Source organism: Burkholderia sp. 572 (genome assembly GCF_040545135.1).
In the GTDB taxonomy this organism is placed as follows: Bacteria; Pseudomonadota; Gammaproteobacteria; order Burkholderiales; family Burkholderiaceae; genus Burkholderia; species Burkholderia cepacia.
Genome location: NZ_JBEPLH010000016.1, coordinates 57,259 through 112,240, shown reverse-complemented (window position 1 = coordinate 112,240; position 54,982 = coordinate 57,259). Strand labels below are relative to the sequence as shown.

57 protein-coding genes and 1 pseudogene (2 of these 58 running past the window's edge) are annotated in these 54,982 nt (G+C 69.5%); 33 read left to right on the top strand and 25 right to left on the bottom strand.

Annotated features, from left to right (window positions below; translation table 11 throughout):
- Positions 1-19, bottom strand: the 5' portion of a protein-coding gene (locus tag ABIC51_RS27945; protein WP_060082643.1) for a 1-phosphofructokinase family hexose kinase. The gene continues 944 nt to the left of window position 1, outside the view; 19 of the gene's 963 nt are visible here — the first part of the coding sequence; its start codon is at positions 17-19; its stop codon lies off the left edge, out of view.
- Positions 20-249: 230 nt separating this feature from the next.
- On the opposite strand from ABIC51_RS27945, the gene ABIC51_RS27940 reads away from it, so the two are divergent.
- Complete coding sequence (locus ABIC51_RS27940; RefSeq protein WP_354006723.1) at positions 250-2,043, top strand: adenosylcobalamin-dependent ribonucleoside-diphosphate reductase; 1,794 nt, start codon at positions 250-252, stop codon at positions 2,041-2,043.
- Between the two features lie 23 nt (positions 2,044-2,066).
- Here ABIC51_RS27940 and ftsH read toward each other — a convergent pair whose 3' ends face one another.
- From ftsH to ABIC51_RS27925, 3 genes are read right to left on the bottom strand one after another with little or no spacing between them, the layout of a single operon-like run.
- The gene (gene ftsH / locus ABIC51_RS27935) at positions 2,067-3,980 is read right to left on the bottom strand and encodes an ATP-dependent zinc metalloprotease FtsH (protein ID WP_226129484.1); all 1,914 of its coding nucleotides are present in this window, start codon (positions 3,978-3,980) and stop codon (positions 2,067-2,069) included.
- Positions 3,981-4,013: 33 nt separating this feature from the next.
- Positions 4,014-4,523, bottom strand: coding sequence for a BCAM0308 family protein (locus ABIC51_RS27930; RefSeq protein WP_059696772.1), 510 nt, complete (start codon positions 4,521-4,523; stop codon positions 4,014-4,016).
- Positions 4,524-4,561: 38 nt separating this feature from the next.
- Positions 4,562-5,209 carry a BON domain-containing protein gene (locus tag ABIC51_RS27925; RefSeq protein WP_027792318.1) on the bottom strand — a complete coding sequence of 216 codons (648 nt, stop codon included), beginning with the start codon at positions 5,207-5,209 and terminating at the stop codon, positions 4,562-4,564.
- Positions 5,210-5,488: 279 nt separating this feature from the next.
- Between ABIC51_RS27925 and ABIC51_RS27920 the strand changes: the two genes are divergently transcribed.
- The 7 genes and pseudogenes from ABIC51_RS27920 to ABIC51_RS27890 form a co-directional block, all read left to right on the top strand.
- Positions 5,489-5,677 carry a DUF2964 family protein gene (locus ABIC51_RS27920; protein WP_027792317.1) on the top strand — a complete coding sequence of 63 codons (189 nt, stop codon included), beginning with the start codon at positions 5,489-5,491 and terminating at the stop codon, positions 5,675-5,677.
- 209 nt (positions 5,678-5,886) lie between these two features.
- Positions 5,887-7,383, top strand: coding sequence for an efflux transporter outer membrane subunit (locus ABIC51_RS27915; protein ID WP_226129486.1), 1,497 nt, complete (start codon positions 5,887-5,889; stop codon positions 7,381-7,383).
- A complete protein-coding gene (locus tag ABIC51_RS27910; protein ID WP_027792315.1) occupies positions 7,380-8,453 on the top strand; it encodes an HlyD family secretion protein in 1,074 nt (357 codons plus the stop codon). Before ABIC51_RS27915 ends, ABIC51_RS27910 begins: the two co-directional genes overlap by 4 nt.
- Complete coding sequence (gene rbbA / locus ABIC51_RS27905) at positions 8,450-11,257, top strand: ribosome-associated ATPase/putative transporter RbbA (RefSeq protein ID WP_175901467.1); 2,808 nt, start codon at positions 8,450-8,452, stop codon at positions 11,255-11,257. The genes ABIC51_RS27910 and rbbA overlap by 4 nt, the downstream gene beginning before the upstream one ends.
- A 2-nt stretch (positions 11,258-11,259) precedes the next feature.
- Positions 11,260-12,384 (top strand): ABC transporter permease, encoded by a 1,125-nt coding sequence (locus ABIC51_RS27900; RefSeq protein WP_027792313.1) that lies wholly within the window; start codon positions 11,260-11,262, stop codon positions 12,382-12,384.
- A gap of 182 nt (positions 12,385-12,566) precedes the next feature.
- Entirely contained in the window at positions 12,567-12,773 is a 207-nt protein-coding gene (locus ABIC51_RS27895) for a DUF2964 family protein (protein ID WP_175855842.1), read from the top strand.
- Positions 12,757-12,825: pseudogene (locus ABIC51_RS27890) on the top strand (hypothetical protein); the annotation flags it as partial. The gene ABIC51_RS27895 and the pseudogene ABIC51_RS27890, both read left to right, overlap by 17 nt.
- 196 nt (positions 12,826-13,021) lie before the next feature.
- On the opposite strand, the gene ABIC51_RS27885 reads toward ABIC51_RS27890, so the two are convergent.
- A complete protein-coding gene (locus tag ABIC51_RS27885; protein WP_021163484.1) occupies positions 13,022-13,468 on the bottom strand; it encodes a hypothetical protein in 447 nt (148 codons plus the stop codon).
- A 288-nt stretch (positions 13,469-13,756) separates the two neighbouring features.
- Between ABIC51_RS27885 and ABIC51_RS27880 the strand changes: the two genes are divergently transcribed.
- Positions 13,757-15,160 (top strand): MBL fold metallo-hydrolase RNA specificity domain-containing protein, encoded by a 1,404-nt coding sequence (locus tag ABIC51_RS27880; protein ID WP_175901469.1) that lies wholly within the window; start codon positions 13,757-13,759, stop codon positions 15,158-15,160.
- Between the two features lie 103 nt (positions 15,161-15,263).
- On the opposite strand, the gene ABIC51_RS27875 is transcribed toward ABIC51_RS27880, so the two are convergent.
- Genes ABIC51_RS27875 through ABIC51_RS27855 form a run of 5 tightly spaced genes read right to left on the bottom strand, consistent with a single transcriptional unit; the run spans position 15,264 to position 20,427 of the window.
- Positions 15,264-16,304, bottom strand: coding sequence for a zinc-dependent alcohol dehydrogenase family protein (locus ABIC51_RS27875; protein WP_059696792.1), 1,041 nt, complete (start codon positions 16,302-16,304; stop codon positions 15,264-15,266).
- A 41-nt stretch (positions 16,305-16,345) separates the two neighbouring features.
- The gene (locus tag ABIC51_RS27870) at positions 16,346-17,338 is read right to left on the bottom strand and encodes a bifunctional enoyl-CoA hydratase/phosphate acetyltransferase (RefSeq protein WP_060318989.1); all 993 of its coding nucleotides are present in this window, start codon (positions 17,336-17,338) and stop codon (positions 16,346-16,348) included.
- A complete protein-coding gene (locus tag ABIC51_RS27865; protein WP_175901472.1) occupies positions 17,335-19,155 on the bottom strand; it encodes a PHA/PHB synthase family protein in 1,821 nt (606 codons plus the stop codon). Before ABIC51_RS27865 ends, ABIC51_RS27870 begins: the two co-directional genes overlap by 4 nt.
- Entirely contained in the window at positions 19,152-19,898 is a 747-nt protein-coding gene (locus tag ABIC51_RS27860) for a beta-ketoacyl-ACP reductase (protein WP_027792306.1), read from the bottom strand. The genes ABIC51_RS27865 and ABIC51_RS27860 overlap by 4 nt, the downstream gene beginning before the upstream one ends.
- Positions 19,888-20,427, bottom strand: a complete 540-nt coding sequence (locus ABIC51_RS27855; protein ID WP_027792305.1) for a hypothetical protein — start codon at positions 20,425-20,427, stop codon at positions 19,888-19,890. The genes ABIC51_RS27860 and ABIC51_RS27855 overlap by 11 nt, the downstream gene beginning before the upstream one ends.
- A gap of 189 nt (positions 20,428-20,616) precedes the next feature.
- On the opposite strand from ABIC51_RS27855, the gene ABIC51_RS27850 reads away from it, so the two are divergent.
- From ABIC51_RS27850 to ABIC51_RS27835, 4 genes are all read left to right on the top strand, one after another.
- Entirely contained in the window at positions 20,617-21,456 is an 840-nt protein-coding gene (locus tag ABIC51_RS27850) for a universal stress protein (RefSeq protein WP_124816147.1), read from the top strand.
- Positions 21,457-21,464: 8 nt separating this feature from the next.
- A complete protein-coding gene (locus ABIC51_RS27845) occupies positions 21,465-22,664 on the top strand; it encodes an acetate/propionate family kinase (protein ID WP_175901473.1) in 1,200 nt (399 codons plus the stop codon).
- 69 nt (positions 22,665-22,733) lie between these two features.
- Positions 22,734-23,237, top strand: a complete 504-nt coding sequence (locus ABIC51_RS27840; RefSeq protein WP_059696801.1) for a universal stress protein — start codon at positions 22,734-22,736, stop codon at positions 23,235-23,237.
- Complete coding sequence (locus ABIC51_RS27835; RefSeq protein ID WP_060082655.1) at positions 23,234-24,067, top strand: universal stress protein; 834 nt, start codon at positions 23,234-23,236, stop codon at positions 24,065-24,067. The genes ABIC51_RS27840 and ABIC51_RS27835 overlap by 4 nt, the downstream gene beginning before the upstream one ends.
- 47 nt (positions 24,068-24,114) lie before the next feature.
- Here the strand turns inward: ABIC51_RS27835 and ABIC51_RS27830 are convergent, their stop codons facing one another.
- A complete protein-coding gene (locus tag ABIC51_RS27830) occupies positions 24,115-24,585 on the bottom strand; it encodes a universal stress protein (RefSeq protein WP_027792301.1) in 471 nt (156 codons plus the stop codon).
- Between the two features lie 248 nt (positions 24,586-24,833).
- On the opposite strand from ABIC51_RS27830, the gene ABIC51_RS27825 reads away from it, so the two are divergent.
- The 3 genes from ABIC51_RS27825 (at position 24,834) to fnr (ending at position 28,816) form a co-directional block, all read left to right on the top strand.
- A complete protein-coding gene (locus tag ABIC51_RS27825; RefSeq protein ID WP_175855853.1) occupies positions 24,834-26,828 on the top strand; it encodes a PAS domain S-box protein in 1,995 nt (664 codons plus the stop codon).
- On the top strand, positions 26,825-27,472 hold the full coding sequence (locus ABIC51_RS27820) for a response regulator (RefSeq protein WP_059696807.1): 648 nt from the start codon (positions 26,825-26,827) through the stop codon (positions 27,470-27,472). Before ABIC51_RS27825 ends, ABIC51_RS27820 begins: the two co-directional genes overlap by 4 nt.
- A gap of 552 nt (positions 27,473-28,024) precedes the next feature.
- Positions 28,025-28,816 carry a fumarate/nitrate reduction transcriptional regulator Fnr gene (gene fnr, locus ABIC51_RS27815; protein ID WP_059696986.1) on the top strand — a complete coding sequence of 264 codons (792 nt, stop codon included), beginning with the start codon at positions 28,025-28,027 and terminating at the stop codon, positions 28,814-28,816.
- Positions 28,817-28,847: 31 nt separating this feature from the next.
- Here fnr and ABIC51_RS27810 read toward each other — a convergent pair whose 3' ends face one another.
- The gene (locus ABIC51_RS27810; RefSeq protein ID WP_175901476.1) at positions 28,848-29,837 is read right to left on the bottom strand and encodes a zinc-dependent alcohol dehydrogenase family protein; all 990 of its coding nucleotides are present in this window, start codon (positions 29,835-29,837) and stop codon (positions 28,848-28,850) included.
- Positions 29,838-30,011: 174 nt separating this feature from the next.
- On the opposite strand from ABIC51_RS27810, the gene ABIC51_RS27805 reads away from it, so the two are divergent.
- From ABIC51_RS27805 to ABIC51_RS27785, 5 genes are all read left to right on the top strand, one after another.
- Positions 30,012-31,013 carry an Acg family FMN-binding oxidoreductase gene (locus tag ABIC51_RS27805; protein ID WP_175901478.1) on the top strand — a complete coding sequence of 334 codons (1,002 nt, stop codon included), beginning with the start codon at positions 30,012-30,014 and terminating at the stop codon, positions 31,011-31,013.
- Between the two features lie 51 nt (positions 31,014-31,064).
- Positions 31,065-31,400 carry a c-type cytochrome gene (locus ABIC51_RS27800; RefSeq protein ID WP_021159373.1) on the top strand — a complete coding sequence of 112 codons (336 nt, stop codon included), beginning with the start codon at positions 31,065-31,067 and terminating at the stop codon, positions 31,398-31,400.
- 22 nt (positions 31,401-31,422) lie between these two features.
- Positions 31,423-32,454 (top strand): LOG family protein, encoded by a 1,032-nt coding sequence (locus tag ABIC51_RS27795; RefSeq protein ID WP_354006718.1) that lies wholly within the window; start codon positions 31,423-31,425, stop codon positions 32,452-32,454.
- 139 nt (positions 32,455-32,593) lie between these two features.
- Positions 32,594-32,818, top strand: coding sequence for a hypothetical protein (locus ABIC51_RS27790; protein ID WP_021159371.1), 225 nt, complete (start codon positions 32,594-32,596; stop codon positions 32,816-32,818).
- A 182-nt stretch (positions 32,819-33,000) separates the two neighbouring features.
- On the top strand, positions 33,001-34,767 hold the full coding sequence (locus ABIC51_RS27785; RefSeq protein WP_354006717.1) for a SulP family inorganic anion transporter: 1,767 nt from the start codon (positions 33,001-33,003) through the stop codon (positions 34,765-34,767).
- Positions 34,768-34,859: 92 nt separating this feature from the next.
- On the opposite strand, the gene ABIC51_RS27780 is transcribed toward ABIC51_RS27785, so the two are convergent.
- Positions 34,860-35,099, bottom strand: a complete 240-nt coding sequence (locus ABIC51_RS27780) for a hypothetical protein (protein ID WP_027792293.1) — start codon at positions 35,097-35,099, stop codon at positions 34,860-34,862.
- 55 nt (positions 35,100-35,154) lie between these two features.
- On the bottom strand, positions 35,155-35,805 hold the full coding sequence (locus tag ABIC51_RS27775; RefSeq protein WP_226161055.1) for a BON domain-containing protein: 651 nt from the start codon (positions 35,803-35,805) through the stop codon (positions 35,155-35,157).
- A 229-nt stretch (positions 35,806-36,034) separates the two neighbouring features.
- Here ABIC51_RS27775 and ABIC51_RS27770 point away from each other — a divergent pair, with 229 nt between their 5' ends.
- Positions 36,035-36,700 (top strand): nitroreductase family protein, encoded by a 666-nt coding sequence (locus ABIC51_RS27770; RefSeq protein ID WP_027792291.1) that lies wholly within the window; start codon positions 36,035-36,037, stop codon positions 36,698-36,700.
- A gap of 104 nt (positions 36,701-36,804) precedes the next feature.
- Here ABIC51_RS27770 and ABIC51_RS27765 read toward each other — a convergent pair whose 3' ends face one another.
- The 5 genes from ABIC51_RS27765 to ABIC51_RS27745 form a co-directional block, all read right to left on the bottom strand.
- The gene (locus ABIC51_RS27765; protein WP_027792290.1) at positions 36,805-37,239 is read right to left on the bottom strand and encodes an Hsp20/alpha crystallin family protein; all 435 of its coding nucleotides are present in this window, start codon (positions 37,237-37,239) and stop codon (positions 36,805-36,807) included.
- 180 nt (positions 37,240-37,419) lie between these two features.
- The gene (locus ABIC51_RS27760) at positions 37,420-37,695 is read right to left on the bottom strand and encodes a DUF1488 family protein (protein ID WP_027792289.1); all 276 of its coding nucleotides are present in this window, start codon (positions 37,693-37,695) and stop codon (positions 37,420-37,422) included.
- 97 nt (positions 37,696-37,792) lie between these two features.
- Positions 37,793-38,266 carry a universal stress protein gene (locus ABIC51_RS27755; RefSeq protein ID WP_027792288.1) on the bottom strand — a complete coding sequence of 158 codons (474 nt, stop codon included), beginning with the start codon at positions 38,264-38,266 and terminating at the stop codon, positions 37,793-37,795.
- 142 nt (positions 38,267-38,408) lie between these two features.
- Positions 38,409-38,786 carry a hypothetical protein gene (locus tag ABIC51_RS27750; RefSeq protein WP_306304910.1) on the bottom strand — a complete coding sequence of 126 codons (378 nt, stop codon included), beginning with the start codon at positions 38,784-38,786 and terminating at the stop codon, positions 38,409-38,411.
- A gap of 340 nt (positions 38,787-39,126) precedes the next feature.
- A complete protein-coding gene (locus ABIC51_RS27745) occupies positions 39,127-40,008 on the bottom strand; it encodes an endo alpha-1,4 polygalactosaminidase (RefSeq protein ID WP_081071497.1) in 882 nt (293 codons plus the stop codon).
- 315 nt (positions 40,009-40,323) lie between these two features.
- On the opposite strand from ABIC51_RS27745, the gene ABIC51_RS27740 reads away from it, so the two are divergent.
- The 11 genes from ABIC51_RS27740 to ABIC51_RS27690 all read left to right on the top strand — a co-directional run bounded on the left by ABIC51_RS27740 (position 40,324) and on the right by ABIC51_RS27690 (position 52,064).
- A complete protein-coding gene (locus ABIC51_RS27740; RefSeq protein ID WP_354006716.1) occupies positions 40,324-41,475 on the top strand; it encodes an acyl-CoA dehydrogenase family protein in 1,152 nt (383 codons plus the stop codon).
- A 39-nt stretch (positions 41,476-41,514) separates the two neighbouring features.
- Positions 41,515-41,919 carry a thioesterase family protein gene (locus ABIC51_RS27735; RefSeq protein WP_027792286.1) on the top strand — a complete coding sequence of 135 codons (405 nt, stop codon included), beginning with the start codon at positions 41,515-41,517 and terminating at the stop codon, positions 41,917-41,919.
- 24 nt (positions 41,920-41,943) lie between these two features.
- Positions 41,944-42,933 carry an NAD(P)H-dependent flavin oxidoreductase gene (locus ABIC51_RS27730; protein ID WP_059696862.1) on the top strand — a complete coding sequence of 330 codons (990 nt, stop codon included), beginning with the start codon at positions 41,944-41,946 and terminating at the stop codon, positions 42,931-42,933.
- A gap of 40 nt (positions 42,934-42,973) precedes the next feature.
- Positions 42,974-44,110: a prephenate dehydratase gene (pheA, locus tag ABIC51_RS27725; RefSeq protein ID WP_354006715.1), complete on the top strand. Its 1,137-nt coding sequence runs from the start codon at positions 42,974-42,976 to the stop codon at positions 44,108-44,110.
- A complete protein-coding gene (locus ABIC51_RS27720; protein ID WP_027792284.1) occupies positions 44,107-44,787 on the top strand; it encodes a hypothetical protein in 681 nt (226 codons plus the stop codon). The genes pheA and ABIC51_RS27720 overlap by 4 nt, the downstream gene beginning before the upstream one ends.
- Positions 44,784-45,299, top strand: coding sequence for a shikimate kinase (locus ABIC51_RS27715; protein WP_404841841.1), 516 nt, complete (start codon positions 44,784-44,786; stop codon positions 45,297-45,299). The genes ABIC51_RS27720 and ABIC51_RS27715 overlap by 4 nt, the downstream gene beginning before the upstream one ends.
- A 162-nt stretch (positions 45,300-45,461) precedes the next feature.
- Positions 45,462-46,910, top strand: a complete 1,449-nt coding sequence (locus ABIC51_RS27710; RefSeq protein WP_124816176.1) for an efflux transporter outer membrane subunit — start codon at positions 45,462-45,464, stop codon at positions 46,908-46,910.
- Positions 46,907-48,160: an HlyD family secretion protein gene (locus ABIC51_RS27705; protein ID WP_354006714.1), complete on the top strand. Its 1,254-nt coding sequence runs from the start codon at positions 46,907-46,909 to the stop codon at positions 48,158-48,160. The genes ABIC51_RS27710 and ABIC51_RS27705 overlap by 4 nt, the downstream gene beginning before the upstream one ends.
- A 2-nt stretch (positions 48,161-48,162) precedes the next feature.
- Complete coding sequence (locus ABIC51_RS27700; RefSeq protein WP_060319047.1) at positions 48,163-49,701, top strand: DHA2 family efflux MFS transporter permease subunit; 1,539 nt, start codon at positions 48,163-48,165, stop codon at positions 49,699-49,701.
- Positions 49,702-49,724: 23 nt separating this feature from the next.
- Positions 49,725-50,924 (top strand): arabinose transporter, encoded by a 1,200-nt coding sequence (locus ABIC51_RS27695; protein ID WP_354006713.1) that lies wholly within the window; start codon positions 49,725-49,727, stop codon positions 50,922-50,924.
- Between the two features lie 117 nt (positions 50,925-51,041).
- Positions 51,042-52,064 (top strand): aldo/keto reductase, encoded by a 1,023-nt coding sequence (locus ABIC51_RS27690; RefSeq protein ID WP_060082679.1) that lies wholly within the window; start codon positions 51,042-51,044, stop codon positions 52,062-52,064.
- On the opposite strand, the gene ABIC51_RS27685 is transcribed toward ABIC51_RS27690, so the two are convergent.
- The 6 genes from ABIC51_RS27685 to ABIC51_RS27660 all read right to left on the bottom strand — a co-directional run.
- Entirely contained in the window at positions 52,061-53,335 is a 1,275-nt protein-coding gene (locus ABIC51_RS27685; RefSeq protein WP_354006712.1) for an FAD-dependent monooxygenase, read from the bottom strand. The two genes, ABIC51_RS27690 and ABIC51_RS27685, sit on opposite strands and share 4 nt — an antisense overlap.
- The gene (locus tag ABIC51_RS27680; RefSeq protein WP_230942762.1) at positions 53,332-53,634 is read right to left on the bottom strand and encodes a DUF1330 domain-containing protein; all 303 of its coding nucleotides are present in this window, start codon (positions 53,632-53,634) and stop codon (positions 53,332-53,334) included. The genes ABIC51_RS27685 and ABIC51_RS27680 overlap by 4 nt, the downstream gene beginning before the upstream one ends.
- A 65-nt stretch (positions 53,635-53,699) precedes the next feature.
- Positions 53,700-53,987 (bottom strand): DUF1330 domain-containing protein, encoded by a 288-nt coding sequence (locus ABIC51_RS27675; protein ID WP_027792275.1) that lies wholly within the window; start codon positions 53,985-53,987, stop codon positions 53,700-53,702.
- Positions 53,984-54,346 carry a non-heme iron oxygenase ferredoxin subunit gene (locus ABIC51_RS27670; protein ID WP_059696880.1) on the bottom strand — a complete coding sequence of 121 codons (363 nt, stop codon included), beginning with the start codon at positions 54,344-54,346 and terminating at the stop codon, positions 53,984-53,986. The genes ABIC51_RS27675 and ABIC51_RS27670 overlap by 4 nt, the downstream gene beginning before the upstream one ends.
- A 9-nt stretch (positions 54,347-54,355) precedes the next feature.
- A complete protein-coding gene (locus tag ABIC51_RS27665) occupies positions 54,356-54,889 on the bottom strand; it encodes an aromatic-ring-hydroxylating dioxygenase subunit beta (protein WP_354006711.1) in 534 nt (177 codons plus the stop codon).
- A protein-coding gene (locus ABIC51_RS27660; protein ID WP_027792272.1) for a Rieske 2Fe-2S domain-containing protein crosses the window boundary here: on the bottom strand, positions 54,890-54,982 show its 3' portion. The gene runs 1,167 nt beyond the window's last position; 93 of the gene's 1,260 nt are visible here — the last part of the coding sequence; its start codon lies off the right edge, out of view; the stop codon is at positions 54,890-54,892. It abuts the gene before it with no gap.

Sequence of the window (54,982 nt, the reverse complement as noted above, 5' to 3'; positions counted from 1 at the left end):
CGGTAACGATCTCGGTCATGGCGCGTGGTCGGTGGAAGACACGATTCGCGGGCTTGCGCGGCGCCCGCCCGCGGCCGTGCCGCGTTCCGGCCATCGACGCAGGCCGGCCCTGCCACCACCTTACGCATGCCCCTTCGCACCGCGTTGACGACCGTCAAACGATGCCGCAACCGCGCCGGATTGCGCTCGATCAACGACGCGGGCGGGCAGGCCCTTACAGTGAATCATCCGTCGTCGCCGAGCCCCGCCATGGACGAGCAGCCGCTTTGCACCACCGTGCTCGCCGAGCGCTATGCGCAGCCCGGCGAAACATCGCGCGCGGCCGTCTTCCAGCGTGTCGCCCGTGCACTGTCACTCGCCGAGCCGCCCGCGCTGCGCGCCCGGGCCGAGCGCACGTTCTTCCTGAACCTGCAGCGCGGCGCGATCGGCGCCGGCCGCATCATGGCGAATGCCGGCTCGACGGCAGGCGGAACGATGATCAACTGCTTCGTCCACCCGCTCGCGGTTCCCGTGGAGACGCCGCTGCAAGGCACCGACGCGGCGCTCGCGCAGGCGCTCGACGACGCCCGGCTCACGCTGCAGATGGGCGGCGGGATCGGCTACGACTTCTCGCCGGTGCCGCCCGCCGGCGCGTACGAACGCCGCCTGTCGTCCGAACGCGGCGCCTGCGCGGCGATCGACCGCTTCGATGCGATGTGCCGCACGCTGCCGTTCACCGGCCCGCGCCGCGGCGCGCAGATGGGCGTGCTGCGCTGCGATCATCCGGATCTGGCCGCGTTCGTCACGGCCAAGCGCGGGCGATCGCGCTGGCCGACCTTCAACCTGTCGGTCGCCATCACGGACGCGTTCATGGAAGCGGTCGCGCACGATCTGCCATGGGCGCTCGTCCATCACGCGCCGCGCCACGCAGCCGACGTTGCGTCGCCCCGGCGGCAGGACGGGCGCTACCTTCATGCGACGGTTCCTGCTCGCAAGCTGTGGCAAACGATCGTCAACGCCGCACGCGACAGCGCCGAACCCGGGCTGCTGTTCCTCGACACGATCCGCGACGCGAACCCGCTGCGCGAGCACGAGCGGATCGACGCGACGAACCCGTGCGGCGAACAGCCGCTGCCGCCCTACGGCAGCTGCGTGCTCGGGCCGATCGACCTGTCGCGGTTCGTGCTTCATCCGTTCGGCATCGGCGGCGAGCCGCAATTCGATTTCGCGGCGCTTGCCGACGCGGTGCACGTCCAGGTGCGCCTGCTCGACGATGTGCTCGACCTCACCGCATGGCCGCTCGCCGCTCATGCACGTGAAGCGCATCGGACACGGCGCATCGGTGTCGGCGTGACGGGCCTGGGTGACGCGCTGACGATGCTGCGGCTACGCTACGACAGCGTCGAGGCGCGCGCATGTGCGCGCAGCATCGCATTGACGATGCGCGAGCACGCGTATGCCGCATCGGCCGCGCTGGCCGCCGAGCGCGGCGCGTTTCCCGCCTACGATCCGGCCGCTTACCTGACGGGCCCCGCCTACCGCATGCGGCTGCCGCTGAAGGTGCATCACGCGATCGACCGGCACGGGCTGCGCAACAGCCATCTGCTGTCGTTCGCGCCGGCCGGCAGCGTCAGTCTCGCGTTCTGCGACAACTGCTCGAACGGCATCGAGCCGGCCGTCGGCTGGACGCAGCGCCGGATGGTCCGCACGGCAGACGGGCAGGTGCGCGCGTTCCGGGTGCAGAACCATGCTTACCGGCTGTTTCGCGCGCTGCATGGCGACCGCGTCGAGCTGCCCGACTATTTCGCTACCGCGGCCGAGATCGCACCGCTCGATCACGTCGCGATGCTCGCGGCGCTCCAGCCCTGCGTCGACGCCGGCATCTCGAAGACCGTGACGCTGGACAGCCAATGTTCGCTGGCGCAGGTCGACGCGCTGTTCTTCGCGGCGTGGCGCGACCGGCTCAAGGGCATCACGGTGTTCCGCCCCGATCCGCGGCTCGCGTCGGTCGTCACCGACGACACCGCGCAACTGCGCGACGGCGCGGTCTGCATCGGCTGTTGAGCGGCCCGATCGCCGGTCGCGGGTCAGGCCGACGTGTCCGTGGCCGCTACCGGCTCCGCATCGGCTCGCGCCGGCTCGGGCGCCGCACCGCGATCGTCCGGCGGCGTAATGAGCGCCACCAGCGTGTCGTGATCGATCGACTCGTGCTGCAGCAGGCACCGCGCGATCCGTTCGAGCGCGTCGCGATGCTCGCCGAGCGTCGCCGCGACGCGGACGTGCGCGTCTTCGAGCAGCGCGCGCACCTCCTCGTCGATCAACTGCGCGGTGTGTTCGCTGCACCGGCCGTCGCCCGGCGTCCATACGCCGGGTGAACCGCCTTGCGGCGTCGCGTCGTCCAGCGTCGCCAGGCCGAGCTTCGCGCTCATCCCGTACTGCATGACCATGTGCCGCGCCAGCGCGGTCGCTCGCTCGAGGTCGTTCTGCGTGCCGGTCGACACGTCGCCGAACACGAGTTCCTCGGCGACGCGCCCGCCGAGCAGGACGTCGAGCCGCTCGAGCAGCTCGCTCTTGCGCAGCACGTAGCGATCCTCGGTCGGCACCTGCTGCGTGTAGCCGAGCGCCGCGATGCCGCGCGGGATGATCGACACCTTCTTCACCGGATCGCAATGCACGCGGCTTTGCGCGATGAGCGCGTGCCCCGCCTCGTGGTACGCGATGGTCCGCTTTTCCTCGTCGTTCATCACGCGGCTCCTGCGCTCCATGCCCGTCATCGCGCGATCGATCGCCTCGTCGAAGTCGGCCATGCCGATCGCCGGCTTGCCGAGTTCGGCCGCATGCAGCGCGGCCTCGTTGACGACGTTCGCGAGATCCGCGCCGACGAAGCCCGGCGTGCGCTGCGCCAGCTCGGCAAGGTCGACCTCCGGGGCCAGCTTCACGCGCTTCGTGTGCACGGCAAGGATCTGCTTGCGGCCGGTCAGGTCGGGCCGGTCGATCGCGATGTGGCGGTCGAAGCGCCCGGGCCGCAGCAACGCCGGATCCAGGATCTCCGGCCGGTTGGTCGCGGCCATGATGATCACGCCCGAATTGGCCTGGAAACCGTCCATCTCGACGAGCAGCTGGTTGAGCGTCTGCTCGCGCTCGTCGTTGCCGGACATCAGGCCGACGCCGCGCGCCTTGCCGAGCGCGTCGAGCTCGTCGATGAACACGATGCACGGCGCCTTCTGCTGGGCCTGCTCGAACAGGTCGCGCACGCGTGCCGCGCCGACCCCGACGAACATCTCGACGAACGCCGAGCCGCTGATCGTGAAGAACGGCACGGCCGCCTCGCCGGCCACCGCGCGCGCGAGCAGCGTCTTGCCGGTGCCGGGCGCGCCGACGATCAGCACGCCCTTCGGGATCTTGCCGCCGAGCCGCTGGTAGCGTTCGGGGTTGCGCAGGAACGCGACGATCTGCTGCAGCTCGGCCTTCGCCTCGTCGATGCCGGCGATGTCGTCGAACGTGATGCCGGTTTCCTGCTGCACGTATACGCGTGCCTGGCTTTTGCCCATGCCGCTGAAGTCCCGGACCCCGCCCGGCCTGCGCATCATGAAGCTCCAGAACGTCATGAGGACGATCACCGGCAATATCCACCCGGCAAGCGTTTCCAGCCAGCCCGAATCCGACACGCCGCGATAGCGGATGCCGGCAGCCGTGAGTTCGGTGACGAGGCGATCGTCAGCGACCCGGTTGGTCGTGAAGCGCCACGGCGGCCCGGCCTTCTTCACGGCGGCCGCGTCGGAGGCCGGCAGGTTCGCAGCGGCCTCGGGCATGCGCAGCACGCCCGAAATCGACGACTGGCCGATGTCCAGATCGTCGACGAGCCGCGCGTCGACCAGGCGGTGAAAGTCGCTGTACGGGATCGACGTCGTTGCCGGCCGGGTCATCAGCAGCTGATACGCCACCAGCGCGGCAAACACGAACGGGATCAGCAGTCCGGAGTAATCGAATGATTTTTTCATCGCATCAGGCCCGCTCGCCGGACACCCCTCCGTTCATGCGTCGTTGCGCGTCCATTGCGCGCGCAGGATGTCCTCGCCGTCGCGATAGTGGATCGCGAGATCGCCGTGATGCGCATGCAGCAACGCTTCCCCCAGCCGTCGCACCATGTGCACGCCCGTCGTGCGGACGACGAGCGTATCGGCGGATTTCTCGATTTCCATGATGCGTTCGAGCGCGTGCTCGCTCGTCTCCAGAATGGCCTGGCGCTCGAGCAGGTCGAGAATCGCCGCCCGGTGCGCGCACAGGTACGCGCCGTGCAGCACCAGTTCGCCCGCCGGCAGGTTTTCCCGCATGCGCTTGCAGGCCGGGCATTCGAGCTGGCGCCGGTCGAGCGGCGTCGCGTACCACGTCCAGCGGCCCGCGTCGCAGACGGCGCCGCAGCCTTCGCAGATCCTGTCGCCCTTCGGCCGCTTCGGATCGCGGTAACTGTCCTTCGTATGCGGCTGCATGCGCCTGTCGTGGCGCAGAGGGTGTCGGCCGGGGCCGGAATTCGAACGGTTCATGACTGCGTCTCCTCGCAGTGGACGGCACTGGCGAGCCGTCAGCCGACGGTAAGCCGGTCGACGACCTCCCGAACGCCTCTCACCGATCCGGCCGCCCCGCACGCGGCGCGCCTTTCGGCGAGCGACGCGACCTTGCCCGTCAACGTGACGATGCCGTCGGCCGCGTCGATCGCAATTCCCGCGGATTCGCGCCGCGCGCGACGCGCAAGCGCTTCGGCGATCCGCGTGCCGACGTCCGGCACCGTGTGATCCGTGCGCACCCGGATCCGGTTCGCGACGCCGACGACGCCGATCATCCGGCTGACCATCTTTTCCGCCGCCCGGCTCTGGTATGCATGATCGACTTCACCGTCGAGCGTCACGCAACCGTGATCGACCTCGACGCGAATCTTGTGATCGCGCAGCGCCTCCTGCCAGCCGAGCGCGAACGTGATCGCGATCGCCAGTTCCTGGTCCGCGCACGCGTTCTCCTGCGGTGCAACGTTCAGTTCGAGCACGAGCGCGCGTGCATCCTCGACATGCAGCGCCGTTTTCTGCGCCTCGAGTTTCTGGGCCCAGCTGTCGACCGTGCCGCGCAACGTCACGATCCGGTCGTGTACGTCGACGTCGATCCGCCGTGCATCGACCGCCGGATTCCAGAACAGCGCCTGCTCGACATCCTGCTTGAGTGCTGCATCGGACTTCATTGCCGTCTCCTGTCGGCCCGTGCCGGTCGCGACATTCGCGATCGGCGATGGGGCCGCACCGGATTCAGCATCGCGCAAGGCGGCGCCGGCGGTTTGACGAGGATCAATCAACGCCGTGCTTGCGGCAGCCGCCGTCGCGCACACTCGATCCCGATTTTTCCGTTGACGCAGATCAACCGCGCGACGGGGTGCGACGCGATCATGTCCCCGGCCGCCGCGGCATTCGTGGCGGCCCGCACGCTTCATATCGTTGCGACAGCCGCTCCCCGGGAGACCGTCATGAACCGCAGGCAATACCGCATCTCGCTGGCAACGCTCAGCGTATTCATCGCGCTCGCATCGCTGGCCGGCATCATTCACGGCATGCTGTTCGACGAGCGGGTTTTCAGATACTCGATCGTCACACTGATCCTGAGCATCCTCTCGTTCGCCGTCCTGCTGAACCTCGCCCCTGGCGATCGGCCGTGACGCGCGCGACCGCGTCGGGCCCGGCGCAACCCGCCGGCCCGGGGCCATGTTCCGGCGCGCCTGTCAACCGAAGCACCGCTCGAAACGCATTCCCGCCGAAGTGATGCAGATCAAGGGTAGGAGCGTCAATCGTCGGATATAAGTGAACCCGAAGCGGCGACGCCACGAGGCGGCGCCACCCCGCGTTTCCGTATTCGCCGAGGCTTTCCATGCGCGCCACCGCGCTTCCCGTTGTGTTCCGCATTGCAGCTTCCCGGTACGGGCGTTTCGTTGCGCTCGCAACGGGTATCGGCCTGCTTTCCGGATGCCTGTCGCTCGCCCCGCCGGACCAACGTCCCGCCGCGCCGATCCCCGCCGCCTTTCCGGATCCGTCGGCCGGCGCCACGCCCGCGGCCGCGCCGGTGCCCGCATGGCAGGACTACTTCGTCGATGCGCGCCTGCGGGCGCTGATCGCGCAGGCGCTGGCCAACAATCGCGACCTGCGCGCGGCTGTCGCGCGCGTCGAACAGGCCCGTGCCGTCTACGGCATCCGCAGCGCGGACCAGTGGCCGACGATCGGCGCCGGCGCGGCCTATGCGCGGTTTCGCGCGCCGGGCGGGCTCCTCACGCCGACGCCGTTCATCGGTCAGGCCTACGAGGTGCGGCTGGCCGAGACGCAATGGGAGCTCGATTTCTGGGGCCGCGTGCGCAACCTGAAGGACGCGGCGCTGCAGCGCTATCTCGCGAGCGATGCGGCCCGGCGTGCCGCGACGCTGAGCGTGATCACGTCGGTCGCCAACGCGTACCTGACGCTGTGCGAGTACGACGAGCGTATCGCGCTGACCCGCGCGACGATCGACACGCGCCGCGAGTCGCTGCGGATTTTCCGGCTTCGCCACGCGGCCGGCGCGATCTCGCGCCTCGACCTGACGCAGGCCGAGATCCTGCTGCAGCAAGCGGAATCCCTCGGCGCCCAGTTGCAACAGGCGCGCGCCTCGGCGGCCGATGCACTGGCCCTGCTGGTCGGTGCGCCGCCGGATCTGGCCGGCACGCCGCTCGCGCTCGACGACGCCGCCGTCGCGCCGTCGCTCGCCCCCGGCCTGCCCTCGTCGCTGCTCGCGCAGCGGCCGGACGTGATCGCGGCCGAACACGAGTTGCAGGCGTCCCGCGCCAACATCGGCGCGGCGCGCGCCGCGTTCTTTCCGCGCATCGCGCTGACGAGCTCGATCGGCTCGGGCAGCAGCGCGCTGCATGAGTTGCTGACGTCCGGCACCGGCGTCTGGTCGGTGATCCCGAACGTGACGCTGCCGCTGATCGACGGCGGCCGCAACCGCTCGAATCTCGCCCTCGCGCACGCGCAGCACGACGAAGCGCTCGCGCGGTACGAGCGGACGATCCAAAGCGCGTTTCGCGACGTGTCCGATGCGCTTGCATCCCGCTACTGGCTGGCCGACGAGGTGCGTATCGAGCGCGCCACGCTGGATTCGCAGGCCGAACGGGCCCGCCTCGCGAAGCTGCGCTACGACAGCGGCGCGACCCGCTTCCTCGAGGTGCTCGACGCGCAGCGGGACCTGATGAACGCGGAGCAGCAATGGGTGATGACGCGTCGCGCGCTGTTGTCGAGCCGCGTCGCGCTGTACGGCGCGCTCGGCGGCGCCACGCACGACGGCGACGCGGCCGCCGCGCGACCGACCAACGAATCGACGAATCCGGATTCCATACGATGAAAACCCTCAAGCGCCCTCTTCTGATCGGGGCAGGCGTCGCCGTGCTCGCGATCGGCATCACGTATTTCGGATGGACGCGCTGGCGTGACGGGCAGGCCGATGCCGGCCTCGTGAGCGGCAACGGCCGCATCGAGGCGACCGAGATCGACGTCGCGACCAAGCTGCCGGGGCGCGTCACCGCGATGCTCGTCGACGAAGGCGACTTCGTGAAGGCCGGGCAGCCGCTCGCGCGCATGGACGTGGTCGTCCTCCAGGCACAGCTCGACGAGGCGCGCGCCCGGGAGGCGCAGGCCGTGAACACGGCGGCGAGCATCGACGCGCAGGTCGCGCAGCGGCGCAGCGACAAGGCGGCGGCCGAGGCCGTCGTCGTCCAGCGGGAAAGCGAACTGGATGCGGCGACGCGGCGGCTCGCGCGCTCCGAAACGCTGTCGCGCGACGGTGCGTCGTCGATGCAGGAACTCGACGACGATCGCGCGCGCGCCGGTAGCCTGCGGGCGACCGTGAATGCGGCGCGCGCGCAGGTGCAGGCAGCCCAGGCCGCGATCGATGCGACCCGGGCCCAACTGGTCGCCGCGCACTCGGCGGTGACGGCCGCGCAGGCGACCGTCGCGCGCGTGCAGGCCGACATCTCGGACAGCGACCTGACCTCGCCGCGCGACGGGCGCGTGCAGTATCGCGTGGCCGAATCGGGCGAGGTGCTGCCAGCCGGCGGCAAGGTGCTCAACGTGGTCGACCTGTCGGACGTCTACATGACGTTCTTCCTGCCCGAGACGGTCGTCGGCCGGGTGCCGCTCGGCGCCGACGTGCGGATCGTGCTCGACGCGGCGCCGGAATACGTGATTCCGGCCCGCGTGTCGTACGTGTCGAGCACCGCGCAGTTCACGCCGAAGACGGTCGAGACGGCCACCGAGCGGCAGAAGCTGATGTTCCGGGTGAAGGCACGCATCGACCGCGACCTGCTGCAGCGCCACCTGAAGCTCGTCAAGACCGGGCTGCCGGGTGTCGCATGGCTGAAGGTCGATCCGAACGCCGCGTGGCCCGCGCGCCTCGCGATCAAGGTGCCGCAATGAAATCGGCGCTCCCGGCCGATACCGGTGCCGGCGCGACCGAAACGCCGCCGGCGCCCGCGCCGGTCGCGCGGCTGTCCGGCGTCTCGCTGCGCTACGGCGACAAGGCCGCGCTCGACGACGTGACGCTCGACATCCCGGCCGGCCGCATGGTCGGGCTGATCGGCCCGGACGGGGTCGGCAAGTCGAGCCTGCTCGCGCTCGTATCCGGCGCACGCGCGATCCAGCAGGGGCGCGTCTGGGCCCTCGGCGGCGACCTGGCGTCGCGCCGTCATCGCGCGCGCGTGTGCCGGCGCATCGCGTACATGCCGCAAGGCCTGGGCCGGAACCTCTACGCGACGCTGTCCGTCGAGGAAAACCTGCAGTTCTTCGCGCGGCTGTTCGGCCACGATGCGGCGGAGCGGCGCCGCCGGATCGACGCGCTCACGCGCAGCACCGGCCTCCACCCGTTCCTGGATCGCCCCGCCGGCAAGCTGTCCGGCGGCATGAAGCAGAAGCTCGGCCTGTGCTGCGCGCTGATCCACGATCCTGACCTGCTGATCCTCGACGAACCGACGACCGGCGTCGATCCGCTGTCGCGCGCCCAGTTCTGGGAACTGATCGCGCGCATCCGGGCCGCCCGCCCGGCGATGAGCGTGCTGGTGGCGACCGCGTACATGGACGAAGCCCGGCGCTTCGACCGGCTGATCGCGATGGACGCCGGGCGGGTGCTGGCGACCGGCAGCCCGGACGAACTGCTGGCCCGCACCGGGTGCGACACGCTCGAAGGCGCATTCGTCGCGTTGCTCCCGGACGCGCAGCGACGCGGGCACGAGCCGATCCGGATCGCGCCGTTTCAGCCCGAACCCGCCGCCGGCTACGCGATCGAGGCCGACGGGCTGACGATGCGGTTCGGCGATTTCGTCGCGGTCGATCACGTGAGCCTGCAAATCCGCCGCGGCGAGATCTTCGGCTTCCTCGGCTCCAACGGCTGCGGCAAGTCGACGACGATGAAGATGCTCACGGGCCTGCTGCCGGCCTCCGAAGGCACGGCGACGCTGTTCGGCCAGCCGGTCGCGGCCGACGACATCGACACGCGCCGGCGGGTCGGCTACATGTCGCAGGGGTTTTCGCTGTATGGCGAGCTGACCGTCCGGCAGAACCTCGTGCTGCATGCGCGCCTGTTCGGCGTGCCGGAGGCTGACGTACCGGGGCGGGTCGACGAAATGGCCGGGCGCTTCGGACTCACCGGCGTACTCGACGCGTTACCCGAAAGCCTGCCGCTCGGCATGCGGCAGCGGCTGTCGCTCGCGGTCGCGATGGTGCACAAGCCCGAACTGCTGATCCTCGACGAGCCGACGTCGGGTGTCGATCCCGTCGCGCGCGACGACTTCTGGCGGCTGATGATCGAGATCGCCCGGCAGGATCGCGTGACGATCTTCATCTCGACGCACTTCATGAACGAAGCCGAGCGCTGCGATCGCATCTCGCTGATGCACGCGGGCCGGGTGCTCGCCAGCGCGTCGCCGGGGGAACTCGTGCGCATGCGCGGCGCCGGCACGCTCGAGGAGGCGTTCATCGCGTACCTGACCGACGCGCAGCGTGCGGACAGCGTTCCGATGGACGCCGCGTCCGACGCGGGCTGGCTGAACGCGCCGCCCGAGGCCCCCGCCGCCCGGGCCGGCGCCGCCCGCGCGGCCGCGTGGTTCAGCCCGGCGCGCGCCGGCAGCTACCTGTGGCGGGAAGTGCTGGAGCTGCGGCGCGACCCGCTGCGCGCGACGCTGGCCCTGTTCGGGTCGCTCGTCCTGATGTGCGTCATCAGCATCGGCATCAGCCTCGACGTCGACAACCTGACGTTCGCGGTGCTCGACCGCGACCAGTCGATCCTGAGCCAGGACTATGCACAGAACCTCGGCGGCTCGCGCTACTTCGTGCCGCGTGCGCCGCTCGCGGACGAGCGCGAGATCGACCGCCGCATGCGCAACGGCCAGCTGTCGCTCGCGATCGAGATTCCGCCCGGGTTCGCGCGGGACGTCGCGCACGGCCGCCGGGTCGAGATCGGCGCGTGGATCGACGGCGCGATGCCGATGCGCGCCGAGACGATCCGCGGCTACGTCGCCGGCATGCACGAGAACTGGCTGCGCGACCAGGCGAAGCACCGGCTCGGCGCGTCGCTCGCGCCGGCCGTCGAGATCGCCGTGCGCTATCGCTACAACCCGGACGTCAAGAGCCTGCCGGCGATGATTCCGGCCATCATGCCGATGCTGCTGCTGATGCTGCCCGCGATGCTGACGGCGCTCGCCGTCGTCCGGGAACGGGAGCTCGGGTCGATCGTCAACCTGTACGTCACGCCCGTCACACGCGCGGAATTCCTGCTCGGCAAGCAGGCGCCCTACGTGATGCTCGCCATGCTGAACTTCCTGCTGATGGTCGTGCTGGCCGACGTCGCGTTCGGCGTGCGGATCAAGGGCAGCTTCTTCACGCTCGCGGCCGCGGTGCTGGTCTTCAACGTGGTGGCCACGGGCATCGGCCTGTTCGCGTCGACGTTCACGCGCAGCCAGATCGCCGCGATCTTCATGACGATCGTCGGCACGCTGATTCCCGTCGTGCAGTTCTCGGGGCTGCTCACGCCGCTGTCGTCGCTGGAAGGCGCCGGCAAGTGGATCGGGGCGGTCTACCCGGCCACCTACATGCTCGCGATCAGCCGCGGCGTCTACAACAAGGCGCTCGGCCTGGGCGACCTGTCGTCGCAGTTCTGGCCGCTGCTCGCGGCGGCGCCGGCCATCCTGGCCATGACCGCCGCCCTGCTGCGCAAACAGGAGCGCTGACCATGTCGCGCCTGCTCGTCATCTTCCGGCTCGGGGTCAAGGAGCTCTGGAGCCTCGCCCGCGACCCGATCCTGCTCGTGCTGATCGTCTACACGTTCAGCGCGTCGATCTACGTCGCGGCCACCGCGCGCCCGGAAACGCTGCACAAGGTGCCGATCGCGATCGTCGACGAAGATGCGTCGCCGCTATCGGCGCGCATCGCGTCGGCGTTCTTCCCGCCGCAGTTCGCACCGCCGCCGATCGTCGACGCGGCCGCGGCCGATCACGGCCTCGACAACGGCGACTACACGTTCTCGCTCGACATTCCGCCGGATTTCCAGCGCGACGTGCTCGCCGGCCGTCACGCGACGATCCAGCTCAACGTCGACGCGACCCGCATGACGCAGGCCTTTACCGGCGGCGGATACGTGCAGCAGATCGTGTCGGGCGAGATCGACGCATTCGTGCGGCGCTATCGCGGCACGGCGTCGCCGCCCGTCGATCTCGCGATGCGGATGCGCTTCAACCCGAATCTCGACGAAGTGTGGTTCGGCGCGCTGATGGAGCTGATCAACAACGTGACGATGCTGTCGATGATCCTCACCGGGGCCGCGCTGATCCGCGAACGCGAGCACGGCACGATCGAGCACCTGCTCGTGATGCCGGTCACCGCCGCGGAAATCATGCTCGCGAAGGTCTGGTCGATGGGGCTCGTCGTCACGGTGGCGGCCGTCGCATCGCTGACGCTGGTCGTGGGCGGAGCGCTGCACGTGCCGATTCCGGGCTCCATCCCGCTGTTCGTGGCCGGGATGGCGCTGCACCTGTTCGCGACGACGTCGATGGGAATCTTTCTCGCGACGCTCGTGCGCAGCATGCCGCAGTTCGGGATGTTGCTCGTGCTCGTGCTGCTGCCGCTGCAACTGCTGTCAGGCGGACTGACACCGCGCGAGAGCATGCCGCTCGCCGTGCAGGACATCATGCTGGCCGCGCCGACCACGCATTTCGTCGAACTCGCGCAACGCATCCTGTACCGCGGCGCGGGACTCGATGCGGTCTGGATCCAGTTCGCCGTGCTGTTCGCGATCGGCTGCGCGCTGTTCCTGCTGTCGCTGACCCGCTTTCGCAAGACGATCGCCCAAATGGCGTAACCGGCCCGGCGGGCGGCCGGACGCGCGCGCGGCGGCCCCATTCGTCCGTTGATACAGATCAACCGTGCCGGCACCCTTCACGCGATCATGACGACACGTCCTGTGATAGCCGCGGCGGCCGCGATGGCGGCAGGGCGGCATCGCGCTCACGGCGGCCGGCGGCCGCCTCGCCGGAGAACGTCATGATGCGCCTGCCAAACCGAATCGTTCTTGCCACGCTCGGCGTGTTCACCGCACTCGCGTCGCTGCTGGGCGTCGAGCACGCGATGCTCGCCGGGGCGCCCGTCCTCCCGTACGCGATCGTCGCGCTGGTGTCGGGCGTCGCTGCTTTCGTCGCACAGTTGAATTCGGCCGCTGGCGAGCGCAGGCGTTGTGCGAGGTGTCGATGACGCGAACTTCGGCGAGAGGCTGCTGATCGTCGGGCCGTCCGGCAGCGGCAAGACGACGCTGCTCGGCGTGATCCCGGGCTACGTGCAGTTGCTGGTCACCGACGTGCAATACCATCAGGCGCGCCTTGCGTGGCTGCAGGCAGTCGCGCAGCGGCTGCAGGACACGGTCGCGTTCTACGTCGCGCTCGGCGGCGGCTGGGGTGACCCGGGCTGAAACGCGGCCGTGCGGTCGTCCGGAGTCAGCCCGTCTACGTGTGCGCCACGATGTCCGGCCGCTGCCAGGGCGGCAACTCGGCCCAGCCGAGCGGGCCGTAGACGGTACCGCCGGCGGCCTCGATCGTCTCGACGAATTCGGCGAGTGTCGCCCCCGCCGGCACGGCCAGCTTCATCGCGTCGACGAATTCCTCGCTGCGCAGCCACGGCACCGCGCCGCCGTTGATCTGCTCGACGCTCCAGTCCTGCCCGTGCCGGCCGGCCTCGGGCGGCAGCAGGCGCGGCGCGTCGAACGCCACGCGCAGCAGCTGAGTGCGCGAATCGCTGTAAGGCGGTTGCGCGACGTCCTGATAGGGCACGTCGGCCCAGCTTTGGCCGCATTGCAGGTCGAGCGGCAGGCACGTAAACCACGCCCAGGGCGCGCGGACGAAGCACAGCCGGTAGCCGGTCCGCGCGCCGTCCAGGTTGGCGATCAGCGTCATGATGGATTCGTCCCTATCGCGTCGAAATCTCGCTGCCTATGGTGTGTACGGCATATACGCGGCCCGCGCGGAGGGCGGAATCACGACATCGCCCTCGCGCATGCGACCACTATCGCGCCACCGTCCGGCCCGCGCGTTGATTGACGTCAAACCGTAGCCGCAACGGCTGGAGGACGAACCTCACCTATCCCGGGCACGGATACGGCAATCCCTGATTTCCGTCAATCGCTTCACGCGCATCCGCGCTGTAATCGGTTCACTGCTCCCTCGACTCCCGGTGAGGCATCCATGAAACTGACTTTTCTCGGCGCGACCGAAACCGTGACCGGCTCGAAGTACCTGCTCGAGCACGGCAACCGGCGCGTGCTGGTCGATTGCGGCCTGTTCCAGGGCACGAAGAACCTGCGGCTGCGCAACTGGAGCCCGTTGCCGCTCGCGCCCGACACGCTCGACGCGGTCGTGCTCACGCACGCGCATATCGACCATACCGGCTACCTTCCGGTACTGGTGCGCGAAGGATATCGCGGGCCCGTGTACTGCACGGCCGCCACGGCCGAACTCTGCGACATCATGCTGCGCGACAGCGCGCGGCTGCAGGAAGAGGAAGCCGACTTCGCGAACCGCCACGGCTACTCGAAGCATCACCCCGCACAGCCGCTCTACACGCTGGAAGATGCGCAGCGCGCGCTGCAACTGCTGAAGCCCGTCGCGTTCGACGAATGCACCGCACTGGGCGGCGGCCTGGCGTTCCGCCTGCTGCCGGCCGGGCACATCCTCGGTGCGGCGAGCGTCGTGATGCACTGGAATCACAAGGTGCTCGCGTTCTCGGGCGACCTCGGCCGCTATCACGACCCGATCATGCAGCCGCCGCTGGCGCCCGCGCATGCGGACTTCGTGGTCGTCGAATCGACGTACGGCGACCGTCTGCATCCGGAATCGGACCCCGAGAACGAACTGGCCGCGCTGTTCGACAAGACTTTCGCGCGCGGCGGCGTCGTGGTGATGCCCTGCTTCACCGTCGGGCGCGCGCAGGAAATCCTGCACTACATCGCGCGGCTGAAGGCGTCCGGCCGCATGGCGCGCGTCCCGGTATATCTCGACAGCCCGATGGCGACGGACGTGACCGAGATCTATCGTCACCATATTCTCGAGCACCGGCTGACGCCGTCCGAAGCGAATGCGCTCGGTCACGCGGCCACGATGATCCGGTCGGTCGAGCAGTCGAAAGCGATCGCCGACCATCATGGCCCGATGGTCATCATCGCCGGCAGCGGGATGGCAACGGGCGGCCGCGTGCTGCATCACCTGAGCCGCTACGCGCCCGATGCGCGCAACACGATCGCGCTGGTCGGCTACCAGGCGGCCGGCACACGCGGCGCGGCGCTGGCCGCGCACGAGCCGACGCTGAAGATTCACGGCGAATACGTGCGCGTGCGCGCGCAGGTCGAGTCGATCACGACGCTCTCCGCGCATGCCGACTACGAGGAGATTCTCCGCTGGCTCGGCACGATGCAGCGCGCGCCAGTGCGGACCTTCGTCACGCACGGCGAACCCGCGGCGGCCGATGCGATGCGGCGGCGTATCGCGGAGCGACTGCACTGGCCGTGCGAGGTGCCGACTTACGCGCAGTGCGTCGATCTCGACGCGGTCGAATCGGGCGATACGCACGAGCCGGCCGCGCTTTCATCCTGACGGCGACGCCTGCGACGCGCGGGCCGGCGCGTGCACGGGAACCGGACATCGCGCGCCGGGTCCCGTGCTCGCGGCGCGCCGCGTGGCTATCGGCTATCGGCGATCAACCGACTTCGATGATGACCTTCAGCGCATGGGTTTGCGCCGCGCGGCCGAAGGTGTCGTATGCGCGCTCGACGTCGTCGAGCGAGAACCGGTGCGTGATCAGGCGCGTCGGATCGAGGCGCCCGGCGCGTACGGTCTTCAGCAGCATCGGCGTGCTGACCGTGTCGACGAGCCGCGTCGTGATCGAGATATTGCGATCCCACAGCTTCTCGAGGTGCAGGTCGGCCTTGACCCCGTGCACGCCGACGTTCGCGACCACGCCGCCCGGCGCCACCAGCGAGGTGCACATCTCGAACGTCGCCGGAATGCCGACCGCCTCGATCGCGCAATCCACGCCGACGCCGTCGGTCAGTTTCATGACCTCCGCCACCGGGTCGCCGCTGCGGCCGTCGATGCAATCGGTCGCGCCGAAACGCCGCGCCACCTCGAGCCGGTTGCTGTCCGGGTCGATCATGATGATCCGCGCGGGCGAGTAGAACTGCGCGGTCAGCAACGCCGCCAGCCCGATCGGGCCCGCGCCGACGATCGCGACCGAGCAGCCGGGCTGCACCTTGCCGTTCAGCACGCCGCATTCGAACCCGGTCGGCAGGATGTCGGACAGCATCACGAGCGCGTCCTCGTCCGCGCCCGGCGGAATCCGGTAGAGGCTCGTCTGCGCATGCGGGATGCGCACGTACTCGGCCTGCGTGCCGTCGATCCGGTTGCCGAGGATCCAGCCGCCCGTCGTGCAGTGAGAATACAGGCCGCGCCGGCAGTACTCGCAGCGGCCGCACGACGAGATGCACGAAATGAGCACGGGATCGCCCGGCTTCAGTGAATCGACCGCGGCGCCGACCTGCTCGACGATGCCGACGCCCTCATGGCCGAGAATGCGGCCGGGTTCGCAGGTCGGTACGTCGCCCTTGAGAATATGCAGATCGGTACCGCAGATCGTCGTGCGCGTCACGCGGACGATCGCGTCGGTGGGCGACTGCAGTTCCGGCCTCGGCCGCTCCTCGAGCGCCTTGCGCCCGGGTCCGTGGTAGACGAGTGCTTTCATCGCGGTTCCTCCATCGAAAGAAAGGGTTTCGGGTTCATTCATCAGGACTGCAGGTGATGCCGACCCTGCGCCAGCACCGTCGCAAGTGCACACGAAGCGATCCGGACGGCGATGCCGTCGGCACGGCTCGTCAGCACGATCGGCACGCGTGCGCCGACGACGATGCCTGCGCTGACGGCACCCCCCAGGTATTCGAGCTGCTTCGCGAGCAGGTTGCCGGCTTCGATATCGGGAACGACCAGGATGTCGGCGCGGCCGGCTACCGGCGAATCTATCCCCTTGTCGTGCGCCGCCCGCAGCGAAATCGCGTTGTCGAACGCGAGCGGGCCGTCGACGATCGCACCCGTGAGCTGGCCGCGCTCGGCCATCTTCGCGAGCGCGGCCGCATCGAGCGTCGAGCGCATCGCCGGATTGACGGTTTCGACCGCGCACAGCACCGCCACGCGCGGGCAGGCAACGCCCAGCGCATGTGCGACGTCGATCGCGTTCTGCGTGATGGCCGCCTTCTGCGCGAGATCCGGCGCGATGTTCACCGCCGCGTCGGTCAGGATGAACGGGCGCGGATACGCCGGCGCCTCGATCAGGAAACAGTGGGACATGCGCTTGTCGGTGCGCAGGCCCGAACCGGCCGCGACGACCGCGCCCATCAGCTCGTCCGTGTGCAGGCTGCCCTTCATCAGCGCGCCGGCGCGGCCGGCCGCCGCCAGTTCGACCGCGCGGGCCGCCGCCGCATGGCTGTGCGGCACGTCCTCGATCGTCCACGTCGAAAGATCGACGCCCGCCTCGTTCGCCACGCGTTGCACCTTGGCGCGCGGCGCGACGATCAGCGGTTCGATCGCCGCCCCCAGGGGTGACGTGCGCAGCGCCGCGAGCGCAACGAGACTGGTCGCGTCACACGGATGCACGACGGCGACGACGAGCGGCGCCGCGTTGCGCGCCCGCGCGATCAGCTCGGGTAATGCGCCGTCCGGGCGTGGCAGCAAGCCGGGCAGGCAGGCGTCGTCGAGCCCCTCCGGCGGCGGGTTTTCGCTCATGTTTCGAGTACGTAGGTGCCGGGCGCCGCCGCAAACCCCGCGGCCGGCGTACGGGCCGGCACGTCGCCCGACGAGCGCGCGTGCAGCCAGTCGCGCCAGCAGGTCCACCACGATCCGTCGACCGCCGGCGTGTCGCGTACGAAATCGTGCCGGCTGCGGTAGGCCGCGCCGGGGTCGCGGGTCGCGCATCGATAGTGGCGCCCCGCATGGCCGGGTTCGGACACGATGCCCGCGTTGTGCCCGCCCGATGTCAGCACGAAGGTCAGTGCGTGGTGCGTGAGCAGGTGGAGCTTGTAGACGGAACCCCACGGCGACACGTGATCGCGCTCGGTGCCGACCACGAACGTCGGCACGTCGAGATCCGACAACGCGACCGGCCGCCCGTCGACGCAGTAGCGGCCGGCCGCGAGATCGTTGTCGAGAAAGAGCCGCGTCAGGTATTCCGAATGCATCCGATACGGCATGCGCGTGGTGTCCGCATTCCACGACATCAGGTCGTTGGGCTTCGTGCGCGTGCCGAGCAGGTATTCGCTCATCATCCGCGACCAGATCAGGTCGCGCGCGTTCAGCAGTTCGAACGCGGCGGACATCTGCGCGCCGTCCAGGTAACCCTGCCGCCACATCAGCGCGTCGAGTGCGGACAGTTCGCTCGCGTCGATGAACAGGCCGAGCTCGCCGGGTTCGCTGAAATCGGTCTGGGCCGCCAGCAACGTGACGGAGCGCAGTGCGTCGTGTTGCCGCCCGTCGCGTGCGAGCGCCGCCGCGCCGATCGCCAGCAGCGTGCCGCCCAGGCAATAGCCGACCGCGTGGACCGCTTCGCCGCAGATCGACCGGGCGGCGTCGAGCGTCGCCATGCACCCGTCACGCAGATAATCGTCGAGCCCGACGTCGCGGGCCTCCGCGCCCGGGTTGCGCCACGACACCGCAAACACGGTGTAGCCCGCGTCGACCAGGAAGCGGATCAGCGAGTTGTGCGGCTGCAGATCGAGGATGTAGTACTTCATGATCCACGACGGCACGATCAGGATCGGTTCGCGCGCCACGGCGGGCGTCGTCGGGTCGTATTGCAGCAGCTCGCACAGCGCGTTGCGCCAGACGACGCGGCCCGGCGTGATCGCCACGTCGCGTCCCGGCAGATACGTGCGCGTGTCGCGGGCCCGCGTGCCGCTCGTGCGATCGAGCAACGCGCTCGCGTCGTCCAGCCAGTTCCGGAAGCCTGCCGCGAGATTCGCGCCGCCGCTGCGCATCGTCGCGTCGAGCGCGACCGGATTGGTCGCCAGGAAATTGCCTGGCGAGCACGCGTCGAGCCACTGTCGCGCGACGAACCCGACCAGTTCCTCGTGGTGCCGTTCGACGCCCGGCACGCCGCGCGTTGCGTCGCGCCACCAGCGCTGGATCGACAGGAAACTGTCGCGATACGCGCTGAACGGCCAGCCGGCCCACGCCGGCGCGGCGAAGCGCGGATCGGCCTCGCCGGCATGCACGGCAAGGCCGCTCATGTCTGCAGCGTCGGCGTCGCCCTCACGCCGGTTTGCCGCCGGTGCAACGGCGGCCGTGCACGCCTGCGTCGCGAGCTCGAAGCACTTCCCCGGCGACACCGCCAGATGCGCGCCCCAATCGAGCATGGCCAGCGCCAGCGATACGGGCGACAGCCCGAAGGTCATCGCGGCGACGGTCGCATGCGCTGCGCGGTTCCATTGTTCGGCAGGCGAAGTCGTTCCCGCCGGGCATTCGGCGGAACGCGACACCTGCCCGCCCCGATCCGGCGGCGGATTCGATTCGTGCGTGAACGGTGCACGGATGACGGAGGCTGTCATTGCATGTGCATGCCGCCGTTGACATCGAATTCGGCACCCGTCGCAAATGCGCCCGCATCGGAACACAGGAAGCCGACGAGCGCGGCGATCTCGTCGGGGCGGCCGAGACGCCCCACCGGGATCTGCGGCAGGATCTTCGTGTCGAGCACTTCCTTCGGCACCGATTCGAGCATCGCCGTATCCAGGTAGCCTGGCGCGACCGTGTTGACCGTCACGCCGTGACGCGCGAGCTCGAGCGCGAGCGCCTTCGTGAAGCCGTGGATGCCGGCCTTCGCGGCCGCGTAGTTCGTTTGCCCGTACGCACCTCTCGAACCGTTGACGGACCCGATGTTCACGATCCGCCCGAAGCCCGCGTCGATCATGCCGGGCACGAACGGCTTCGTCATGTTGAACATGCTGTCGAGGTTGGTGCGCAGCACCGCATCCCACATGCCCTTGGTCATCTTCACGAAGGTGGCATCGTGCGTGATGCCGGCGTTGTTGACGAGCACGTCGACGCGCCCGAATTCGGCCAGCACGCGTGCCGCGCAGTGCTGGCACGCATCGTAATCGGCAACGTCGACCTCGTACGCATGAAACGCGCGGCCGGCGTCGCGTTCCTGCGTGAGCCACGTCGCGACGTGGTCGTTGTGTTCGGTGTGCGACACCGCCACCGTCATGCCCGCGTCGTGCAGGCAACGGCTGATCGCGGCGCCAAGGCCGCCCATTCCACCCGTGACGAACGCGACGCGCCTAGCGGACATGATCGTGCTCCCGCGCGGCAAGGTGGTCGTCCGGCAGTCGCATGGCCACCGGCCCGCCGTCGCTCGCGCCGACGGCCTCCGTGATGCCGAGCTCGAACGCCGCCATCCAGTCGCGCCACGGCATGCTGGCCTCGTTGATCACGGCCAGCCGCCCGAGGTCGGGCAGCCAATCGGTCTGGTAGCGCGCCAGCCCGCCGGGGCCGTATTCGCGCAGCCACGTGCGCCACGCGCCGGCACTCTCGAACTGCCCGCGCATGCAGAGCTCGGTGGCGTCCTGCCAGATCGCGACGGTGGCGACCGTGTAGTCGCGCATCGCCAGCCGGGCCGCTTCACCGAAGGCCGTCCACTCGTTCGTAGCCGTGAGCGCCTGCTGCAGGCCGCGCACGGCGTCGCGGTCCCGTTCGATGCAGCGCCCCGCGAGCGCATGCCATTCCTGCTGCCAGCCTCGGTTCAGCGCGGCCATGCGCAATGCAAGATCGCATCCCGCGCGGCAAGCGTCGTTCGGTGTCGTCAAAGCATGGGCGCTCATCGTGTTCCCTCCTTCGATCCGGTCAACGGGTTCGCATCCGCCTCGTGCCGCCTGCCGGGCATCGGCATGGCGACCGCCTCACTGTGCGGCCGCGGCGCTCGGCTGCCGTTGATCTGAGTCAAGCGCGCGGAAACCCTGCTTCGTAGACTGGATTGCACTGGCGGATCACCCGTCGATGGAGCGATTCCGATGAGCTACAAAAGCATGGTCGTGCACCTCGATACGAGCGCCCGCGCGCATTCGCGCCTCGAGTTCGCGTTGCGTCTCGCCCGGCGCTTCGGTGCGCATCTCACCGGGCTGTTCGCGGTCTACACGCCCGAGCCGTATTCGTTCTACGTGATGGCCGGTTCCGCCGACTATTTCCGCGAGCACCGCGAGCGGCGCGACGAACGGCTCGCCGCGCTGGAGCGCCTGTTCCATGCGGAGACCGCCCGCGCCAAGGTGCCGGCGACCTGGGTTCGCGCGGACGAACGCGCGAATCAGGCCGTGCTGCGGGCCGCGCGACTCGCCGATCTCGTGATTGCGGGCCAGAGCGACCCGAACGATCCCGAGACCTTTATCGACGACCAGTTTCCGGAGAACCTGGTGCTGTCCGCCGGCCGCCCGGTGCTGTTCGTGCCGTACACCGGAGAATTTCCGTCGATCGGCGAACGGGTATTCGTCGCATGGGACGGCAGCCGCGAAGCGGCCCGCGCCGCGCACGACGCGCTCCCGTTTCTCGAGCATGCGAAGCGCACGACGGTCGCCGCCGTGGTCGACGCCGATTCGGAGGCGGCGACCACGCGCATTCCGGCCGCCGATGCCGCGCTGATGCTGGCACGCCACGCGCACGACGTGAACGTGCTCGACATCGGTACCGGCGCCGATGCGTCGATCGGCGACACGCTGCTGTCACGCGCTTACGAAACGGGTTCCGACCTGCTCGTGATGGGGGCCTACGGCCATCCGCGCTGGCGCGAACTGGTGATGGGCGGCGCCACGCGCACGGTGCTGGGGTCGATGACGCTGCCGGTGCTGATGTCGCACTGAGCCGGCCGATGCGCACGCTCGCGCTCCTCGTCGTCAATGCCGGTTCGTCGAGCGTGAAGTTCGCGCTCTTTGCGTATCCGCCGCACGACGATCCCGCGCGACGGCCGCTGCACGAGGGCGAAGCGGTCGAGACCGGCAACGGCGTGTCGATCCGCTTCGACGCCGAACCGGCCGGCACATTGCCGCTCGGTGCGAGCGACCCCTGTCGCGACGTGCTCGCGCGGATCGCGACGTGGATCCGCGGGCAGTTGCCGCACATCACGGTGGGCGCCATTGCCCATCGCGTCGTGCACGGCGGCACACGCTTCATGGAGCCGGTGATCGTCGACGACGCGGTGCTCGGCGCGCTACGCACGCTGACGCCGCTCGCCCCGTTGCATCAGCCGCACGGCCTCGACGCGATCGACGTGCTGCGCGGCGCGTTTCCGGGCGTCCCGCACATCGCCGTGTTCGACACGGCATTTCATCGCACGCTGCCGCGCACCGAGCAGTTGCTCCCGCTGCCGCACGCGTGGTTCGACGAGGGCGTACGGCGCTACGGGTTCCACGGCCTGTCGTACGAATACCTGGCCGTCGCGCTCGACGAGCGGTTCGGCGCACGTGCGCACGGCCGCGTGATCGCCGCCCATCTCGGCAGCGGTGCCAGCCTGTGCGCGATGCGCGACTGCCGCAGTGTCGCGACGACGATGGGCTTCTCGGCACTCGACGGGCTGATGATGAGCACGCGCTGCGGGGCGCTCGATCCCGGTGTCGTCCTGCACCTGCTCGAAGTCGGCAAGCTGTCGGGCGACGCGCTGGGCCACCTGCTGTATCACGAGTCGGGGCTCAAGGGCGTCTCGGGCGCGTCGGGCGACCCGCGCGTGCTGCTGGCACGCGAAGCCGCCGGCGATGCGCCGGCCGCCGATGCGCTGGCGCTGTACGTCCATCGCATCGTGCGCGAGGCCGGTGCGCTGACCGCGCTGCTCGGCGGCCTCGACATGCTGGTCTTCACGGCCGGCATCGGCGAGCACTCGGCCGTGTTGCGCGAGCGGATCTGCGCATCGCTCGGCTGGCTCGGCATCGACCTCGACGTGTGCGCGAATGCCGGCCATGCGCAGGTCGTGTCGTCCGCGTCGAGCGCGGTCACGGTGGTCGTCGAGCCGACCAACGAAGCGTGGGTCGCGGCACGCGCCGCGGTGCGCGTGCTGCGCGGCAACCGCGCCGCTTGATCCAGATCAGCGCCGTCGGCGCGCACGCGCCGATGATGACTTCATCCACATCCGTTCAAGGGAAATGCCATGTACTCGAACATTCTGGTTGCGCTCGACGGCAGCGACACGTCGTCCCGCGCACTCGACGCCGCGCTGACGCTCGCGGCGGAGACGGGTGCGCGGCTAACCCCCGTCTACGTCGTCGATTTCCTGGTGCCGGCCTACGACACGTACGGATACGATCCGTCGATCCTCGTCGATGCCTTCCGCGAAGAGGGGCTGCGCGTCACCGACGACGCGGCGCGACGCCTGAAAGCGCGCGACGTGGCCGGCACGCCGCAGATCTCCAACGTCGAGCCCGCGGGCGAGGACATTCCGCGCCGGATCGTCCGTCTTGCCGACGAAACCGGGGCCGATCTGATCGTGATGGGCACGCACGGCCGGCGCGGCTTCCAGCGTCTCTTCCTCGGCAGCGTGGCCGAGCGCGTGCTGCGCCTGGCCACCTGCCCCGTCCTGATGATTCCGGCGAACTGCCCGTCGGAGAAACCCGCCGAAACCGCCGCGGCATCAACCGAAAAGGAGCCGTCATGAGCTACAAGACCCTGCTCGTCCACCTCGACGACAGCGAGCGCTGCGCGACGCGCGTCGGCCTCGCACTCGAACTCGCGGCGCGCTGGAACGCGCATCTGATCGGCCTCTACGTGGTCTGCCAGGACCTGTTCGAGCCGTTGCGGCGGCCCGACGAACCGCTGAAGCTTGCCGTGTACGAGCGGCTGTGCGAGCAGCGCCGCAAGGAAGCCGAGGAAAAATTCCTGACGGCCGCCGAGCGCGCGGGACGCAGCGTCGAATGGCAGGCCCCCACCGGCGACGCGACCGCCGCCGCCATTCTGCACGCGCGTCACGCCGATCTGCTGGTGCTCGGCCAGGAAGACCCCGACGATCGCATGACCTACGTCGCACGTCATTTCGTCGAGGATGTCGTGATGGGCAGCGGCCGCCCGGCGATCGTCGTGCCCTACGCCGGCGACGTGCGAACGATCGGCGAGAACGTGCTGATCGGCTGGGACGGCGGGCGCGAAGCCGCCCGCGTGATGGCCGATGCGCTGCCGCTGCTCGCCCGCGCGCGCTTCGTCAACGTCGAGACGGTCGTGCGCGGGCAGCCCGATCCGGACAAGACGCCCGCAGGCGTCGACGTCGCCGCGTATCTCGAACGGCACGGCGTTCGCGCGTCGTTCTCCACGACGCCGCGCGACCGGTCGGTCGGCGTGGGCGCGACGCTGCTGAACCGGGTGACCGACCTGCACGCGGACCTGCTCGTGATGGGTTTGTACAGCCATGCGCGCATGCACGAACGCGTGCTGGGCGGCGCCACACGCACGATCCTCGAGACGATGACGGTGCCGGTGCTGCTGTCTCACTGAGTGAGCCGTCGAAAAGGGGGCAGCCGCTTGCGGCCGCCCCCTTTTTGTCACAACACGGCCGCACACGCGCCCTGCCCCTCCCGCACGACCAGCACCGGCCGGTCGGCGGTGCGCACCAGCGATTCGGCGACGCTGCCGAGCAACGCGCGGCGCACGCCGCGCCGCCCGTGCGTGCCCATCACGATCAGCTCCGCGTCGCATTCGGCGGCGGCCCGCGCCAGAACGGACGACACGTCCTCGCCGCACGCGTCGAGCGTGTGTGCCGTGCCGCGGACGCCGCACAGGCGAAACGCGGTCTCCGCGTCCGCCACCGCGATCGCGGCCCTGTCCGCATCCAGCCCGGCCGGGTCGCGCTGGCCGATATAGCCGCTGTCGACGTCGGCCACCCTTGGCGCGTCCGATACCACGCACACGGCGACGATCAGGCCGCCTGAATCGCGGGCGAGCGCGATCGCCTCGTCGAGCGCGAGTCGCGAAGCGCGGCTGCCGTCGAGTGCCGCAAAGATCCGTGCATACATGGAGCCTCCCCGTTGCCGTTCGGATTTGACCGGCATGCCAGACCAGTCTGGGCCCGACGCGCATCGTCCGGTTGATGCCGGTCAAGCCCGCACGGAAACAGGCGTACGCATCGGTCCCGATTGGCGAATCCGGACAAAACGCGCACAATTTCGGGCGATATCGCAGTTTCGGCCTGCCCCGCTTCCCGTGCCCCGCGTCCGGCCCGCCGCCCGCCGGCCGCCGGCGAAATCCGTCAGGATGAACGGCAATGACAGTCCATGTGCCCGCCTTCAAGGCCGGGCCGGCTCCGCGCAGGGTCCGGCCCGCGCGATCCGCGACCCTCGCCGCGCTGCTGACGCTGGCGCTCGGCCTGGCCACGTCGTTTGCCGCCGCCCGGCTCGTGCAGAACCGGGCGCAGGAAGCCGCCCAGGCGCGCTTCGCGCAATCGGCGACGCTCGCGACGGCCGACCTCCGGCGCAGCTTTCTCGGCGCCGCCGCCGTCTTGCGCGGCGCGCGCGGCTTCGCGTCGACGCTGGTCGTGCCTCAATCCGGCGACGCGTGGCGTCGTTACATTGCCGGTCTCGATCTGGACGGCTTGCAGTCGCCCGTCCGCAGCGTCGGGAGAATCGAGCCGAGCCCCGCCAATGACGATCAGGCGACCCGGCGGGCACTGCAGCGAGCGGCGGAAACCGGCAGGGTCGCGCTGGCCGCGAACGCGACCCGGGACAGCGCCGACGCGACGAGTGCCCGCACGGCGCTGATGTTGTATCTGCCGATTTATGCGGACGCTGAAGACGGTGCTCCGCCGGGGCCGCAACATGCGCGCGCGACCGGATACGTTTATGCCGCGCTCGATCCGGCACGTCTCGTCGATCCGTCGATACTGGATCGGCTACGCATGGAAATCGCGGCCGACATCCCGGCGGCGCTGGTCCATGCCGGCGGCTTCGGCGGCAACGACGCCACGGCCGCCGGCAACATGCTCACGCGAACGGATTCGCTGTCGTTCGGTGGTACGCCGCTCACGCTGCGCTACAGTGCGCCGGGCCCGGACACGTCCGGCCCCGCGCTGGCCGTGCTGGCGGCCGGCACCGCGCTGTCGCTGATACTGGCCGTGCTCGTGCAGCAGGTTGTCTCCACGCGAATCTCCGCCGCCGTGCCCGCCGGCGACAGCCAGCCGACCGGGGAGCGGATGATGGGCATCATCCGGTCATCGATGGAAGCGATCATTACCGTCGACGAAAGCCAGACGATCGTGATCTTCAATCCGGCCGCGGAACGCGTGTTCGGTGTCTCCGCGATGGAGGCGATCGGCGCGCCGCTCACCCGCTTCATCCCCGAGCGCTTTCGCGCCGCGCATGCGCGGCACGTCGAGCAATTCGGCGTGACGGGCGTGTCGGACCGCCAGATGGGGCAGCAACGCGTGCTGTTCGGCCTGCGCGGCGACGGCACGGAGTTCCCGATCGAGGCGTCGATATCGCAGATCCGCGACGGCGCGGGCAAGCTGTACACGGTCATGCTGCGCGACGTCACCGAGCGCGTCCGCGCGGAAAATGCGCTCAGGCAGTCGCGCGAGGAACTCCGCGAGCTGTCCGCCAACCTGCAGAACGTGCGGGAAGAAGAAAAAACGCGGATTGCACGCGAGTTGCACGACGACCTCGGCCAGCAAATCACCGCGCTCAAGATGGATCTCTCCGCCGTCGAGCTGGGGCTCGCGGGCATTGTCGCCCCCCATACCGGCGTGCGCGAGCAGTTGGGCGGCATGCATCGCCTGATCGATTCGACCGTTGCGTCGGTTCGGCGCATCGCGGCCGATCTGCGGCCGGTGATGCTCGACGACCTGGGTCTCGTCCCGGCGATCGAGTGGCTTGCAAACGATTTCACGCATCGCTACCGGATCACGGTCGACCGGGACATCGCCCCCGTCGATACCGCGTTCACCAGCGCCGGCGCCACCACGCTGTTCCGCATCGTGCAGGAAGCGCTCACCAATGTCGCCCGGCATGCCGATGCGACGCACGTGAAGCTCGCCCTGAAAGTGGAAGACGGCTACTGCATGCTGCGCATCGCGGACAACGGCCACGGTGCGCCGGAGGTCGCCCGCGACGAGCGCGATCGTCCGTCGTTCGGGTTGATCGGCATCCGTGAGCGCGCGCACATGCTCGACGGCACGGTGACGATCGACAACCGGCCGGGAACGGGATTCACGATTACCGTGGCGTTGCCGCTTCACGCCATCCAGCAAGGAGATGTGCTGTCATGATCAGGGTACTCATCGCCGACGACCATGCCCTCGTCAGGGACGGCCTGCGGCACATCCTGCAGAACGCAAGCGGCTTCGAGGTCGCGGGCGAAGCGTGCGACAGCGCATCCACGATCGCACTCGTACGCGGCACGGCCGCGAACGTGCTGGTGCTCGACCTGTCGATGCCCGGCCGGAACGGCGTCGAACTCATCAAGCAGATCAAGGACGAGAAACCGGCCTTGCATGTCCTCGTGCTGACGATGCACGCCGAGCAGCAATACGCGGTGCGCGCGTTCCGCGCGGGCGCATCCGGCTACATGACCAAGGAGAGCGCGAGCGCCGAGCTGGTCGCGGCGCTGACCAAGATCGCGGCCGGCGGCGTGTATGTCAGCCTGACGATGGCCGAACAGTTTGCGCAGAGCCTGAACGAACCGACCGATCTCCTGCCGCACCAGCGTCTGTCCGACCGTGAATTCGACGTCTTCCGGCGCGTCACCACCGGCGAGTCGATTTCCGAAATCGCGAAGGCGCTCTGCGTCAGCGTCAAGACCGTCAGCACGTACAAGACGCGCATTCTCGAGAAGATGCAAATGCCGAACGACACGGCGCTCGTGCGTTATGCGATGCGCCACAAGCTGTTCGACGACCCGGACGAACTCTGACGGCCGCCAGGCAGCCGGCTGCTTGCGCCCCGTCGATCCCGCTGCCAGTGGCCGCATGGGCGGCTCGCGATCGCGCGACCGGCGCACGCTTCGTCCGCACCCGGCCCCTCGACGCTGCGTCGCGTGATATCGAACATAACGTCCGCCACCGCCGCCGGCATTGAGTCAGGTCAACGGAATTGCCGCCCGTTGCCGCCCGCCTCTCGACAACGTCAACCGGGCAACGCGCGCCCGCCTCGGCGGCAAGATCGCGGCAAGATGCCGCCCCCTTTGTAGGAAACGCCCTACAACGCTTCCACGTGTCCTACCGCATCTTCAATTCCGGCTGATTTCCGTCGAGCGCCGCGCCATCCATACTGCGTATCAAGAAAAACAAGCCAGCGTGCCGCCCGGAGCAAAGGCCCCCTCAACCCCGAGACCGGTTTCGGTCTCGTGGCCCGTCCGGTGTGGTTCCCCATCAGGAAGGCGGCAGACACCAAGGCCGCCGGTACGACGGCCAGCGCGATCCTGCCCGACAGCGATTCGCCGCTGGCCCAGGAATTGGAGCCGATCATGCAAAGCCATGCCGATGTTTCGCAGACCATGCCGTTACACCCGTTACAACCGTCACGTCCGTTCATCCCGCTGCATCCCGTCGAACGGGCGGACCAGCCGAAGCGCGCCGCGTCCCGTTGCTCGACGTGCGCGCTGCGTACCGTGTGCATGCCGCCCGATCTTTCGCCTGACGACTTCGCGCGTGTCGACGCGATGATCTGCACGACGCGGCACGTCAGGCGCGGCGAAACGCTGTTTCGCGCGGGTGACGCATTCAACAGCATCTATGCGGTCAGAACCGGTTCGTTCAAGACCATCGTGATGCATCGCGACGGAGACGAGCAGATCACCGGCTTCCAGATCGTCGGCGAATCGCTCGGGCTCGACGGCGTGCACACCGGCCGGCACAACGGCGACGCAATCGCGCTCGAGGACAGCACCGTCTGCATCATTCCGTTCGGCCAGCTCGAGCAGATGTGCCGCGACGTTCGGCCGATGCAGCATCACGTGTATCAGATGATGAGCGGCGAGATCGTGCGCGAATCCGCGCAGATGCTGCTGCTCGGCACGATGACCGCCGAGCAGCGCGTGGCCGCCTTCCTGCTGAACCTGTCCACGCGCTTCAAGGCGCGCGGCTACTCGGCCGCCGAATTCGTGCTGCGGATGACGCGCGACGAGATCGGCGAGTATCTCGGGATGAAGCTCGAAACGGTCAGCCGCATGATGTCGAAGTTCCAGCGCAAGGGGCTCGTCGCCGCGCAAGGCAAGCAGATCCGCATCGTCGATTCGGACGGCCTCGGGCGCATCTGAGCGCATTGCGGTGCGGGCATGTCGAGCGGAATCAGCCGCGCATGCCGAGCACGGCGGCGCCGGACACGCGCCCCATGCGCAGATCGTCGAGTGCGCGGTTTGCATCGGTCAGCGCGTAACGCACCGCTTCGACCCGCAGCGGCATCGCATCGGCGATCCGCATGAACGCGGCCGCGTCCGCACGCGTCAGGTTGGCGACCGACGCGATGCGGCGCTCGCCCCACAGCCACGCGTACGGAAAGCCCGGGATATCGCTCATGTGAATGCCGCCGCATACGACGATCCCGCCTTTGTCGACCGCGCGAAGCGCGGCCGGCACCAGTGCGCCCACCGGCGCGAAGACGAGTGCGGCGTCGAGGGGTTCCGGCGGCGTTTCGTCGCTGCCGCCGGCCCATGCGGCACCGAGCGACAGCGCGAGCTGCTGGGCGACGGTGTCGCCGGGTTTCGTCAACGCAAACACCTTCCGCCCCTCGAGGTGCGCGACCTGCGCGACGAGATGGGCGGCCGCGCCGAAGCCGTAGATGCCGACGCGACGCGCATCGCCGGCCATGCGCAAGGTTCGGTAACCGATCAGGCCGGCGCACAGGAGCGGCGCGGCCTCGAGATCGGAATAGCGCCGCGGCAGGTGCACACAATAGCGATGGTCGGCAACGGCGCACTCGGCATAACCGCCGTCGATCGTGTAACCGGTGAATCCCGGGCTGTCGCACAGGTTTTCGCGGCCGGACGCGCAGTACGCGCAATGCCCGCAGGTCGAGCCCAGCCATGGAACGCCCACCCGGTCGCCGACGGAGAATCCCGTCACGCCTTCACCCAGCACGCGCACCGTTCCGACAATTTCGTGCCCCGGCACCAGCGGCAGCTTCGGGTGCGCGAGTTCGCCGTCGACGACATGGAGATCGGTCCGGCATACACCGCACGCGTGCACGTCGATCAGCAACTGGCCCGGCGCCGGCAGCGGATCCGGCACGCGCGCCTCGCGCAAATGCGGCGTCGTGCCGTCAAACATCATCGCAAGCATGCTCGCCTCCCCGCGCCATCGTGTTCGCGCGCGTCACGATCCAAGGCTAGTCGCCACGCGCCGCGCGCGCATGGCGCAGTGACGGGCGCTTGACGTGGGTCAACGGCGGCCGGCCGGTTGCTGACACGATGAAGTGGCATGACGCCGCCGGCCCGGCGACCAGGAGATGATCGAATGACAGCCGTTCCCCCACTTGCCGCAAGCGCGCATCCCGAAGCGCATCTGAAGTCGCTGCTGGCCTATGCGGTGCTGGCCCCGTCCAGCCACAACTCGCAGCCGTGGCGGTTCATCGTCGACGGGCCCACGATCGCGGTCTGCGCGGACCGCGTCCGTGCGCTGCCGGTGGTCGATCCGTTCGATCGCGAGCTGATCATCAGTTGCGGCGCCGCCTTGCTCAACCTGCGTGTCGCGCTCGACCACGCAGGGCTCGCCCACACGATCAGCACGTTTCCCTCCGAAGTCGACCCCGATCTGCTCGCACTGGTGCGGGTCTGCGACGACGGCTATTCCGACGCGTCGCTCGGCGCGCTGTTCGATGCGATTCCGGAGCGCGTGACGACGCGCGCGCCGTTCGAATCGACGGCCGTTCCGGACACGCTCCAGCGCGAGCTGATCGCGGCCGGCGCGGCGGAAGGCGTCGAGGTCGCCTGTGTCGACGCGATCGCGCACCGCGCACGGGTGGCCGAGCTCGTCGCCGAGGCCGACCGGCAGCAGTTCGCTGATCCGCGCTTCCGGCGCGAGCTGGCGAGCTGGATCGATCCGCGCCGGCACGTCGACGGCATGCCGGCATTCGCGGCCGGCGTGCCGACGCTGCTGGACTTCGCGGCGCCCGTCGTGACGATGGCGGTCCGGACGTTCGATCTCGGCAACGGGCTCGCCGCGCTGCATCACCAGCTCGTCGGTGCGTCGCCGCTGATCGTCTGCCTGTCGACCGTACGCGACGATCGCGAGGCGTGGCTCGCCGCCGGGCAGGCGCTGGAGCGCGTCCTGCTCGTCGCGGCGCGCGCGGGCCATACGGCGTCCTACCTGAACCAGCCGATCGAGACGGCCGGGCTGCGCGCCCACCTGCGCCACATGCTCGGGCTGCGCGGCGAGCCGCAGTTGCTGCTGCGCGTCGGGCGCGGCCCGCATACGCCGCATTCGCCGCGCCGCCCGCTCGACGAAGTCGTCTCCTGATCACGCCGCGCGGCAAAGTGCGGCCCCTCCGACCCGGACGAGGATAAAAACATGAACCTCCTGCGTTTCGCCGCCCTCTGCGCGATCGCTGCGGCGGCCGGCCCGGCCGCCGCGCAGACGGCCGTGCCCGAGCCGACCGATCTCGTCAACGCGCAGCACTGTATGTTCTGCCACACGCCCGACATGAGGTTCCTCGGGCCGTCGTTCCACGAGATCGCGCAGCGCTATCGCGGCGATCCGGCCGCCGCCGCGGAACTGGAACGCAAGCTGCGCGTCGGCGGCCGCGTGCACTGGGGCGACACGCCGATGCCGTCCGCCGAGGATCGCGGCGGCCCGCTGTCCGCCGACGATGCGCATCAGCTCGTGCAATGGGTGCTGAGCCAGTAGCCGGCCCGCCGGCCCGCACCGCATGCCGACCGCCATCAAACGCCTACCCGCCCGTACGGTACGAGGCAACGCGCGCCGCCGTGCCGCACCCGGCGCGACGCCGGGGGAAACGCGCGGCATACCCGCACGTCCGCGGCCCGATGCGCTCGCCGGCAACGACGACAGCGCCCGGCCCGGCCCGCGCCGCGTGCGGCGTCCCGCCCGACGCCCAAAGCACACGCCTGCCGACGACGACGCCACCATCCTGCAGCGCGCGAGCATGCGCGGCATCCGGCTGCAGCTCGACTACTGGAAAGCCGAGGCACGCCTGCAGAGCGAAGGCATCGGCCATGCCGTCGTGATCTACGGCAGTACGCGCATCGTCGCCCCTGCCGTCGCGAATGCCCGGCTGGACGAAGCCAATCGCCTGCTCGCGCAGCGTCCGCACGATGCGGGCCGGCGCCGCGCGGTCGCGGCGGCGAGCCGGCTCGTCGAGCACAGCGTGTATTACCGCGTCGCACGCGAATTCGGGCGCATCGTCGGCCACGCCGACCGCTGCACGCGCGCCGCGCGGCTCGCCGTGGTCACCGGCGGCGGCCCCGGCATCATGGAGGCCGCGAACCGCGGCGCATACGAACTCGGCGCGCCGAGCATCGGCCTGAACATCGAGTTGCCGCGCGAACAGGCGCCGAATCCGTATATCACGCCCGATCTCGGTTTCCGGTTTCACTATTTCGCGATCCGCAAGCTGCACCTGCTCGAACGCGCGAATGCCGCCGTGTTTTTCCCGGGCGGCTACGGCACATTCGACGAGCTGTTCGAGGTCCTGACGCTGCTGCAGACGCGCAAGATCCCGCCGCTGCCCGTCATCCTCGTCGGCGAGGCGTACTGGCGCCGCGCGGTGGACCTGGCCTTCCTCGCCGACGAGGGGATGATCGATCGCAGCGATCTCGACCTGTTCACGTACTGCGAATCCGCCCCCGACATCTGGCGCGCGATCGGAAGCTGGTATGCACGGCGGCGTGCGGCGCGGCCGGTGCGCCGCCGCCCGCCGCCGAAACCGCGTGCCGTGTAGGAATCTGCCGACGCGCTCCGCGCGATTCCTACCGCAGCTTCGGGGCATGCCGATTGAATCGCGCGGGCGCGGCAACGATACTGAAATCACGGATCGCGGCTGCGCGCCAGCCGGATTCCGGGCCATCAGGAGAGCCGTCATGACACACGCTACCCCGCTTCCCGATTCGGGCGACCAGGCCCGCCGGCCTGACGCTGCCGCGCTCGACACGCAGGCGCTCGTCGCCCTGGCGCGCGACGCCGGCATGCTCGTGATCCTCGACGGACAGATCGGGCGCGAGCGGTACGAGAGCGTGACGGGCTCGATCGCCACGCTGGCCCGCTTTGCGCAGGCACTGCAACTGTCGGCACTCAAGGCCGCCTGAAGCCCGCAGCCGTGCCGCGCCGCCGGCATCCGGCGCGACGGCGGCGGCCCGGTCTTCCGACGCGATGATCACGCTCGCCCTGCCGTCCCGTCCGTCTGCCCGGGCCGGCCGCACCCCGGTCACCACGCGCCTGCCGAAGCCGTCCATCCCGTTCGCCCGGACGTCTCCGGGATGAAGCCGCGATGAACCGGCACCTTTCCGAACACGTCGCCCACCTGTTTCCGGGCATCGCACTGCTCACGCACTACCGGCGCGCATGGCTGTCGCGCGACCTGTATGCGGGCATCGCGCTGTCGGCCGTGCTGGTGCCCGTCGGCATGAGCTATGCACAGGCGGCCGGCCTGCCCGCCGTCACGGGCCTCCATGCGTCGATCGCCGCGTTGCTCGCGTATGCGCTGCTCGGCCCGAGCCGGATCCTCGTCCTCGGCCCCGATTCGGCGCTGGCCGCGCTGATCGCCGGCGCGATCGCCCCGCTCGCCGACCATGACCCGCAGCGCGCCATCGCGCTGGCCGGCGCGCTGGCGCTGTCGGCCGGCACGATCTGCATCCTGCTCGGCACGCTCCGCCTCGGCTTCGTCACCGACCTGCTGTCACGTCCGATCCAGTACGGCTACCTGAACGGTATCGCGATCGCGCTCGCGATCGGCCGGTTGCCGGAACTGCTCGGCATGCCCGCGGCGGGCGGCGACGTGTTCTCCAGCGTGCCGCCCATCGTGCACGCCCTCGCCGAAGGCCGGTTCTCCACCGATGCCGCGCTGCTGGGCATCGGTGCGCTCGCCACCATTTTCCTGATGAAACGGGTGATGCCGCGCGCACCCGGCGTATTGATCGCGGTGCTGGCCGCGACCGTGGTCGCGCACGTGTCGCCGCTGCACGGCATCGCGACGGTCGGCACGTTGCCGGCCGGCGCGCCCGTGGCGCACCTGCCGGTCGTCTCCGTCGCCGACCTGGGCGCGCTCGCGTCCGGCGCCGTCGCCGTCGCGCTGGTGTCGTTCGCCGACATCAGCATGCTGTCGCGCGCCCTATCGGCACGTTCGGGCGAAACGCCGGATCGCAACCAGGAACTGGTCGCACTGGGCGCCGCCAATCTGCTGGCCGGCATGATGCAGGGCTGCGCGGTCAGCAGCAGCGCATCGCGCACGCCCGTCGCGATTGCCGCGGGCGCGCAGAGCCAGGTCACGAACCTCGTCGCGGCGGCGTGCATCGCGATCCTGCTCGTTGCCGCGCCGACGCTCCTGACCGGTGTCCCGCGCGCGGCGCTGGCCGCCGTCGTGATGTACGCGGCGTTCGGCATCGCGGATGTGCGCAGCGTCGTCCGGCTGTACCGGATGCGTCGCGGCGAATGCCTGATTGCGGTGCTGTGCTTTGCCGGCGTGGTCGGCATCGGCGTCGTGCCCGGCATCCTGCTCGCCAGCGCGCTGTCGCTGCTGTCGTTCGTGTGGCGAGCCTGGCATCCGTACGATGCGGTGCTGGGCCGGCTGGCCGGCGTGCGCGGCTATCACGACATCGCGCGCCATCCGGACGCCGTGCAGACGCCGGGGCTCCTGCTGTTCCGCTGGGATGCGCCGCTCTTCTACGCGAACGTCGAGATTTTCTGCGAGCATCTGCACGCGGCCATCGTATCGTCGGCGTCTCCGGTCACGCGCATCGTCATCGCGGCCGAGCCCGTCACGGATATCGACGTCAGCGCCGCCGACCGGCTCGTGGCGCTTTGCGAGGAACTCCGCGCGCAGACAATCGCACTGGACTTCGCCGAAATGAAGGGGCCGGTGAAGGATCGCCTGCGCGCCTACGGGCTGTTCGACGCGTTCGGTCCCGCCAGCTTCTTTCCGACCGTGACCGACGCCGTCGCGCATCATGTCCGGCGGCAACGCGAACATGCGCGTGACGACGAACCGGTTGCGCACCCCGCGCCGCCGCCTGCCGACCGCGACCGCGCGGACGGGTAGGCACACCGATACCCATGCGACGCGGCGCTCGTTGCATCGGATGACGAACGAAACGTCGACGCACGGGAGACACGTTCACGTGCGCCGTGGCGTCAGACCGTGAACGTGTTCGATTTCCTCATCTCGACCCAGGTCATTCCGGCGCGCAGCCCGTCGATCGCGGCTTCACGCTCGGTATCGTGGTTCCGGCTGTGCGCGAACGTGCGCTCGCATGCGCCATCCGGCGACGTGAACGTCACGTGGATCCTGCAACGGTAGCCGCCCGCTTCGGCGGCAATCGTCTCGATCGTCACCGACCAGTCCGCGTCGTGTACCTCGCCTGACAGTGTCATCCGGCTTCCCTCCTTCAACTGCGCGGACTGCCCATCCGGTTGCCGGGTTCCGCGCTTACTCGACAACCAGGTCGTCGACCACCGCACGCACGCCGCGCGCCGACCACGCGGCACCGCGCACGGCCTTGCGCTCGGAGAACGAACCGACCTTGCCGGACAGCCGCACGGTGCCGTCGTGCACCTCGATCGCGATGTGCTTCGCCTCGCGCTCCGCGTGGCGCATGATCGCGCGCTTGATGCTGCCGCCGATGTCGGCCGACCCGACCGCCCCCTGCACCGTGATGTGGTCGGTCACGCCGGTCACGCTGCGCATCTGCGAGATCGCCCGCACGGCCAGATGGCTCTGGTACGCCCAGTCGACCCTGCCGGACAGCGTGATCCAGCCATGTTCGACCTGCACCTTGACCGCGTCGTCGTGCAGACCGACCGTCCAGTGCAGAACCGAGCGCACGGCATTCGCGATGTCCTCGTCGGTGCGAACGTCGTCGTCCGGCAAATGCACGGTCATGTCGACGACGAGCGCCTTGACGCCGGCCACGCGGTTCGCCGCACGCTCGATCGCCAGTTTCTCCGCATAGCTCGGCGGGTGACCCGAGAGCGTCACGATCCGGTTGACGACCTCGACACCGATACGTGTCGCGTCGATCGCCGGGTCGGACTCGAGTTCGTCCTGGACGTCCTGCTTCAGTTGCTTGTCGGTTTTCATCGCCTGCACTCCTGTGAGCCGCGGCGTGCCTGTCCGCCGCATACGCCCAGATTTGCACATGCACGGCCGGGGATCGCTGATGCAGGTCAACGGACGCCGCTCGACGCGCATCGCGGCCTGCCGGTGCACCGCTTGACGGAGGTCAAGCCGGCGCGGCCCGGCGGACTTATCGTGAGATCGCCGATGCGCGACGCCCCGGCAAGCACGGCGATGCTCCAAGGAGACTCACATGACGGAACAGCAACTGTTGGCCTATTCGCCGACACCACCGGCAGGGCCGGTATCGCCACAGGGCGAATCCCCGCCCCTCATCGACCTGCCGTACCCGGACCTCGACGGCGGCCCGCCATTGATGACCGCACTCGCGGCGAGAATGAGTTCCCGCGAATTCGCCGCCACGCCCCTGCCGCCCGCGACGCTCGGCGCGATGCTGTGGGCCGCGGACGGCGTCAACCGGCCGGTCGGCGGCGGCCGCACGGCGCCGTCTGCGCATGCGTTCAACGAAATCGACGTGTACGTCGCGCTGCCGTACGGCGTCTATCGCTACGACGCGCCCGCGCATCGGCTCGTGCTGAAACACGCCGTGGATGCCCGCAACCTGACGGGTTACCAGGACTTCGTCGGGCGCGCGCCTCTGGATCTCGTCTACGTCGTGCGGACCGCCGCGATCCTCGACATGCCGCCGCAGCAGCGCGACGTGTTCTCGGCGATCGCGGCCGGCGCCATCGCGCAGAACGTGTCGCTTTACTGCGCGGGCGCCGGCCTCGGCACGGTCGTGCGCGGCTGGATCAACCATCGCGTGCTGGCCGACGCGCTGCGGCTGAACGAGGACGAGCTGCCGATCCTCGCGCAGACGGTCGGCTACCGCGCAGGCGGTGCCGCATCGAATGCGTGAGCGCCCCGGCGCCCGCTTCAACGAAACGGCGCGCGGATCGCTCCGCGCGCCGTTTCCTCCTGTCGGGCAGCGCATGCCGGCGCCACCCGCGGCCTGCCGCCCGATCAGCCGATCGTCAGCTTTTTCTGCGCGACCGGCGCCTTCTTCGGCAGCGTCAGCGACAGCACGCCGTCCTGATACGTCGCCGTTGCCTTCGCGTCGTCGATTTCACCCGACAGCGAGAACGAGCGGCTGACCGCGCCGCTATAGCGCTCGCGCCGGATCACGCGCTCGCCTTCCTTCTGCTCGCTGTTGCGCTGGATTTTCGCGTTGATCGATACGGTACTGCCCGTCACCTGAACGTCGATGTCGTCCCTGGCGACGCCCGGCAGCTCCGCGTTGACCTTGTACGCATCGTCGCTTTCCGTCACGTCGATCTTCATCGATGCAAGATCGGGCTCGTCCGCCAGCGTCATCCCGCGCAGCGGCCTGAACAGGCCCTGAAACAGGTCGGCGACGGGTTCGATCGAAAACGGATCGTACCGTGTGACATTGCTCATGGTTCGTACTCCTCGAACGATTGACATGCGGCCCGCGCTTTCGTCCCGCCCGCGCGAAGCCATGACGAAGATCGGATTGGCGCGGCACCGTGTGCCGGGCAACGGACGAACGATCGTCAGGATTCCAGCGTAACTGCCCGCATCGGCATGGGCTTGACGCGCGTCAACGGGAGCGGACGCTCAGGTGCAGAACCGGAAATAGCCGCTGTGGAGCAGGATCGGCCGGCCGCCCATCTCCTCGAGCAGGCAGCGCGCGGCACGCTCGATCGCGGGTCGATGACGGGCGAATGCCTCCACGAGATCCTGTTCACGCGGCGATGCCGCGCGGAAGTGATCCTCCAGCGCTTCCGCGGTGATCGCGCAGTGCACACGGCGGCCTTCGACCAGCGCGGGAAACGCCAGCGCGGGATCCTGGCTGCAATACGTCGGATGTTCGCAAGGAAAGGAGATCTGCATGATGGTCACCTGTGCAGGTTGCGCATGGGTGGGCACGGGCTGGCGGTGCCCCGGGTGCTGCCCGCGTCCTCGCCGCGAGGCGCCGCGCGCGAAAACGCTAGGCTGCCGCCGCCGCGGCCGGGGCGGCATCGCCGGCGCGTACGAGCAGGACCGGGCAACTCGATCCGCGCAGGAAACGCTCCGCGACGCTGCCGAGAAACAACCGCCGGACACCGCGGCGGCCGTGCGTGCCGATCACGGCCAGATCGATCGAGCGCTCGACGACGTACCGTTGCAGCCGTTCGGCGACATTCTGGCCAGGCTCGGTCTCGACGATTTCCGTGTCGCCGTTGACCGCCGCATGCGAGATCGCCCGTTCCGCGCTGCGCAGCACCGCCGCGCCGTCGCGCCGAACCTCGTCGAGCAGCGCGTCCGGATCCATTCGTCCGGCGTACGTCACCAGAAGCGAGCGGTCGACGACGAAAACGGCGAACAGGCGCGCGCCGTACGATCGCGCCACCTTCAGACCTTCGTCGAGCGCCAGTTTCGATGAAGGACTGCCGTCCACGGCGACCATGATGTTCGTGTACATACCGACCTCGCTGGATGAACCGACGCGCCGGCGGCGTGCGGATGGGTGTCATCATCGGCGTTCGCCGGACGCGGGCGTTGACGGAGGTCAACGGTTCGAAATCACGTGGAGGCGCGCGGGCGCACGGGCACGAGATGCCGGATCAGCGCGGCGCGACCGGCTGCGGCGCGTCGGGGGAACGCGCCTGGCTCACGTCGGCCCGGAAACCCCGCTCGATGTCGAGGATCTTCGTCGCGCACGCGTCGTACCGCCACCCCGGGCCGCCATCGCTGCCGTACATGCCCTTGCACATCGCCTTGAGCCGGATCACCGCCGCGCCGCCGCCCGATGCGGTGCGCGAGGCCCACAAATAGACTTCGCCGGCCAGGAACGGCGGCGCCGTCTCGATCGTGTCTGCATCGGCCCGGGTGATCCGGGTCGACGAATGCCCTTCGACGTAGCGGCGCGCAAGGCGCCATGCGCGGTCGCATTCGGCCGGTGTCGAACACTGCAGCGCCGCGGCCTGGCGCGTCGCGAACAATTGCGTTTCCGTCGACCGGAAGGCCGCGTTCCGCTCCACTCCGGCGCACGCACCCAACGCAAGCAGCACGCCGACTGCCCACACCCGTTGCTTCATCTCGACCGCCCCGCAACACATCGCGCTCCGCTCGCCGTCGGGTAGCACGAACCCGTTCGACGCCAATCCGGCCGTATGACGGCCGACTTCCCGCATTCGACGCGCGGTCACGTGCCGCGGCGTCCGAGCGCTCGAATCGACTGTAGGGCCGCCATGGAAAACGCGGTTGACCTGCATCAAGCGCGTGCCGCACGCGCACGCGCTTCGCCGGCACGCCGGAGGGCACCCGGCTGCGTCCCGCCGCTCACTCGAACCGGCAGGCCGCGCGCGGCAGCGCCGAAAGCGTGTCACTCGACAGTTTCAGAATGCCGTCGAAACCGGCCTGGTTGTCCGCCGGGCAGAAAGCCGCGAGCGTCATGCCGTCCGGGCGCGTGTACTCGACATTGAACACGGCCTTGTTCAGCGCGATGAAGCTCGCGTAACCGCCGCACTCGTGGAACCTGTTGCATTGCTCGTTGAGCGCCCAGTCGGCCACTTTCGCCATCGCGGCCGCGATACCCGAGCCGTTCTTCAGGCCCATCGACATCCCGCGATCGTGCGCGGCGGCGATCAGCGCCGTGTTGTACCGCAGTTGGTCGTCGCGCGTCAGCGGAAAACCCGTTTCCTGGCGATAGCTGTCGTCGAGGTCCGGCTCGATGCCGTCGCAGCCCTTTTTCTTCGCCATGTCGAGACGCGCCAGCATCAAGGGCATCAGGATCGCGGTCTGGCGAATGTCCAGCCAGCGTTCGTGATCCTCGTATCCTTCGACGGGGTAACCGAGCACGCTGTCGGGAAACCTGCCGGCATCGCCACGGGTGTCTTCCCGCCCGCCGACCTCCATGTAGCACACGACGGTGATGCCCTTCGCCTTCAGGCGCTGGATCGTGCCGGCATCGGTCAGTTCCATGTCGACGTCGTACATCTTGCGGGCGTTGTTCACGCCGTCCAGCACCTTCTCGTTGATCGTGTTGCCGTCGATCTGCCATTGCCAGCTCGTGCCGGGCACCAGTGGCTTCCACGCGGCGGCTTGCGACGCGCGCGCCGAAGCCGCCGCGACCGGGCCGCCCGGCACCGACGAATCCGAGTCGCCGCCGCATGCCGCAAGCAGCAGCATCAGCACGAATGAGGCGAATGATCTTGCGGACATGGCGAATCCTTTGCCTGTTGGCGGCTCGTCAGGATGCGAGAGTGCGAGGGTGCGAGGGAGTCACGTGCAGCGAAATGCAGGCGATGCATCTGCCGATCGCGCAGTGGTGCGGGAACGCGCGAAGCACGTCCGGATGGTAGGCGGGAACACCGCGCCCATCTGTTCCGATTTGTCGATTTTTGTTTGCGTGGCGGGCCGGCGCTGTCCGGAAACGCACCGTCATCGCCGATGAGCGATTGCGAAAAATGACAGTTTCTCCGTCCCGGGGTTTTGGATAGATTGGCCGTACCGCATCCGCATCGCCTCAGGGACACCATGAACTTCGAAGCCACCCCCGATCAACGCGCTGCCGCCGCCACCTATCGCGCCGTCGCGCTGCGTCACTTCGCGTCGTCGCCGCGCCGCGGCTTCGACTGGGCAACCTGGCGCGCGCTGTCCGAAGCAGGTCTGTGGCGCACGCTCGTCGCCGGCCGCGATGCAGGCGCGGACGCGTCGTTTAACGTGTTCATCGCCGCGTTCGAGGCGATCGTGACCGCGACGAGATCCGTCGGCTTCGCGATGGCGCTGGCGAATCAGGCGACCGTGATTCGCGCGCTGCTGCTCCACGGCACACCGGCGCAGCGCGACCGTTTCCTGCCGGCCCTGACGTCCGGCGCGGTGGCCGCGACCGCCATTTCCGAAAGAGGCACCGGCACCGAAATCCGTGCACTGCAGAGCCGCGTCACGCTGGACGGCCAGGATGGCCGCCTCGACGGTCACAAGTACAACATCAGCCACGCCCCGGACGCGGCACTGATCCTCGTCGCCGCGAGCGCCACGCACGACGGTCGCCCCGGTACGGCGCTGGTTCTTCTCGATCCGCAACGCGCCGGCGTGACGCGCACCGCGCCCCAGGAAACCCTGGGCGTCGCCGATCTGCCGATCGGCGACATGACGTTCGACGGTGTTCCCGTCGGCACGGACGATTTGCTTTGCACTCCCAAGGATGGATTGCGCGCGCTGATGGACATCGCGTCGATGAACCGCGCGTTGTTCGGCCTGCTGTGCGCGGACGTGGTCGGGCCGTTCCTCGACGACGCACTCGCGTATGTCGGCGAACGCGGCGCGCTCGGCGTGACGCTCGACAAGCATCAGCATGTCCAGCGGCGGCTCGTCGACATTCATGTCGGTGCGGAGCGCTCGCGCTGGATGGCACTCGCCGCGCTCGACCAGTTGAGGGCGGGCGACCCGTCCGCGCTCGCCAGTTGCTCGATTGCGAAACTGGGCGGCGCCCGCGACCTGACCCAGGCCGCGCTGCACCTGCTCGCGATCTACGGCAGCGACGGCTATCGCCGCGGCCCGCTCGCGACCTTCGTTGCCGACGCACTCGCCATGGGAACGGCTGGCGGCACCGAAGAGATGCACGCGCGCAACATCTTCAGCCAGATGCAGCGACGCGCGACCGCGTCGCACATGCACGCGGCCTGAGTGCTCGATTTTTCGTTTCTCATCCCGAAGGAGTCTGCCTTGACCATCCAGCCCGGCCTCCGTGCCCGTGCCACGCACCGCGTCGATACGATTTCGCTTGCAGATCAATGGGGCGGCGAAGCGCACGCCCTTGCCAGCCCGATCATGATCATCTTCATCGAGCAGACCTGCATGCAGGCAACCGATCACCTGCTCGGCTCCGACCTGATGACGGTCGGCTACAACTTCGAGATCAAGCATCTCGCTCCGACGCCGCCCGACTGGGAAGTCACGGTCGACGCCGAGCTGATCTCCGTGGAAGGCCGGATGATGACCTACAAGGTGTCGGTTCGCGATGCGGCCGGCGTCGTCGGCGAAGGCATCCATACACGCTGCGCGGTCGGTCGCGACAGTTTTCACGAGCGGCTTGCCGAGCGCCGCGACCGCGCACCGGTCGCGCAATGAGCCCCCCCTGGAGGAGACACCCCGATGCGCCCGACGCCGCTGCACGACCTGCGCCTGCCGCTGATCGCGTCGCCGATGCTGATCGCCAGCTACCCCGAGATGGTGCTGGCGCAGTGCAAGAGCGGGATCGTCGGCGCCTTTCCCGCGCTCAATGCGCGACCGAGCGCGCAGCTCGGCGACTGGATCGATCGCATCGACGAGGAACTGGCCGCGCACCGTGCCGCCCGTCCGGATGCGTGCGTGGGGCCGTACGCGGTCAATCACATCTGCCATCAGACCAACACGCGGCTCGAAGCGGACTTGCGGATCTGCATCGACCGGCGCACGCCGATCCTGATCACGAGCCTGCGCGCGCCGCCGCGCGAGATCGTCGAAGCCGTGCACGCCTACGGCGGTGTCGTGCTGCACGACGTCACGACCGTACGACACGCGGAGAAAGCGCTCGAAGCCGGTGTCGACGGCCTGATCCTGGTCGCGGCCGGAGCGGGCGGCCATGCCGGCACGCTGTCCCCGTTCGCGCTGGTGTCGGAGGTGCGCCGCATTCATGACGGCTTCATCGCGTTGTCCGGCGCGATCGCCACCGGCGCGGCCATCGCGGCGGCGCTTGCACTGGGTGCCGACTGCGCGTACATGGGCACCCGCTTCCTCGCGTCTCACGAAGCCAACGTGGCGCAGCGCTACAAGGACACGATCGTCGAGGCCACGGCCGCCGACATCGTCTACACCGATGCGTTCAGCGGCGTGCACGGCAACTATCTGCGCCAGAGCATCGAGGCCGCGGGCATGGACGTCCGCAACCTGCCCCGCAGCGAGCACGCACACCTCGATTTCTCGCCCGAATCCGGCGCGCGGCAGTGGCGCGACATCTGGGGCGCCGGCCAGGGCGTGGGTTCGATGGACACGGTGCTGAGCGTCGAGCAGATCGTCGCGCAGCTCGAGATCGAGTACGGCGTCGCACTCGAACGCGTGCGTCACGAGTCCGCCCGTATCGGCCGGCACGCCCCCGCGCACTGACCGGGCACCCGCTTTCTTTCGCTACCTACACGGTACCGTCATGACCCTCACCGCCACCGCCTCGCCCGCTCACGATCCGGTCGCGCTGCAACGCGCGCAGATCGATGCCATCGACCAGGAACTGCTCGCGCTGATCGCGCGCAGGATGCAGCACGCCGCCGCGATCGGCCAGTTCAAGGCGCTCGACGGCCGGACGATCCGCCAGCCGGCCCGGGAAACGGAAATCGTCGCGGGGCTGTGCGCCCGGCCGCACGGGCTGCTGCAGGCGCGCCACGTCGCGGCGATCTGGCACACGCTGTTCCGCGTCAGCCGCGAGTTGCAGCGGGTGCCGTCGGTCGCGTTCCTCGGCCCGCCCGGCACCTTTACCGAGACCGCGATGCAGCGCTACTTCGGCGCCCCGATCCGTCCACATGCGTGCGACACGCTCGAAGCGACATTCGCCGCACTGGCGGCCGCGAACGTCGACCATGCGGTGGTGCCGATCGAGAATTCGACCGAAGGCACCGTCACGCGCGCGATCGACCTGCTGGCCGACGCGACCGCTCCGGTGGTCGGCGAGATCGTGCTGCCGGTCGCGCACTGCCTGCTGAGCGCATCCGGCACGCTCGAAGGCGTCGACTGCGTGCTCGGTCATCAGCAGGCGCTGGCACAGTGCCGTGCGTGGCTCGATGCGCATGCGCCGCAATTGCGCCGCGTGCCTGTCGCGAGCAACGCCGCGGCCGCCCGCGAAGCAGCGAGCATGACGGATTGCGCGGCGATCGCCGGCGAACGGGCGGCCGACCAGTACGGACTGCGTATCGTGGCGAACGCGATCCAGGACGAGCCCGGCAATCGCACGCGCTTTCTCGTCCTCGGCGGGCCGCCGGCAGAGCCGACAGGCCATGACCGCACCAGTCTTCTGCTGCAGCTCGACGATACGATCGGCGCGCTCGCAGGCGTGTTCGATGCATTGGCGCGGCACCGGATCTCGGTGCTGTGGCTCGACGCGCGTCCCGGCCGCGCCGCCGGATGGGCGTACCGCTTCTTCGTCGACATCGACGGCCACCAGGACGACGCGCATGTCCGTGCCGCCCTCGGCGACATCAGGACGATCGCCGCCGACCTGCGAATCCTCGGTTCCTACCCGCGCGCGCCGTTCGTCGATGCCGGCGCCGTTGCCGAGCCGAGCGCGACATGAGTGCCGCGTCCGCCGATACCGCCGTCGCGCGCCGGGTGCGGGCCATCTGCGACGGCCACGACGATCGCCTGCTGGTCCTGCTCGGGGTCGTGCCGCCGTCGCTGCGTCGCGACACCGGCGCATGGCTGCGTGCATTGCGCGCGGACTACGAGGACGAACTGGAGCTGCTGACGCATGTGCAACGCGTGGCCACGCCGGACGTCGACGACGACGCGCGGGCCGCGCTGCTTCGCCGGCTCGGCAGACTGCGGCTGCCGACGGCGTTGGTCGTCGATACGTCCGCGACGGCCTATGGCCGCTGGTGCACGCGGAACGGCGCCACCGCGCACGGCTGGCGGCTGCTGGAAACCGCGCGTGGCGCGGCGCCCGTCGGCGGCGTACTCGTGCCCTGGCGCGACTGCCTCGCGGCACCCGCGACCTCGCGCCGCGTGCTCGCCGATTTCGGCCATGCGTGGGCCGGCATCGATACGAGCGTCGCCATGCTGACCGACGCGCTGCTTGCGAACGACGTGCAGGTCGGGGGCATCGCGCTGGGCGATCTGCTCGCGCAACCCGGCGCCGCGCCCGTATCGCCCGCAAGAATGACCGGCGTCCTGGACCGCCTCGCCAATACGGTGCGCCTGCGCCGTATCACGGCGGCGACGCGCCGGACGCATTCGCTGCGGAGCCGGCTGTGACGGCAGCGCACCATCCGCGCATCGCGTTGATCGGCATGCCCGGTGCGGGCAAGACGACGATCGGCGCGGCGCTTGCGGCGGCACTCGACCGCCCGTTCGCGGATTCCGACCGGGAGATGGAGCGGCGCTTCGGCGCCCCGCTTGCCATGCTGTTTCCGCTGCCGACGTTCCGCGCCCGCGAAGCCGGCGTCATCGATGCGCTGTCGCAACGCGACACGCTGATCCTCGCCACCGGCGGCGGCGCGGTGCTGCGCGACGACACCCGCGCGCGCCTCAAGGCGCGCTGCCACGTGATCTACCTGGTCAGCGACATCGACGCGCTGTACCGGCGCACCGGGCGCGATCCCGCGCGCCCGCTCCTGAACGTGCCCGATCCGCGCGCCGTGCTGGCCGAGTTGCAGCGGACGCGCGATCCGCTGTACCGGGCCTGCGCGCATCGCCTGCTCGACACGCGCGGCGCGTCGATCGACGAAATCGTCGCGGCGGCCCTCGCCGAATCCGCGTCCGCCTGACGGTCGCGCCCATGCGCGCGGCTGCCCCGCTCCCGGTTCCCTTCCCGCCCCGTCACGGGCGCTCCCCACTGCCATTTCTGACAGTTGCTCCTTGTTTGAGAATATCTAAAGATATATTTTTAGATAGTCTGAATTCGTCAACCGGACTCGTGGAAACCGATCATGTCCAAGTTTCTTGTCTCGACTCGAAGATGGGGTCCGATCGCTACGGCAGCCGTGACGGCGGCCGTCATGGCCGGTTGTGCCCCGTTCGGCCAGCAGCCGGACCAACAGAAGATCACCCCGGTCGAACAGCTCGACCCGGGCCTCGCGCTTCACGCGGCCAAGGGTCAGGCCGACGTGGACGCGCAATGGTGGCGCACCTTCGGCGATCCGCAGCTCGACCGCGTGCTGGCCGACGCGCTCGCGGGCGCGCCGTCGCTGAAGGCCCAGCGCGCCCGGGTCGACGAAGCGCTCGCGCAAGCCGACGTCAGCGCGGCGGATTCCCTGCCGCTGCTCGGCGCAGCGGTCAGCGCGACGCCGACGCGGCTGCCGCGCAGCTACACCACCCCGCCCCCCGCCGCAGGCCACTGGCAAGTCAACGCGCAGGCGCTGCTGAATGCGTCGTTCGATCTCGACGTTGCCGGGCGCCTGCGCGCGCTGACCCGCGCCGCGACCCTGCGCGCCGGCGAGCAGCAGTCGCTCGAGCGCGCGGCAACCGTGTCGTTGCAGGCCGCGCTCGTCGAGACGTACCTGCAGCTCGCGCTCGAGCTGCAACTGCTCGACATCGCGAACGATACGCTGCGTCAGCACGATTACCTGCTGCGCCTCACCCGCCAGCGTGAAGCGGCGGGACTCGACATGCCGGTCGCGGTCGCGCGTGCCGGCGAGCCGCTGCCGCTCGCGCAGGCCGATGTCGAGCGGCAGCGCGCGGCCGTTGCGCTGCTGCGCCACCGGCTCGCGGCGCTCGTCGGGCGCGGGCCCGGCTATGCGGACACGCTCACGCCGTCTCCGCGCGTGCTGCATGCCGTCGCGCCGTTGCCCGCGACGCTCCCGGCCGCGCTCGTCGGGCGCCGGCCCGACATCCTGGCCGCCCGCTATCGCGTCGAGGCCGCGTCGGCCGACATCGACGCGGCCCGCGCGGCGTTCTATCCGGACATCAACCTGATGGCGTTCGCCGGCGTGCAGAGTTTCGGCTTTCGCGCGCTGCTTCACGGCAGCAGCGGCACGTTCGGCGCCGGCCCCGCGATCACGCTGCCGATCTTCGAAGGCGGCAGGCTGCGAGCCGGCCTGCGCGCGCAGACCGACGCGTACAACGCCGCCGTCGCCGACTACGACGACACCGTCGTCAACGCGCTCGCCCAGGTCAGCGACTCGCTCGTGCAGCTCGACGCGCTGGCCAGGCAGCGCGACCTGAATCGCGATGCGCTGGCACGCGCGCAGCAGACCTACGACATCGAGACGCGGCGCTACCAGAAAGGCATTTCCGGCTACCTGGACGTGCTGCTGGCCGAAACCCGGCTGCTTGAAGACCGCCGGTCGGTCGCTCGCGCCGATACCTCACTTGCCGTCGAGCACGTCCGGCTGATCGCCGCGCTCGGTGGCGCAACGAACCCCGGAGCCCAACAATGAATCGCACCGACACCCCGCCGGCCGCTGCGCCGGCCGCCGCGGGCGCGGGCGCGGCGTCGCCCCCGCCCGCCGAACAGGCGCTGCGCACCACGCGGCGCCGCTATTTCCGCTGGTTCTTCATCGCGCTCGCCCTGGCCGCACTGGCCGGCGGCTACTGGTGGGTCACGTCGCGCGGTACCGAGACGACCGACGACGCCTACGTGACGGGCGATGTCGTGCAGGTATCGCCGCAGGTGGCGGGCACGGTCGACACGATCATGGTGCAGAACGCCGAATGGGTCCGTGCCGGCGATCCGCTGTTCCGCGTCGACCCGACCGATGCGAAGCTCGCGCTCGACGACGCCGTCGCACAGCTCGCCCATGCGGTGCGCGAGTACCGCACCGCGCATGCCGACACGGCGCGCGAGGCGGCGCAGATCCTCCAGCGCAAGGCCGAGCTGTCGAAGGCCTCCGACGACCTGCAGCGACGGCTCGGCCTAGCGCAGGACGGCGGCGTATCGCGCGAGGACATCCGTCACGCGCGCGACGCGATGACCAGTGCATCCGCCGCGCTGGACGCGCAACAGGCCGCGTACGACGCATCGCGTGCGCGCGTCGACGGCACGTCGATCGACTCGAACCCGCTGGTGCGCGCCGCGGCCGCGCGGGTGCGCAGTGCGGCGCTCGCACTGCGCCGCACCGAAATCCGCGCGCCGCTGGCGGGGCTCGTGACACGCCGTGTCGTGCAGGTCGGGCAACACGTCACGCCCGGCGCGCCGGCCATGGCGCTCGTGCCGCTCGACCATGTGTGGGTCGAGGCCAACTTCAAGGAATCGCAGCTGCGCGGCATGCACGCCGGGCAGGCCGTCGAGCTTCGCTCGGACCTGTATGGCTCCGACGTCGTGTTCCACGGCCGCATCGAAGGCGTCGAGGCGGGCACGGGTTCGGCATTCGCGTCGGTGCCCGCGCAGAATGCGACCGGCAACTGGATCAAGGTCGTGCAGCGTGTACCCGTACGGGTCGCGCTCGATCCCGGCGAATTGCGCGCGCACCCGCTGCGCATCGGCCTGTCGATGAACGCATCGGTCGTGCTCGGCGACAACGCGCCCGGCACCGCATCGGCCTCCGTGCGCCCCGCGCCGGCCGCCGCCCGGCGCCCGATCGACGCGACGTCGATCTTCGATGACGATGCATCGTCCGGCGACGCCCTCGTCAACGACACGATCCGCGCGAACGACGGCGCCGCCGTGCGCCGCGCGCCGGGAGCCTGAGCATGGCGCCCGTCGCTCGGGGTGCGGCGCCGAAACTGCCGCTGGAGCCGATGCAGGGCCCGGCTCTCGTGCTCGTCGCGATCGCGATCAGCGTCGCCAACTTCATGCAGACGCTCGACCTGACGATCGCCAACGTCGCGGTACCGACCATCGCCGGCGATCTCGGCGTCGCGCCCGACATGGGCACCTGGATGCTGACGTCGTTCGCGACGCCGCTCGCGATCACGCTGCCGCTGACCGGCTGGCTCGCGCAGCGCTTCGGCCAGGTGCGGCTGTTCCGGGTCTCGGTCGTGCTGTTCGTCCTGACCTCGATCCTGTGCGGCCTCGCACCGAATTTCGAATCGCTGCTGCTGTTCCGCGCGCTGCAGGGCGCGGCCTCCGGGCCGATCACCGCGCTCTCGCAGGCGCTGCTGCTGGCCGTGTTTCCGGCCGCGCGCCGCAACGTCGCGCTGTCGGTCTGGCAGACCACCACGTTCGTCGCGCCCGTGCTCGGCCCGATCGCCGGCGGCTGGATCACCGACAACCTCTCGTGGCCCTACATCTTCTACGTCAACGTGCCGACGGGGGCGCTGGTCCTGCTCGTGCTGACCCGCTTCCTCGGCCGGCGCGACAACCCGACCCGCCACCTTCCCGTCGATTTCGTCGGCCTGCTGCTGCTCGCCGCCGCATTCGGCTCGCTGCAGCTGATGCTCGACCGCGGCCAGAACCTCGACTGGTTCGCGGCGGTCGAGATCCGCGCGCTCGCCGTGCTCTGCGTCGTGTCGTTCGTCGCGCTGGTCCTCTGGGAGCTGACCGACGCGCATCCGATCGTCGACCTGCGGCTGTTCGCGGATCGCGGCTTCACGGCGGGAACGATCGCGGTGACGGTCGGCTTCGGCGTCTATTACGGCGCGCTCGTGCTGGTGCCGCTCTGGTTGCAGACCGAGCAGGGCTACACGGCAACCTGGGCCGGCATCGCCACCGCGCCGCTCGGCATCGCGGGCATCGTGATCGCGCCGTTGATCGGGCGCATCCAGGGGCGCACCGACCCGCGCCACCTCGCGACCGTGGCGCTGGTCGGCTGGGGCGCGGCGTCGTTCTGGCGCATGGGCTTCAATACCGACGTGACGCTCGGCGACATCGCGGCCAACTCGCTGCTGATGGGCGCGGCCACCGCGTTTTTCATCACCCCGCTCGTGTCGCTGTCGATCGCCGGGTTGCCGCGCGAAAGGCTGCCGGCGGCGTCGGGCGTGCAGAATGCGCTGCGCCGGATCGGCACCAGCGTCGCCACCTCCGTCGCGCCGACCTATTTCGAGCGGCGCTCGCGCGTTCACAACACATACCTCGTCGATCGCATCACGCCGTTCGATCCGGCCGCCGGCGACTGGCTCGCCCGGCTCGAACATGCAGGCATGTCGCCGGCCGGCGCGCTCGCATCGGTCAGCCGCTCGATCGACGTGCAAGCCCACATGCTCGCGCTCAACGATTTCTCGTTCGGTTGCCTGCTGCTGTTCGGCGCGACCCTGCTGACCGTCTGGTCCATCCGCTACCGGCGTCCGTGACGCCGATCAACCGGCCCCTTCCGATGAACGCCCCCGACCTCGACAACGTCGTCGCACCCGACATCGCCCCGGCCCGCACGGCTCGGCTCATCTGTTTCGGCGTCTTTCTCGGCGCGCTGACCTTCGGCCTCCTGCTGCCCGTCGTGCCGCTGTACGTGCACGACACGCTCGGCTTCGGCACGCTCGTCGTCGGCACGGCGGTCGGCGCGCAATTCCTCGCCACCGTGCTCACGCGGAGCATCGCGGGCCGCCGCGCCGATCATCGTGGCGCGAAGCGCACGATGTGCGCGGGGCTCGTGTCGTGCGTCGTCGCGGGCGGCGTCTACGTCGCGAGCGCCACGGCGCCGGCCGGCCCCGGCGCACGTCTCGCGCTGCTGGTTGCCGCGCGGCTGCTGTCCGGGCTCGGCGAAAGCCAGCTCGTCACCGGAGCGCTCGCGTGGGGCATCGGCACGCTCGGCGCGACCCGCTCGGGCCGCGTGCTCTCGTGGACGGGCATGGCCCTCTACGGCGCGATCGCGCTCGGCGCGCCATGCGGAATGGCGCTCGCGCGCGCCGGCGGGCTGGCGGCCGTGGCCGGCGCCACGATCGTCCTGCCCTGCATCGCACTCGCGCTCGTCGCTTCGCTGCCCGCCGTCGCGCCGCAGCCCGGCCTGCGGGTACCGCTGTCCCGCGTGCTGCGAATCATCGCGCGGCCCGGATGCAGCCTCGCGCTGCAGGGCGTCGGTTTCGCGGCGATCGGCGCGTTCGTGACGCTGCTGTTCCAGGCGCGCGGATGGGAAGGCGCGGGCCTCGCGCTCAGTTGCTTCGGCGGCGCCTTCGTCCTCGTCCGCGTCCTGTTCGGCCATCTGCCCGACCGGTTCGGCGGTTATCCGGTCGCGCTCGCCGCGCTCGCGGTCGAGGCGATCGGCCAGCTTCTCCTGTGGGCGGCGCCGGCATCCGGCGTCGCGCTCGTCGGCGCGACCGTGTCCGGCCTCGGCTGTTCGCTGGTCTTTCCCGCGCTCGGCGTCGCCACCCTCCGGCACGTGCCGGCGCAGGCACGCGGCACCGCCCTCGGCGGCTTCACGGCGTTCCAGGATGTCGCCTATGCGTGCACCGGCCCGCTCGCGGGCTGGGTCGTCGCGCGTACCGACTACCCGTCCGCCTTCGCCGTCGGCGCGTGCGCCGCATTCGCCGGCGTCCTGCTGACAGCGTGGCTGATGCACGCCGACCGGTCGCCCCCGTGAACCCCGGCGGACGGCGGACGCATGCCCTGCCGTCCGCCGCCCGTATCCGACACACCCTCGCGGCGCCCTCCCGGCGCCATCCTGCAGTCCTTCACGCTTCTACAAGGAGTACCGATCATGGAATACCGAACCCTCGGCGGAACCGGCTTCAAGGTCCCCGTTCTGAGTCTCGGCACCGCGACGTTCGGCGGCGGCAACGCATTCTTCAGGGAATGGGGCAGCACGGACGCCGCCGGCGCGCGCGAGCTCGTCGACATCGCGCTCGACGCCGGCATCTCGATGTTCGACAGCGCGGACGTCTATTCCGACGGACTCGCCGAAGAGCTGCTCGGCCAGGCGATCGCCGGCCGGCGCGATCGCGTGATCGTGTCGACGAAAGGCACGTTCCGGCTCGGCGAGGGCCCGAATGACGTCGGGTCGTCGCGCCATCATCTCGCCAATGCCATTCACGGCAGCCTCAAGCGGCTCGGCACCGACTACATCGACGTGTACCAGCTGCATGGATTCGATGCCCAGACACGCGTCGAGGAAACCCTGCGCACGCTCGACGATTTCGTGCGCGCCGGCAAGATCCGCGTGATCGGCTGCTCGAACTTCTCCGGCTGGCACCTGATGAAGTCGCTCGCGGCCGCCGATCGCGACGGGCTCACGCGGCATGCCGTGCACCAGGTCTACTATTCGCTGATCGGCCGCGACTACGAAACGGAGCTGATGCCGCTCGCGCTCGACCAGCAGGTGTCCGCGATCGTCTGGAGCCCGCTCGGATGGGGGCGGCTGACCGGCCTGATCGGACGGGGCCGACCGTTGCCGGAGACGAGCCGGCTGCACAAGACCGCCAACGAGGGGCCGCCCGTCACGGATGCCCTGCTGCACCACGTCGTCGATGCGCTCGACGAGATCGCCGCCGAAACCGGCAAGTCGGTCGCGCAGGTCGCACTCAACTGGTTGCTGCGGCGGCCGACCGTCGCGAACGTGATCATCGGCGCCCGCAACGCCACGCAACTGCGCGAGAACGCGCAGGCGGCCAGCTGGGCCTTGACACCCGACCAGGTGAAGCGGCTCGATGCCGCCAGTACGACGCAACTGCCCTACCCGTACTGGCACCAGCGCGGCTTCGAGCGCAACCCGGCACCGGTCTAATACGGTGCCTGCGCGTGCGGCAGCGGCGGCGACCGATGCGACGGTACCGCACGCGTCGCCGCGGCCTGCATGCGCGCGGCGAGCGGCGACGCGCCGACCAGCCAGTCCAGCTCGACGGGCAACGGCGGCAGCGCGGGCGACGCGTGCGCGGTCAGCGCATCGTAGCCGAACACCCAGTCCGGCTCGGTCGGGCCATGCATGAAGGTATTCGCGGCGGACACGCGATGCACTTCGCCGAGTCTCGCGACCCGGCACTGCGCATAGGTCGAGAACGCACTCGCCGCGTTCGACGAGCCGATGAGCGCACGCAGCAGGATCGTCGCGTCCTCGAGCGCCATGGCCGCGCCCTGCGACATGAACGGGCGCATCGGATGACAGGCGTCGCCGATCAGCACGACGCGCTCGTTGCCGAACTCGAACTGCGGCGAACGTTCGAACAACGCCCACTTCATGACCGACTCGCGTGGCGCGCGTGCCAGCATGTGACGCACGGCCGGATGAAAATCCGCGAAGATCGCCTGCATCTCGTCGACGTCGCCCGGCATCGACGAAGCCTGCGTGGGCCACTCGGCCTGCGGTGTCATCGCGGCGAAATAGAATTCGCGGCGCGCACGATCGAGCCAGTACGACAGCACGAATTTCCGGTCGCCCCACCACTTGGTCAGATCCTCGACCGCGAGTTCGCCCAGCAGCGCGCGCGGATACGCCCCGCGAAACGCGACCTGCCCGGAGAATTCCGGCGCCTCGAAACCGCGCAGCGCCTCGCGCACGCGCGAGCGCAGGCCGTCTGCCCCGATCACCAGATCGGCCGTTTCGCTCGAACCGTCCTCGAACGTCAGCCTGATCGCGTCGCCCGCCGGGTCGAGGCCGGCGAGACGCTTGCCCCACGCGATCGTCCCGGGCGCCACCGCCCCCAACAGCGCGGCATGCAGGTCGCCGCGCTTGAGCGTCACGAACGTTGCGCCGAAGCGCCCGATCGCGTGTTCGCCGAGCGGCAGCCGATACAGCAGCTCACCGTCGGCCGCCTGGCGGTTGGCGAACGCATCGGGTTCCTGGCCCGCCCACAGGGCCTGGCGATGCACGCCGAGCAGCCGCATCACCCGCATCAGGTTCGGGCTCAGGTGAATGCCGGCGCCCACCCGGGCAAACGCCGGCGCCTGCTCGAACAGGCGCACGTCATGGCCGATCCGTTGCAGCATCGCGCCGAGCGCGCACCCGCCGATACCCGCGCCCACGATCGCGATGCGCGCCGCCGAAGTCGTCCCGGTCATCCCTGCTCTCCCACGGTTGCCGCCGGTGCCGCGCCCTGTACGATGATGCCGATCGTGCGTGCGGTGCGTTCGCGAATATCCCGCGCACGCCGATAGCCGTCGGACTCGTACCACGCCTTTGCGCGGTCGATCGAATCGAATTCGAGCACCACGACGCGCCGAGGCGACCACGCGCCTTCGAGCGTTGCCGCCTCGCCGCCGCGCACCAGGAAACGCCCGCCGAATTCAGCGACGGTCGGCGCGCCGATCTCGCGGTACTCCTCATAACCGCGTGCGTCGTGAACATCGATGTCAAACACGATATATGCCGTCATGTCTTCCCCCCACTTGGTCTCGCGGGCCGCGGCCGAGCGCGGCCCCGGTGTCACAGGCTCCCGAGCGCGATGCTGTGCGTGTCGGCCGCATCGAGCCGCAGCTGCCTCGCGCGCTGATATTCGTCGGAGCCGTGCCAGCGGCGCGCCGCGTCGAGATCGTCGAACTCCAGCACGACCAGGCGCCGCGGCGTCCATTCGCCTTCAAGCACGACCACGTCGTCGCTGCGCGCGAGCACGCGGCCGCCGTGCGCGGCGATCGTCGGCACACCGAGCTTCCGGTATTCGGCAAATCGCACTTCGTCGTATACGTCGACATCCACCACCACATAGGCACTCATGTCCGCTCTCCCGTTGATGCATCCGCTTCGTCATGCGCGACTTCGGTATCGAATCGCACGAACACCCGGCCCGCCTCGATCTTCACCGGGAACGTCTTCACGCAAGCCGTGACCGGCGCGCACAGCGCGGCACCGGTCCGCACGCTGAAGCGCCCCTGATGCAGCGGGCACTCGATTTCGTCGTCGAGCAGAAAACCGTCGCTCAGGCGCGCCTCGCCGTGCGTGCACTGGTTGTCGGTCGCGAAGATCTCGTCGTCGACCGCGAACAGCGCAATGTCGCGCCCGCCGACGATCACGCCCGTCAACCCCTCCTCGCGTACCGCGGCCGTATCGACCGCATAGGTCCATTCCGTCGTCACGCTGCCTCCTCAGATCGGATAGATGATCGAATTCGGCACCATCTCGCTGTCGTACACGCAGATGCGCGACTCGAAACGCAGCCCGTGCGGCGTGCGGCGTATCCGGTCGAGATAACGACCGGTGTTGTACACGTCGCTCATCTGCTCGCTCTTGGTACGCAGCACCGCGTAGTTCGTCTCGGCCTCGATGACCGATTCGTCGAGATACGTGATGAGCGGCGTGCCGATCAGGTGGCGCTGGTAGTACGGGTCGTAGAACAGCGTCTCCTTGATGCCGTACACGCGATCCTTCAGCATCCCCTTGCTCTCGAACGCGAGCAGCGCAAGCGGGAAGTCGCGTTCATGGTTCTCGCGCGGCAACAGCTGATACGTGCAGTCCTCCTCGAAGAATTCCGGCCACGCGTCCCAGTCGCCGCGATCCAGTGCGGACGCGTAGCGTGCGTTCAGGTCCACGAGCCCGTAGAAATCGGCGAAGGTCGCCGCAACCGTTCCGGTGCCGCGCGTCGCGGGCCGTGCGCCGGCCAATGCGGATGAAATCGTCATTCATGCCTCCATCACGTGGCGCCAGTACTGGTACATCCCGCGCACGAGCGTTTCGCTGACCATGTGGTCGGTGCGCTCGTCGACTTCGCGGCC

Bases quoted from the DNA above. Each gene is read 5' to 3' on its own strand.
- ABIC51_RS27940 (WP_354006723.1), top strand. From the start codon at position 250: ATGGACGAGCAGCCGCTTTGCACCACCGTGCTCGCCGAGCGCTATGCG.
- ABIC51_RS27895 (WP_175855842.1), top strand. From the start codon at position 12,567: ATGATGCGCCTGCCAAACCGAATCGTTCTTGCCACGCTCGGCGTGTTC.
- ABIC51_RS27820 (WP_059696807.1), top strand. From the start codon at position 26,825: ATGATCAGGGTACTCATCGCCGACGACCATGCCCTCGTCAGGGACGGC.
- ABIC51_RS27770 (WP_027792291.1), top strand. From the start codon at position 36,035: ATGACGGAACAGCAACTGTTGGCCTATTCGCCGACACCACCGGCAGGG.
- ABIC51_RS27845 (WP_175901473.1), top strand. From the start codon at position 21,465: ATGCGCACGCTCGCGCTCCTCGTCGTCAATGCCGGTTCGTCGAGCGTG.
- ABIC51_RS27730 (WP_059696862.1), top strand. From the start codon at position 41,944: ATGCGCCCGACGCCGCTGCACGACCTGCGCCTGCCGCTGATCGCGTCG.
- ABIC51_RS27755 (WP_027792288.1), bottom strand. From the start codon at position 38,266: ATGTACACGAACATCATGGTCGCCGTGGACGGCAGTCCTTCATCGAAA.
- ABIC51_RS27745 (WP_081071497.1), bottom strand. From the start codon at position 40,008: ATGTCCGCAAGATCATTCGCCTCATTCGTGCTGATGCTGCTGCTTGCG.
- ABIC51_RS27825 (WP_175855853.1), top strand. From the start codon at position 24,834: ATGACAGTCCATGTGCCCGCCTTCAAGGCCGGGCCGGCTCCGCGCAGG.
- ABIC51_RS27710 (WP_124816176.1), top strand. From the start codon at position 45,462: ATGTCCAAGTTTCTTGTCTCGACTCGAAGATGGGGTCCGATCGCTACG.
- ABIC51_RS27930 (WP_059696772.1), bottom strand. From the start codon at position 4,523: ATGAACCGTTCGAATTCCGGCCCCGGCCGACACCCTCTGCGCCACGAC.
- ABIC51_RS27795 (WP_354006718.1), top strand. From the start codon at position 31,423: ATGCCGACCGCCATCAAACGCCTACCCGCCCGTACGGTACGAGGCAAC.
- ABIC51_RS27925 (WP_027792318.1), bottom strand. From the start codon at position 5,209: ATGAAGTCCGATGCAGCACTCAAGCAGGATGTCGAGCAGGCGCTGTTC.
- ABIC51_RS27775 (WP_226161055.1), bottom strand. From the start codon at position 35,805: ATGAAAACCGACAAGCAACTGAAGCAGGACGTCCAGGACGAACTCGAG.
- ABIC51_RS27740 (WP_354006716.1), top strand. From the start codon at position 40,324: ATGAACTTCGAAGCCACCCCCGATCAACGCGCTGCCGCCGCCACCTAT.
- ABIC51_RS27850 (WP_124816147.1), top strand. From the start codon at position 20,617: ATGAGCTACAAAAGCATGGTCGTGCACCTCGATACGAGCGCCCGCGCG.
- ABIC51_RS27880 (WP_175901469.1), top strand. From the start codon at position 13,757: ATGAAACTGACTTTTCTCGGCGCGACCGAAACCGTGACCGGCTCGAAG.
- ABIC51_RS27900 (WP_027792313.1), top strand. From the start codon at position 11,260: ATGTCGCGCCTGCTCGTCATCTTCCGGCTCGGGGTCAAGGAGCTCTGG.
- ABIC51_RS27885 (WP_021163484.1), bottom strand. From the start codon at position 13,468: ATGACGCTGATCGCCAACCTGGACGGCGCGCGGACCGGCTACCGGCTG.
- ABIC51_RS27920 (WP_027792317.1), top strand. From the start codon at position 5,489: ATGAACCGCAGGCAATACCGCATCTCGCTGGCAACGCTCAGCGTATTC.
- ABIC51_RS27800 (WP_021159373.1), top strand. From the start codon at position 31,065: ATGAACCTCCTGCGTTTCGCCGCCCTCTGCGCGATCGCTGCGGCGGCC.
- ABIC51_RS27765 (WP_027792290.1), bottom strand. From the start codon at position 37,239: ATGAGCAATGTCACACGGTACGATCCGTTTTCGATCGAACCCGTCGCC.
- ABIC51_RS27805 (WP_175901478.1), top strand. From the start codon at position 30,012: ATGACAGCCGTTCCCCCACTTGCCGCAAGCGCGCATCCCGAAGCGCAT.
- ABIC51_RS27690 (WP_060082679.1), top strand. From the start codon at position 51,042: ATGGAATACCGAACCCTCGGCGGAACCGGCTTCAAGGTCCCCGTTCTG.
- ABIC51_RS27855 (WP_027792305.1), bottom strand. From the start codon at position 20,427: ATGAGCGCCCATGCTTTGACGACACCGAACGACGCTTGCCGCGCGGGA.
- ABIC51_RS27835 (WP_060082655.1), top strand. From the start codon at position 23,234: ATGAGCTACAAGACCCTGCTCGTCCACCTCGACGACAGCGAGCGCTGC.
- ftsH (WP_226129484.1), bottom strand. From the start codon at position 3,980: ATGAAAAAATCATTCGATTACTCCGGACTGCTGATCCCGTTCGTGTTT.
- ABIC51_RS27865 (WP_175901472.1), bottom strand. From the start codon at position 19,155: ATGACAGCCTCCGTCATCCGTGCACCGTTCACGCACGAATCGAATCCG.
- ABIC51_RS27785 (WP_354006717.1), top strand. From the start codon at position 33,001: ATGAACCGGCACCTTTCCGAACACGTCGCCCACCTGTTTCCGGGCATC.
- ABIC51_RS27665 (WP_354006711.1), bottom strand. From the start codon at position 54,889: ATGACGATTTCATCCGCATTGGCCGGCGCACGGCCCGCGACGCGCGGC.
- ABIC51_RS27685 (WP_354006712.1), bottom strand. From the start codon at position 53,335: ATGACCGGGACGACTTCGGCGGCGCGCATCGCGATCGTGGGCGCGGGT.
- ABIC51_RS27840 (WP_059696801.1), top strand. From the start codon at position 22,734: ATGTACTCGAACATTCTGGTTGCGCTCGACGGCAGCGACACGTCGTCC.
- ABIC51_RS27915 (WP_226129486.1), top strand. From the start codon at position 5,887: ATGCGCGCCACCGCGCTTCCCGTTGTGTTCCGCATTGCAGCTTCCCGG.
- ABIC51_RS27870 (WP_060318989.1), bottom strand. From the start codon at position 17,338: ATGAGCGAAAACCCGCCGCCGGAGGGGCTCGACGACGCCTGCCTGCCC.
- ABIC51_RS27695 (WP_354006713.1), top strand. From the start codon at position 49,725: ATGAACGCCCCCGACCTCGACAACGTCGTCGCACCCGACATCGCCCCG.
- rbbA (WP_175901467.1), top strand. From the start codon at position 8,450: ATGAAATCGGCGCTCCCGGCCGATACCGGTGCCGGCGCGACCGAAACG.
- ABIC51_RS27705 (WP_354006714.1), top strand. From the start codon at position 46,907: ATGAATCGCACCGACACCCCGCCGGCCGCTGCGCCGGCCGCCGCGGGC.
- ABIC51_RS27700 (WP_060319047.1), top strand. From the start codon at position 48,163: ATGGCGCCCGTCGCTCGGGGTGCGGCGCCGAAACTGCCGCTGGAGCCG.
- ABIC51_RS27780 (WP_027792293.1), bottom strand. From the start codon at position 35,099: ATGACACTGTCAGGCGAGGTACACGACGCGGACTGGTCGGTGACGATC.
- fnr (WP_059696986.1), top strand. From the start codon at position 28,025: ATGCAAAGCCATGCCGATGTTTCGCAGACCATGCCGTTACACCCGTTA.
- ABIC51_RS27760 (WP_027792289.1), bottom strand. From the start codon at position 37,695: ATGCAGATCTCCTTTCCTTGCGAACATCCGACGTATTGCAGCCAGGAT.
- ABIC51_RS27830 (WP_027792301.1), bottom strand. From the start codon at position 24,585: ATGTATGCACGGATCTTTGCGGCACTCGACGGCAGCCGCGCTTCGCGA.
- ABIC51_RS27790 (WP_021159371.1), top strand. From the start codon at position 32,594: ATGACACACGCTACCCCGCTTCCCGATTCGGGCGACCAGGCCCGCCGG.
- ABIC51_RS27875 (WP_059696792.1), bottom strand. From the start codon at position 16,304: ATGAAAGCACTCGTCTACCACGGACCCGGGCGCAAGGCGCTCGAGGAG.
- ABIC51_RS27675 (WP_027792275.1), bottom strand. From the start codon at position 53,987: ATGAGTGCCTATGTGGTGGTGGATGTCGACGTATACGACGAAGTGCGA.
- ABIC51_RS27860 (WP_027792306.1), bottom strand. From the start codon at position 19,898: ATGTCCGCTAGGCGCGTCGCGTTCGTCACGGGTGGAATGGGCGGCCTT.
- ABIC51_RS27810 (WP_175901476.1), bottom strand. From the start codon at position 29,837: ATGCTTGCGATGATGTTTGACGGCACGACGCCGCATTTGCGCGAGGCG.
- pheA (WP_354006715.1), top strand. From the start codon at position 42,974: ATGACCCTCACCGCCACCGCCTCGCCCGCTCACGATCCGGTCGCGCTG.
- ABIC51_RS27910 (WP_027792315.1), top strand. From the start codon at position 7,380: ATGAAAACCCTCAAGCGCCCTCTTCTGATCGGGGCAGGCGTCGCCGTG.
- ABIC51_RS27720 (WP_027792284.1), top strand. From the start codon at position 44,107: ATGAGTGCCGCGTCCGCCGATACCGCCGTCGCGCGCCGGGTGCGGGCC.